Here is a 56,843-nt window from a genome sequence, read left to right as displayed (position 1 = left end):
CTGTCGCTGCGTCAGCGCTTCGGCACCCTCACCGGTGTCGAGCGTGCGGTCGAGGACGGAGACTTCATCTCCATCGACCTGTCGGCGACCGTCGACGGTGAGGCCGTTCCCGAGGCCACCGCGAGCGGTCTGTCGCACGAGGTCGGTTCGGGTCAGCTCATCGAGGGCCTCGACGAGGCCGTCGTCGGCGTCAAGGCCGGCGAGTCCAAGGAGTTCACCTCGACGCTCGTCGCCGGTGACCACGCGGGCAAGGAAGCTGTCGTCACCGTCACCGTCGGTACCGTCAAGGAGCGCGAGCTGCCTGCCGAGGACGACGAGTTCGCTCAGCTGGCAAGCGAGTTCGACACCCTCGACGAGCTGAAGGCCGACCTGCGTGAGCGCGTCGGACGCGTCCGCAAGGTCGAGCAGGCCGGTCAGATCCGCGACAAGGTCCTCGAGACCCTGCTCGAGACCGTCGAGGTCCCGCTGCCCGAGGCCGTCGTCAAGGCCGAGGTCGACGCTGCACTGCACGACGCCGTGCACGGTCTCGACCACGACGAGGAAGCGCTGAACAAGCTCCTCGAGGAGCAGGGCACGAGCCGCGAAGAGTTCGACAAGGACGCCAAGGAGAGCGCCGAGCGCTCGGTGAAGACCCAGCTGCTGCTGGACGCCATCGCCGACGCCTCCGACGTCACCGTCGGCCAGGACGAGCTCACCGAGCGCATCCTGTTCCAGGCGCAGCGCTACGGCATGGCCCCCGAGCAGTTCATCCAGCAGATCCAGCAGGCCGGCCAGCTCGGCGCCGTCTTCGCGGACGTGCGTCGCGGCAAGGCTCTCGCCGGTGTCGTCGAGCAGGCCACCGTCACCGACACCTCGGGTGCCGCTGTCGACACCGCCGAACTGTTCGGCAACGGTGAGGCCGACGCCGAGGAGGCTGCGTCCACGGACGAGGCTGCGTCGGATTCCGCCGAGGGCGAAGACCAGAAGTAATGCTGGTCGCGGGATGTTTCTCTCGCGTTCGGCTGTGAGTTGTTTTCCGCTTTGAGCGAAGTAGGGCGGCACCGGGACTCCGGTGCCGCCCTCCTTCGTTAGTGTCTGTGTCAGCAATCAACGATTTACGGAGAAGGCAGGTACCGTGACTTCCAATCACCTGGAGACTTTGCAGAGTCCCGCCATGACTTCAGCCACCGCTGGGTTGAACCTCAGCGACTCGGTGTACGAACGCCTGCTGCGCGAGCGCATCATCTTCCTCGGTACCCAGGTCGACGACGACATCGCGAACAAGCTGTGCGCTCAGATCCTGCTGCTGTCGGCAGAGGATCCCAGCCGGGACATCTCCCTCTACATCAACTCGCCCGGCGGTTCGGTCAGCGCCGGCATGGCGATCTTCGACACGATGCAGTTCGCCGAGTGCGACGTCGCGACGTTCGGAATGGGTCTGGCCGCGTCGATGGGTCAGTTCCTGCTCTCCGCCGGGGCCAAGGGCAAGCGGTACGCGCTCCCGCACGCGCGGATCATGATGCACCAGCCGTCCGCCGGAATCGGTGGTACCGCCAGTGACATCGCGATCATGGCCGAGCAGTTCGCGCACACCAAGCGCGAAATGGCCGAGCTGATCGCCGAGCACACCGGTCAGACGGTCGAGCAGATCACCGCCGATTCGGATCGTGACCGCTGGTTCACCGCACAGCAGGCTCTCGAATACGGTTTCGTCGACCACGTCGTCTCCCGCGCGGCGCAGGCGGGCGGGACGGGGCTGTAGCGGCCCGGCTTCCTCACTGACCGCTCCCACACATCCTTTGGAGAACTGATGACCAACCTGTTCGATCCCCGCAGCCTGGGAGGCCAGGCGCCCGCAGGCCCCGAGTCTCGCTACATCCTGCCGTCGTTCATCGAGCACTCGAGCTACGGCGTCAAGGAGTCCAACCCGTACAACAAGCTGTTCGAGGAACGCATCATCTTCCTCGGCGTGCAGGTGGACGACGCGTCGGCCAATGACGTGATGGCTCAGCTGCTCGTTCTCGAGTCGCTGGACCCCGATCGCGACATCACCATGTACATCAACTCGCCGGGTGGCTCGTTCACCTCGCTGATGGCGATCTACGACACCATGCAGTACGTCCGCGCCGACATCACGACGGTGTGCCTCGGCCAGGCGGCCTCGGCTGCCGCGGTGCTGCTGGCGGCCGGTAGCCCCGGCAAGCGTCTCGCCCTGCCGAACGCTCGTGTCCTCATCCATCAGCCCGCCACCGGCGGCATCCAGGGTCAGGTCTCCGACCTCGAGATCCAGGCTGCCGAGATCGAGCGGATGCGTCGCCTGATGGAGACCACCCTCGCGAAGCACACAGGCAAGGATGCCGACGTGATCCGCAAGGACACCGATCGCGACAAGATCCTCACGGCCGCCGAGGCCAAGGAATACGGAATCATCGACGACGTGCTCGAGTACCGCAAACTCAGCGCCCAGAAGTGATTTCCTGCCGCCCCGGCTCGGGCGACACGCCGTTACGGCGCGGTTGCCGCGAGCCGGGTGCGGGATCGGCAAGGCTGGCTTTCCCGGAAGATCGGTGCGCGAATCACCGACAACCAGTCGACCTCGCTCGCGATCTGCGGGTACGGTCACATAACGGGCTTTCGTTTTCGGTCGGTGCGCGCACGGCGTGGGATCGGTTCGATGGTTGCACGTAGACGAAGGAAGTAGGGACCTGACGAGATGGCACGCATCGGTGACGGCGGGGATCTGCTCAAGTGCTCTTTCTGCGGTAAGAGCCAGAAGCAGGTCAAGAAGCTCATTGCTGGGCCTGGGGTGTACATCTGCGACGAGTGCATCGACCTGTGCAACGAGATCATCGAAGAGGAGCTGGCCGAGTCCAGCGAGGTGAAGCTCGACGAGCTGCCGAAGCCGGCCGAGATCCGGGATTTCCTCGAGAATTACGTGATCGGCCAGGATGCCGCCAAGCGGACTCTCGCCGTTGCGGTCTACAACCACTACAAGCGCATCCAGGCCGGTGACAAGGGTCGTGATGCGCGCGGCGAGACGGTCGAGCTGGCGAAGTCGAACATTCTCATGCTCGGTCCCACGGGCTGCGGCAAGACGTATCTGGCTCAGACGCTGGCGAAGATGCTCAACGTCCCGTTCGCGATCGCCGATGCGACGGCGCTCACCGAAGCCGGCTATGTCGGTGAGGATGTCGAGAACATCCTCCTCAAGCTGATCCAGGCCGCCGACTACGACGTCAAGCGCGCCGAGACCGGCATCATCTACATCGACGAGGTCGACAAGATCGCCCGCAAGAGCGAGAACCCGTCGATCACGCGGGACGTGTCCGGTGAGGGTGTGCAGCAGGCTCTGCTGAAGATCCTCGAGGGCACGCAGGCCAGCGTGCCGCCGCAGGGCGGTCGCAAGCACCCGCATCAGGAGTTCATCCAGATCGACACGACGAACGTCCTGTTCATCGTGGCGGGCGCGTTCGCCGGCCTCGAGCGGATCGTGTCCGATCGCGTGGGTAAGCGCGGCATCGGTTTCGGCGCCGAGGTGCGGTCGAAGGCGGAGATCGACACGCAGGACCACTTCGCAGAGGTCATGCCGGAAGACCTGATCAAGTTCGGGCTGATCCCCGAGTTCATCGGTCGTCTGCCGGTCGTGGCGTCGGTGACGAACCTGGACAAGGAATCGCTCGTCCAGATCCTGTCCGAGCCGAAGAACGCGCTGGTCAAGCAGTACAACCGGTTGTTCGACATGGACGGCGTGGAGTTGGAGTTCACCACGGACGCGCTCGAGGCCATCGCCGACCAGGCGATCCTCCGCGGCACCGGTGCTCGTGGACTCCGCGCGATCATGGAGGAAGTCCTCCTGCCGGTCATGTACGACATCCCGAGCCGTGACGACGTCGAGAAGGTCGTGGTCAGCGCCGAGACGGTCAACGACAACGTGCTTCCGACCATCGTTCCGCGCAAGCCGGAGCGGGGAGAACGCCGAGACAAGTCCGCCTAGGCGGGAGCGCGCTGTATCCTGGGTGCGAACTAACTCACTAGTTCGTACAAATGGAGGTAATGCGCGCGATGACCGCTCCCGGACCGATCTTTGTTCTCAACGGCCCCAACCTGAACCTGCTGGGGCAGCGGCAGCCCGAGGTGTACGGGCGGGAGACGCTCGACGACGTCGTGGAGTTGTGCCGCACGGCTGCCGCGAAGGCTGGACGTGAGATCGTCGCGCGGCAGTCCAATCACGAGGGCCACCTGATCGACTGGGTGCACGAGGCCCGGACCACGGCGTCGGGCGTCGTGATCAACCCCGGCGGTTTCACGCACACGTCGGTGGCGCTGCGCGACGCCCTGGTGACGCTCGAGGTGCCGCTCGTCGAGGTGCACATCAGCAACGTGCACGCCCGCGAGGAATTCCGGCACCACTCGTACGTGTCCGGGGTCGCGACCGGTGTGATCGCCGGACTCGGAATCCTCGGCTATGCGCTGGCCGTCGACTTCATCTGCAACAAGGGCTGACGCCGCCATGGGACGACAGGTTCGTACGAGCGTTGCCACGGTATCCCTGAGCGGATCGCTGGAGGAGAAGGTCACCGCGATCGCGGCGGCCGGGTTCGACGGATTCGAGGTGTTCGAACCCGATTTCGTGAGCTCGCCGTGGTCGCCGCGTGAGCTGGCTTCCCGCGCAGCGGATCTCGGACTCACCCTCGATCTGTATCAGCCGTTCCGCGATCTGGACTCCGTGGACGACACGACGTTCGCGCGCAACCTGATCCGAGCCGAGCGCAAGTTCGACATCATGGAGCAGCTCGGCTGCGACACCCTGCTGGTGTGCTCGTCGCCGTTGCCCGAGGCGGTGCGGGACGACGCTCGCCTGACCGAGCAACTCCACACTCTCGCCGAGCGCGCACACAGCCGGGGACTCCGCATCGCCTACGAGGCGCTGGCCTGGGGCACGCACGTCAACACGTACCGGCACGCGTGGAAGATCGTGCAGGACGCAGACCATCCTGCCCTCGGTACCTGCCTCGACAGCTTCCACATCCTCTCCCGCGGCGACGACCCGTCCGGCATCCGCGACATCCCGGGGGAGAAGATCTTCTTCCTCCAACTCGCCGACGCGCCCCGCATGTCGATGGACATCCTGCAGTGGAGCCGGCACCACCGGAACTTCCCGGGGCAGGGCAACTTCGATCTCGCGACGTTCGGCGCGCACGTCCAGGCCGCTGGATACACCGGACCGTGGTCGCTCGAGATCTTCAACGACACGTTCCGGCAGTCGTCCACGGGGCGCACGGCCGCCGACGCGCACCGCTCGCTGCTGTACCTCCAGGAGGAGGTCGCACGCGTGCAGGCCGAGCGCGGTGAGGACACCGGTCGCGGCCTGACGCTGTTCGAGCCGCCGCCGCGCGCACCCCTCGAAGGCATCGTGTCGCTCCGGCTCGCGGCCGGTCCGGGCAAGGATTCCGACCTTCGGCAGGCGCTGCAGCACATCGGATTCCGTCTGGTGGGCCGGCACCGCAGCCACGACCTCCAGTTGTGGCGGCACGGCCGGATGACCATCGTGGTCGATGCGACCGCGGGCACGGTGTGGACCGCTCCGGGTCTGCCTGCGCACCTGCCGGTGCTCACCCAGATCGGTATCCGGTCGAGCGATCCCGACGCGTGGGGTGAGCGCGCCGCGGCGCTCGAGGTCCCGGTGCACGAGGTCCTGTTGCCCGGTGTCGACACCGCACCCGAATCGGATGTGGTGCGTCTCAAGATCACCGACGCGACGTCGCTGGATCTGCGCGGCCCGGGCAGCGCCGCGTCGTGGCAGTCGGCGTTCGATCTGTATCCGACGGAGTCGCGCTGGCAGGATGAGGTGCCCGTCTTCACCGGTGTCGATCACGTGGCGCTCGCCGTGCCGTCCGACAACTGGGACGGCATCATGCTGCTGCTCCGTTCGGTGTTCGCGATGGCGCCGCACGAGGGCCTCGATGTCACCGACGCGGTCGGAATGATGCGCAGTCAGGCGCTGACGATGGATCAGACGGGTGCGGACGGCGTCGACCGTCCGCTGCGCATCTCCCTGAACATGGTTCCGGGTGCGGTGTCGGGCAACTCCCACATCGCCGCGGCTCGGCGCGGCGGCATCAGTCACGTCGCGTTCTCGTGCACGGACATTTTCACCGCCGCCGCGACCATGCAGTCCAACGGGTTCGAGCCCCTTGTGATTTCGCCGAACTACTACGACGACCTCGAGGCCCGCTTCGGGCTCTCCCGCGAACTCCTGGACCGGATGAGCGGGTCGGGCATCATGTACGACCGTGATGCGCACGGCGAGTTCTTCCATCTGTTCACCCAGACGGTGGGCGCCGACCTGTTCTTCGAGGTGGTGCAACGCGTCGGCGGTTACGAGGGATACGGGGACGCGAACTCCGCGATGCGTTTGGTGGCCCAGTTGCGGGCGGCTGGCTGAGCGGTCGATTCGAAGGTCACGGAGCCCGCGGTCACGACCGCGGGCTCCGTGACTTCGGACACTTTTGGAGCGTGACCACTGTCGTCGATGTGGGCCCACGGGGTGCATGTGACTGATGAGGTCGAGTAATCCAGTTCGAGACCTTGACCCCGTCCGAGTGTGTCAACGCGACGCGCAGGATTCAGCCCGATCCGTACTAACCTGTGTCGAAACCGTGACCGTTTCGTTATCGATCACGCACTCGACAGAGGAATGTGGTTTTGGCTCTACACCCGAACACCGTCCCGCAAGCCCGGCGCACCCGGCGCCTCCGTTCGACGAAGACCTCCCGTAGACGGCTGGTCGCGACCTCGCTGGCAGCCGCTGCACTGCTCGCATCCGGGGGGATCGCCTCCGCGGCCACCGGTGAGGTAGCGCAGGCGTCGACCGAGACGGGCATGTCTCTCTCGACGCCGCCCCAGTTCCTACAGGTCACGCGCCCGGTACCCGTCGACTACGCCGAGCAACTCCAGCGCGCCGCCCAGCGTGAGGTCGAGCGGCTGGCGTTCGAGAAGGCCGAGGTCGAGCGGCTGGCTCGCGAGGCCGCCGAACAGGCCGCGCGTCAGGCTGCGGCCGAGGAAGCGGCGCGTCGACCCGCCGTGCTGGTCCCGGCCGTCGGCACCTTCACCTCAGGCTTCGGCCCGCGGTGGGGCACGAACCACAACGGGATCGACATCGCGAACTCCATCGGCACCCCGATCAAGGCTGTCACCAACGGCACCGTGATCGAGAGCGGTCCGGCGTCGGGATTCGGGTTGTGGGTCCGCATCCAGCAGGACGACGGCACCACCGGCGTGTATGGCCACATCGACACTTCACTGGTGTCGGTCGGGCAGCAGGTCCGGGCCGGCGACCAGATCGCCACCATGGGCAACCGGGGTCAGTCGACCGGACCGCACCTGCACTACGAGGTGTGGGCGGTCAACGGAACCAAGATCGATCCGGCGGGCTGGTTCCAATCGCGCGGCGTCCCCGTCCCCCAGGGGCAGGGCTAGGCGCGGGCGAGTCGCCGATCCACGCCGTCACGGCTGGTTGTACGGGGTGACCACCCGGATGGGTGACGCCGCGGTCGCGACTCCACCGAGCGCGCCCCGGGCCTGCAGCAGCATGCGGCACGCCAGATGGGCGTCGGCCCGGAGGTCGTGGTGCAGCACCGCGGAGAGCGTGCCCGCGCGCAGCAGCCGCGTGTTGTCCTCGTCGAGGTCGTGGGCGATGAACACGCGGCAGGCGCGGCCGGTGCGTTCGAATGCGCGGGTGGTGGCCACGTTGCCGCCGCCGATCGAGTAGACGGCCGCGATGTCCGGGTTCTGTTCGAGGGCCCGGAGGACGAGGCTCTCGATGGTCGCGTCCAGCCCGTCGCTCTCGGCGATGTCGATCACCGCACGGTCGGTGCCGAAACTTCGCAGTGCGGCGCGGAACCCCATCTCCCGTTCCTCCTCGCCCCGGAAGGCGTTGCTGCTCAGCGTGATCAGGACGGTGGACGACACCTCGCCGAGCCACTGGTCGACGAGATAGGCGGCGGTCGCCCCCGCGGCCCGGTTGTCGATCCCGACGTAGCCGGCCCGCGAGCTGCCCGGCACGTCGGTGGCATAGGTGACCACCGGGATCCCCGCCGCAGTGAGCCGGTCGATGGCCTCGACGACCTCGACGGAGTCGGGCGCCTTGACGATCACGCCCTGCGTGCCGCGGGCCCCGATCCGATCAAGGGTCTCGACCATCGCGGGTGTGGAGCCGGTTTCCCGGAAATGGAACCGTGAGCGCACGACGGCGGGAGCGAGAGCGGGCAGTTCCGCCTCCACGGCCGCGCGGAACGCGGTGGTGAAGCGCTCGGGTGACTGCATGACGACGTCGACGAGGAACTTGCGCCCACTCAGCTTGAGCTGAGTGCGTTGTTTGTCGAGATCGCGGATCGCCTGCTGCACTTCCGCTCTCGTCGATTCCCGTACTCCGGGGCGTTCGTGGAGCACGCGGTCGACGGTCGCCTCGCTCAATCCCGACTGCTGGGCGATCTCACGGACCTTGTAGCGGTGCTTCACGGCCGGCTCCTGAGGTGAAAATGATGGATTTCTGCTGTTGTTCGGCGCTCACATCACAGCAAGACTATCCCCATGACCATCACGACTCCTCCGCCGACCGGCCGGCGTGAGTGGATCCGCGACTCCGACTCCGACTGTGACCTCGACTCGTTTCGCGCGTCCATTGACCGCTCGACGAACCTCGCCGACTACCCGTTCGCTCACTCCGTGGAACGGAACGTCCTGCTGTACCGCAGTGACTCGCTGATGCCCCACCTCGACGACGCGCAGTCCCGCCGCGCCGTGCAGACCGAACTCGTGCGCGCGCTCACCGACGGACCCGGAATCGTGGTGTTCCAGAACGCCTTCAGCGATCTCGCGGTGGTGGATCGCGCCACGGAACAATTCGATCTCCTCATCGCGCAGCAGCACGTGTCGGGTGGCGTGGTGGGTGACCACTTCGGCAAGGCGGGCGCCAACGACCGCATCTGGAACGCCGCGCAGAAGCTGGCTCTCGGCGCCCCGGAGGTGTTCGCCGAGTACTACTCCAACGACATTCTCGCGCTGATCTGCCAGAGCTGGCTGGGGCCGCTGTATCAGGTGACGTCGCAGGTCAACGTGGTCAACCCCGGCAGTGCCGCGCAGGTGCCGCATCGGGACTACCACCTCGGCATCGTGCCCCGGGACGAGCTGACCGAGTATCCGGCGCACCTGCACCGGATGTCGGCCACCTTGACACTGCAGGGCGCGGTGGCGCACTGCGACATGCCCGTCGAGAGCGGACCCACCCTGTATCTGCCGTACTCGCACCTGTTCGAGGCGGGCTACCTGGCGTTCTCCCGGCCGGAGTTCGTCGAGTTCTTCCGCGACAGTCACGTTCAGCTGCCGCTGCGGAAAGGCGACGCGGTGTTCTTCAACCCGGCGCTCTACCACGGTGCAGGCCACAACCGTTCGGACGCGATCCGGCGGACGGCCAATCTGCTGCAGATCTCGTCGCCGTTCGGCCGGGCGATGGAGGTGCTGGACCGGGAGGCGATGGCGAACGCCGTATATCCGGCCCTGCTGGCACGGCAGAGTGCCGGAGCGAGCGAGCGCACCCTTCGCAATGCCGTCGTCGCGACGGCCGAGTGCTACCCGTTCCCCACCAACCTCGACCACGATCAGCCGGTGCACAGTCTCGCGCCGGCCACTCAGGTGGACACGGTGTGGGAAGCATTGCGGGCAAACGCCGATCCGGCGGTGCTCGCCGAGCGTCTGGCCGAGCAGACCACCCGGCGGCGGCCGTGAGCGGGATTGTCGACACGGCCACACTGTCACTACAACAGCACCGTCCGGTGCGATGGGATGAAACACGACGATGACGATTCGACTTGCAGGCGCACCGATTTCGTGGGGAGTGTGTGAGGTGGAAGGCTGGGGCCACCAGCTCGGCCCCGACCGGGTGCTCACCGAAATGCGTGACGCCGGCCTCGCTGCCACCGAACTCGGTCCGGACGGATTCCTCCCCTCGGAGCCGCACGAGCTGACGAACACTCTCGCCCGTTACGACCTGACTGCGGTCGGGGGCTTCGTCCCGGTACTGCTCCACGATCCGGATCACGACGCGGTCGCTGCTGTCGGCGGGGCGATCGACTCACTCCTCGCGTCGAGGTCGGAGGTGATGGTCCTGGCGGCGGTGACGGGAGCCATCGGTTACGATTCACGACCGGAACTCGACGACTCGGGATGGAAGACGTTGTTGCGCAACCTGGACCGCGTGTCGTCGGCCGCTGCCGACCGGGGGCTCCGGGCGGTGATCCACCCCCACGTGGGGACGATGATCGAGAACCGCGCCGAGGTGGACCGCATCCTGGACGGCTCGTCGATCCCGCTGTGCCTGGACACCGGACACCTGCTGATCGGCGGCACCGACCCCCTCGACCTCGTCACCACGGCCCCCGAGCGGATCGCGCACGCGCACCTGAAGGACGTCGATGCGGCGCTTCTCGGGCGGGTCCGGGCGGGCGAACTCACCTACACCGAGGCCGTCGCGCAGGGGATGTACACGCCACTGGGCACCGGAGACGTGGATATCGCCGGGGTGGTCGAGCGGCTGCAGAATCAGGGTTACGACGGTTGGTACGTCCTCGAACAGGACACCATCCTCGCGTCGGAACCGGAAGGCGAAGGCCCCGTGCGGGACGTCGTCCGGAGCGTCGAATACCTGAGGAGCATCACGAAGTGAGGCCATTGCCTCTGCGCTGAATCGGGGTGCCGGCGGGGACGCGGCTACGACCGGGCCGGACCGGTCGTGCCGCGCACCACCAGGTGGGGGTCGATCACGAAATCCTGCGGGACGAGGTCCTCGTCCTCGAGTCGCCCGATGGCGAACTGCACGGCGCGCCGCGCCAGACCCTCCGTGTCCTGCCGCACGGTGGTGAGGTCGATCCGCGACAACTGTGCCAGGTGGCTGTCGTCGTACCCGACGATCGAGATGTCGCCGGGCACGTCGACGTGGGCGCGGGTGAACACGTCCATGAGGCCGATGGCGCAGCGGTCGTTGCCGGCGAGCACCGCGGTCGGCAGGCGGTCCTCCGCCAGTAGGGTGTTCGCGGCGGCGACACCTGCGTCCTCGGTGTGCTGACCGGGAATGACGCGAATGTGGTCGGAGAGGTCGTGCTTGCGCATCGCCGCGAGGTACGCGCGACGACGCTCGGGTGACCCCGGGTCCGCTCCGCCGTCGACGTGCACGATGTCACGATGTCCCAGTTCGACGAGGTGGTCGACGGACTGCCTGATGCCCTTGGCGTCCGCGGTCCGCACGGTGTCGACGGCGGTGTGGGGGAGTGCGCGGCCGACGACGGTGACGACGGCACGGTCCGCGAGCGTCCGCAGATAGTCGGCCTCGGACAGCGGACCGAGCAGGATCAGGCCTTCGCACCGGTGACTGAGAAGCGCTTCGATCGCCTTGTGTTCGTCCCGGGCGGGTGCGCTCGCGGAGAGCAGGACTTCGTATCCGGCGGCCTCGGCCTCCGCGTAGATGGTTCCGATCAGGTCGGCTTGGAAGGTCTGGTGGACGTCGATGAGCACACCGAGGGTGCGACTGCGCCCACGGGCGAGCATGCGGGCGGCCCGGTCGAGCCGGTAGCCGAGTTCGTCCGCGGCCTGGAGGACGCGTTCCCGCGTCTCGTCGGAGGCGCCGGGTTTGTTGCTGAAGATCAGTGACACGAGGGTGCGCGACACCCCGGCCCGCGTCGCGACATCGGCCATCGTGGGGCGTCGGTGCAGGCCGGCGGGTAGCCGTTCCGCACCGTCGTGCGCGGTGGCTCGATCGTCGAGCATCTCGATCTCCCTCGGTCGCGTCGTCAGGGACATTCTCACGCATCGCGTCATCTGCCCTTGACACCCTCTGTGATTCACATCATAGTAGGTAACTGAAGCGCGTTAGTGAAGCGCTTCAGTCCAGGAGAGAACGCCCCGTCGGCTGCATCGAGCCGAGCGCACTCGGGCGATATCGACACACGTGAACCGATCTTCCGTGTCGCGATGCGTGAGCATTCCCCAGAAAGGCCATACACCTGATGTCGACAACCCACTCGGCTGCCAGTGCCCGCGGAAGCGGCGGCGCTGCGCGTAACGAGCGCAGTCACAAACGCTTCCTGACCAAGCTCACCGTCATCTCCACGCTCGGGGGACTGCTGTTCGGCTACGACACCGGTGTGATCTCCGGTGCGCTGCTCTACATGAAGGACGAGCTGAACCTCAGCGCGGTCGGCGAAGCCACTGTCGTGAGCTCGCTGCTCTTCCCGGGTGCCGCCGTCGGTGCGCTGCTCGGAGGCCGGTTGTCGGACGCTCTCGGTCGCAAGCGCACGCTCCTCGTCTGCGCGGGACTGTTCCTCGTCGGCGCCCTCGGGTGTGCGATGGCCCCCAACGTGGAGATCATGGTGCTGGCCAGGATCGTCCTCGGGCTCGGTGTGGGCGCCGCCGCCGTCACCTGCCCGCTCTACCTGGCCGAGATGGCGCCGGTCGAGCGCCGCGGTCGGATGGTCACCATCAACGAACTGATGATCGTCACCGGTCAGATGCTCGCCTTCTCGATCAACGCGCTACTCGATCACCTGATCGAGGATCCGACGGTGTGGCGGTACATGCTGGCCATCGCCTCGGTGCCCGCGGTACTCCTGCTGCTCGGCATGCTCGCGCTCCCGGATTCGCCGCGGTGGTACGCGTCGAAGGGCCGGTTCGCCGAAACCCGCAGGACGCTCGAATTGAGCCGCAGCGAGTCGGAGGCCGCAGTCGAGTACGCCAGCATCAGCGTCCACGCCGCCCGCGACCGGAACTCGAAGGTCAGTGGAGCCGTCCACTATCTGCGCGACTATCCCTGGATGCGCCGGATCCTCTGGATCGGCTGCGGTCTGGCCATCGTCCAGCAGGCAACGGGTATCAACACGGTCAACTACTACGCCCCGACGATCCTGGAACAGAGCGGGTTGGGTGTCAGCGCGTCCCTGGTTGCCACCATCGCGGTCGGTGTCACGTCGGTGGTCATGACGATTGTCGGAATCATCCTGCTGGGCTTCGTGAATCGTCGCACGATGCTGCTGACCGGATTCATCGGTGTGGCATCCTCGCAGGCCGCGCTGTCCCTGGTGTTCCTGCTGCCCTCGTCCACCGGCCGCAGCTACATCATCCTCGCCGCGATGATGGTGTTCGTCGCCTTCGTGCAGTGCTTCATCGGAACCTGCGTGTGGTTGCTGCTCTCGGAGATCTTCCCGATGGCCATCCGCGGGTTCGCCATGGGCCTCGCGGTCTTCGTGCTCTGGACGACGAACGCCTTGATCTCGTTCGTCTTCCCGATCCTGAACTCGGTCCTCGGATCCACCGGAACCTTCGGCCTGTTCGTCCTCGTCAACCTCATTTCGGTGTACTTCGTGTACCGCTTCGTCCCGGAAACCAAGGGTCGCAGCCTCGAAGAGTTGGAGGACCGCCTCGGCGCAGGCAAGCCCGACGCGTCGGCTGCGGGAAGCACCGCCGCCGTCGCCACCCACTGATCGCTGGATCTCAGGCACCGGCGCCGCCGCCTTCGGGTGGTGGTGCCGGTGCGTGGTGGTGTGTGGCCCGCCTCCCGAGCAGGTCGTGTAACAATTTCGCGTCCTGCTGGTCGTGGGAGCGCTCGATGAGCAGTCGGAGGGCGCGGGGAGGTCTGCACCGATTGTGGGTGAGGTGAGATCGTCGCCTGCACCGCGCTTTTCCGGATGGCAGCGAGGACCGGCAACGCTTCCTCACCGAGGCGCGCACGCAGTTCGTTGCTTTCCCGATCGCTCACGGCCCGAATCCTCGACCGCGCCCGTGAGTGCCCGACGAGCCCAGAGACTCCTCAACCACGCACGGGGAGCGGAGCTCCGTTCAGTAGTGCGTCCCTGGCCATCGTCGCGGCCCCGATCCGCTGGGCCGATTCGCCGAGTTGGGTTTCCCGGATGCGGGCGAGGGGACGGTGCCCGGAACCGGTTGCGAGAGAGGCGTAGACGTCTCGCGCGTGGTCGAGGAACAGCGGAGCCGAACCGCTGACACCACCGGAGACGACGACGAGATCGGGGTCGTAGACGTCACCGACGATGGCGAGTCCGACGCCCAGCCACCGTGCGAACTCCTCCATGGTGCGCACGGCGAGCGGGTCGCCGTCCCGCGCGGCGCTCGCGATGCGGCGGCCGGTGAGCGATCCCGGGTCGCTCGCGACCTCGCGTGCGAGCAGCGTGGAAGTCGCCGGGTCGGCGGCGAGGAGCTCGATGGCGGTGTCGACGAGCGCTGTTCCGCTGCAATACCGTTCCCAGCACCCCCGTTTACCGCACGCGCACGGTCTGCCGCCCGGCACCACCTGGAGGTGACCCAGCTCGGGGGCGACGCCGTAACTGCCCCGGTAGAGCGTGCCGTCGATGAGCAGAGCCGCACCGATGCCGGTGCCGATCGCGACCATCACGACATTGCGACCACCGGCGGCGGCACCGAACCGGTGCTCCGCCCACGCCGCCGCGTTCGCGTCGTGTTCGAGGACTACCGGCAGTCCGAGCCGGTCACTCAGATCGTTCGCGACCGGCACGTTCTTCCACGGCAGGTGCGGGGCGAATCGCACCGTGGTGAGGTCGGAGCTGATGAATCCGGCCACGGCGAGACCGACGGCGGCGATCCGATGACGGGACGCGAGCTCGCGGACGGCACGGTCGAGCGCGTCCTCGAGGGCTTTCGCCGACTGCGGTGTGGGTGCCTGGACGGAGTCGAGTACCTCGCCGACGTCGTCGACCACACAGGCACGGATACTGGTACCACCGACGTCGATGCCGACGGTGAGAGCGGAAGCAGGCACGGAGGCGACGGTACTCACCGTGCCGAGGCCGTCGCCGCCTCGGGTACCGCCCGGGAATCTTCCCAGGCGTCGAGCCGGTTGATGGCTGTCCTCGCGACCACCTGTTGCTCCGTGACCGCCAGGTGTCCCCGGGTCCTGCCCAGGAACGACCAGGTCCAGGAGATGGCGGTCGCGAGTCGGCTCTTGAAGCCGACGATGTAGACCAGGTGGATCAGGAGCCAGAGCAGCCAGGCGAGCAGCCCGGTCAGTTGGAGGCGGCCGACCTTCGCGACCGCGTGGAAGCGGGAGATCATGGCCATGCTGCCCTTGTCCGTGTATCGGAACGGGGCGCGTTCGGGCTTGTCGCGACCTTTCCGGTGGGCGCGCACCTCCGCGGCGATCAGCTGCGCGGCGTAGCGGCCGCCCTGGATCGCGACCTGGGCGACGCCGGGAAGGCCGTCGCGGTTCATCATGTCCCCGACGACGAAGACGTTGCTGTGGCCGGGGAGGGTGAGGTCGGGTTCGACGAGGACACGGCCCGCGCGGTCGGTGTCGGCGCCGGTCTGTTCGGCCAGTTGCCGGCCCAGCGGGCTGGCTGCGACGCCGGCGGACCAGATCTTGCAGGCGGCCTCGATCCGCCGCTCCCCGTCCTGGTCGCGGACAGTGAGTCCGTCGTCGTCGACGTCGGTCACCATCGCGCCGAGCTGGATCTCGACGCCGAGATCCTCCAGCGTGTCGGCGGCAGCTCGACGCAGTTTGTCGTCGAAGGGCGGGAGCACCGTGGGCGCCGCGTCGAGCAGGATGATCCGCGCGTCACGGGGATCGATGGTGCGGTAGGCGCCGGCGAGAGTGCGGTGTGCGAGCTGGGCGATCTCGCCGGCCATCTCGACTCCGGTGGGCCCGGCGCCGACCACGACGAACGTCAGGAGTCGCGCCCGCTCGGCGGGATCGGTGCTCACCTCGGCGCTTTCGAAGGCGCCGAGGATGCGGCCGCGCAGCTCGAGGGCGTCGTCGATCGTTTTCATTCCGGGTGCGTGCTCGGCGAAATGGTCGTTGCCGAAATAGGATTGGCGGGCGCCCGCCGAGACGACGAGGCTGTCGTACTCGGTGACGGTGGTGCGGCCGCGATGTGTGGAGGTGACGGTCCGATCGGCGACGTCGATCTTCTCGACTCCGCCGATCAGGACGGACGCGTTCTGCTGGTCCTCGAGGACGAGCCGGGTCGCGGGCGCGATCTCACCCTCGGACAGGATTCCCGTCGCCACCTGGTACAGCAACGGCTGGAACAAGTGGTGTGTCGTGCGATCGATCAGAGTGACATCGACGTCCGTCCGTTTCAGAGCCTTGGTGGCGAAGAGGCCGCCGAATCCCGATCCGATGACCACGACCCGATGACGGCGGGCGAGAGAGGTGTCGCTCATGAAGTTCCTTTCGATCGAACGGACTCCGCGCCGGACCGCGGACGGTCCGGCGCGGAGAACCAGTACCTATGCGTTCTGGGGGAAGCCGAGGTTGAGTCCGCCGTGGCTGGGGTCGAGCCAGCGGGTGGTGACGACCTTGCCGCGGGTGAAGAAGTGCACGCCTTCGGTGCCGTGGGCGTGGGTGTCGCCGAAGAGGGAGTTCTTCCAGCCGCCGAAGGAGTAGTACGCCATGGGGACGGGGATGGGGACGTTGATGCCGACCATGCCGACCTCGACCTCGTTCTGGAACCGTCGGGCGGCGCCGCCGTCGTTGGTGAAGATGGCGGTGCCGTTGCCGAACTGGCTCGAGTTCACCAGTTCCAGGGCCTCGTCGTAGGAGTCGACGCGGATGACGGAGAGGACGGGTCCGAAGATTTCGTCGGTGTACACGCTCATGTCGGTGGTGACGTGGTCGATCAGGGTCGGTCCGAGCCAGAACCCGTCTGCACCGCCGTTTGCCTGCACGGTGCGCCCGTCGACGACGATGGTGGCCCCGTCGTTTTCGCCGGCGTCGATGTAGGAGGCGACCTTGTCGCGGTGCACCTTGGTCACCAGCGGTCCCATGTCGGAATCCTGGGTGCCGTCGCCGATCTTCAACGTGTCGGTGCGGTCCTTGATCTTGGCGACAAGTTCGTCGGCGATGTCGCCGACCGCGACCAGGGCACTGATGGCCATGCAGCGTTCGCCGGCGGACCCGAAGCCGGCGTTGACCATGGCGTCGGCGGTGAGGTCGAGGTCGGCGTCCGGCAGGACGATGGCGTGGTTCTTCGCCCCACCCAATGCTTGGACGCGTTTGCCGTGGGCGGTGCCGGTGGCGTAGACGTACTGGGCGATGGGGGTGGAGCCGACGAAGCTGATGGCCTTGATCGCGGGGTGGGTGAGGAGTTCGTCGACGGCGGTCTTGTCGCCCTGCAGCACGTTGAACACCCCGGCCGGGAGTCCGGCTTCGGCCCAGAGTTCGGCCATCCAGATCGCGGCGGTCGGGTCCTTCTCGGACGGCTTCAACACCACGGTGTTGCCGGCGGCGATGGCGATGGGGAAGAACCACATCGGGACCATGGCGGGGAAGTTGAACGGGGAGATGACCCCGACCGGGCCGACGGGTTGGCGGAGGGAGGAGACGTCGATGTTGGTGGAGGCGTTTTCGGTCATGCCGCCTTTGAGCAGGTGGGCGATGCCGCAGGCGAATTCGACGACTTCCTGGCCGCGGCTGACTTCGCCGAGGGCGTCGGAGACGACCTTGCCGTGCTCGGCGGTGATGATCTCGGCGAGTTCGCCCTTGCGGGCGTTGAGCAGTTCCCGGAATGTGAAGATCACCTGGGTGCGCTTGGCGAGGGAGGTGTCGCGCCAGGCGGGGAACGCGGCGGCGGCGGCGTCGATGACGGCGCGGGCGTCCTCGACGCTGGCGAGGGCGACCTGACCGGTCACGGCACCGGTCGCCGGGTTCGTCACCGGGGCGGTGTTGCCGCTCGTACCGGCGAATCCCTTGCCGTCGGACCAGTGTGCGATCTCGCGAGTGATGTTGGTGCTCATGTGTTGTCCTTTCACCGCGTGCGCGCGATGTAATCCTTCATGGTCTTCAGTTGGTAGCGGGAGACGTCGTGAGCGTTCTCGTCTTCGGCGAAAACGCTCGACACCATCACCGTGTCGGGTTTGTCGTAGAAGCCGAGTTCGCCGAGCCCGCCGAAGAACTCGTCCCAGTCGAGGTCGCCGTCGCCGATCTTGAGGTGCTGGTGCACACGCACCGGGTTGCCGGGCGGGTTGGTGATGTACCGCAGTCCGTGGGAGCGGTGGTGATCCATCGTGTCCGCGACGTGGACGAGCCGCAGCATGTCGCCGGCCGCGCGCATGATCTCGAGCATCCAGGCGCCCATGTGGTACGAGTGGCACGCGACGTACACCAGTCCGAAGTTCTTCGAGTTGATGCCGCGGATCATCCGGATGGCGTCCAGACCGTTCTCCACGAAATCGTCGGGGTGCGGGTCGATGCGAACGTCGATGCCTTCACGCTCGATGATGGGGACGAGTTCCTCCATCGACCGGTAGAAGGCGCGCTCCGATTCCTCGGCCTTCTCCGGGCGGCCGCTGAACTCGGTGTTCATCACGTTCACACCGAGGTCGACGGTGATCTGAATGGCGCGCTTCCAGTACCGCACCGCCGCCTCGCGGGCGTCTTCGTCGGGGCCCGACCACCGCAGGACCGGCAACACGGAGGCGATTCCGACGCCCGCATCGCTGCAGGACTTGCGGAACTGCCGAACCAGCTCGTCGTCGGCCTTCGGGTGGTTGAAGAACGGGATCATGTCGCGATGAGGGGTGAGCTGTAGGTGTTCGAAGCCGAGTTCGGCAACCACCGCCGGCAATTCGAGGAGGGAGTAGTCGTGGTGGAAGGGGGTGGGGTCGAGTGCAATCTTCATCGTGTTCATGCCCCCGGAATGGAGGAACGGTCGACCATGTCGACGGCCACGCGCTCGCCGGTCTCGAGCGACTGCACGCCGGCAGCGCACACGGCGGCGGCGGCGTAGCCGTCCCACGCACCCGGTCCGTCGATGTAGTTGCCGGTCTCCGCGCCCGTGCGGGCGGCGTTGACCCAGCGCTGGATCTCGACGTCGTACGCCTGGCCGAAGCGTTCCTTGAACGACGGGGTGATCTCCCCGCCCGACATACCTGCGCCCGAGCGGCCATTGCCCGCGCCGGTGCCGTACTTGCGGACGAGTCCGACATCGAGACCGATGAACGCCGAACCCTTCTCGGCGACGATCTCGGTGCGCACCTCGTACGCGACACCTGTGGTCACGAAGACCTCGACGTCGACGTGGCGACCGGATTCGGTGCTGAAGAACGCGATCTGCGGATCCTGCAGTCCCTCGGGTGCACCCGGGTTCGCGGCGGGGCGGAGGATCTGTACCGAGGTTATCTCCTCGTCGAACAGGAATCGGGTGACGTCCACCTCGTGGACCAGCGAGTCCTTGACGATCATCGAGCTGTCGAAGCTCGGCGGCACGGCGGGGTTGCGGTGCACGCAGTGGGCGAGAAGCACCTGCCCGAACACACCATCGTCGATGAGCGACTTCAGCTGCTCGTACTCGTGGTCGAAACGTCGCATGAAGCCGACCTGGATCAGCTTCTTACCGAGCTCGGCTTCGCGCTTGACGATCTCGAGGGACGTGGCGACGTCGGTGGTCAGCGGCTTCTCACACATCACCGGCTTGCCGTGCTCGAGGCAGGCGAGAAGCTGCTTCTCGTGCGTCGGGCCGGGGGTGGCCAGGACGACGGCGTCGACACCCGGGTCGGCGATCGCGTCGAGCGGGTCGCCGATCACCCGGCAGCCGGGGATCCCGGCCGCGATCTGCTCGGCCTTCTCGACGAAGTAGTCGTTGACGACGGCGACGGTGGCGCCCTTGATGCGTTCGGTGATGCGTGCGACGTGGTCGGCACCCATCATTCCGACACCCAGGACGGCGATGCGCAGGTCGTTGCTTCCGGACATAGCTGACTAGCTCCTGACGTGATCGGTTAGACGAACGTGACGGACGGGATCCCGCAGGACCCCAGGTACTTACGGGTGCGCTGGGCGATCGGCAGCGGAACGTCCACAGCGCAGGGGTAGAGATCCTGCTCGACGATCGCGAACACGTCGATGTCGAGCTTCTCGATTGCGGCGAGCAGCGGCGGCAGGTCGGGGATGCCGAGCGGCGGCTCGATCATCGCGCCGAGCTTGACGGCCTCGCCGAACGGCAGGTCCTCGGCCTCGACCTTGGCGCGGACCTCGGGATCGACCTGCTTGAGGTGCAGGTAGCCGATCCGCTCGGGAGCGCGCTCGATGATCGCGAGGTTGTCGCCGCCGCAGTAGCTGATGTGGCCGGTGTCGAGGCACAAGTTCACGTACTCACTGTCGGTGCCGTCGAGGAAGCGGTACACATTCTCCTCGGTGTCGACGTGGCTGTCCGCGTGCGGGTGGTACTGCGCCTTCACGCCGTACTGCTCGAACATCTTCTTGCCCAGCTCGTTCATGCCGCCGGTCTTCTTCTTCCACTGCTCCGCAGTGAGATTGCGGTCCTCGAGCACCTCGCCGCTGCTCGGGTCGCGCCACATCTCCGGGATCACGACCACATGCTTGCCGCCGGCGGCGGCGGTCAGCTTCGCGACGTCCTCGATCTGGGTCCACACGGCATCCCAGGAGTCGTCCTGGTGCAGGTGCTCGAACACGGTGCCGGCCGACAGTTTCAGATTGTGGGCCGCGAGTTCGTCACGGAGCTGCTGCGGATCGGTCGGCAGGTAGCCGTACGGGCCCAGCTCGATCCACTCGTAACCGGACGCGGACACCTCGTCGAGGAACCGCCCGTACGGGGTCTGCTGCGGGTCTTCGGGGAACCAGACACCCCAGGAGTCGGGGGCGGATCCGACGCGAATAACGCTCATCGGGAAATCCTTTCGAAAGTTCTACTGAGGGAGAGTTAGTTGCCGGACGGGCGCAGGAACGGACGCTGGATCTTCTTCCACTGCGCGTACGTCTCGTAGGCGGCCCGGGTGGAGTCGAGCGTGCTGGTCGCGCTGACCGGCACGTCCCACCAGGATTCGCTGTCCGGGGCCGCGATTCGCGGGTCCGTCTCGACGTGGATGACGGTGGTGTTGTCGCTGGCCTTCGCCAGCTTGACCGCGTCGGCGAACTCGGCGGCCGTGTTCGCGCGGATCACGTCGGCGCCGAGGCTGGCGGCGTTGGCCGCCAGATCGACGGGCAGGATGTCGCCGTCGAGCCGGCCGGAGTCGCCGCGGTAGCGGTAGTCGGTGCCGAACCGCTGCGAGCCCAGCGACTCCGACAGCGACCCGATGGACGCGAACCCGTGATTCTGCACGAGGACCACGATGACCTTCACGTTCTCCTGCACGGCCGTGACGAGTTCGGTGGCCATCATCAGGTACGAGCCGTCACCGACCATGATGAACACGTCGCGGTCGGGGCAGGCCATCTTGGCGCCGATGCCGCCGGCAATCTCGTAGCCCATGCACGAGAAGCCGTACTCGACGTGGTAGCCCTTGGAGTCGCGGGTACGCCACAGCTTGTGCAGGTCGCCGGGCATGGAGCCGGCGGCGCACACGACGACGTCCCGCGGATCCGACAGCGTGTTGGCGAGACCGATGACCTGGTTCTGGTTCAAGCCGAGCGAGTCGTCGTCGATCTTGTAGACCGCGTCGACCGTGGACTCCCAGTGGTCCGCGAGTTCGGTTGTACGCGAGCGGTACTCGCCGGAAACCTGGTAGTCGCGCAGTGCCACGGCGAGTGCCTCGAGCGCCTCGCGGGCGTCTGCGACGACGCTGACGCCGCCTTGCTTCACCGAGTCGATCGACGCGACGTTGATGTTGACGAACCGCACGTCGGGGTTGTTGAACGCGGTCCGCGACGCCGTGGTGAAGTCGCTGTAGCGGGTGCCGATGCCGATGATCACATCGGCCTCGGTGGCGAGCGCGTTGGCCGCCGTGGTGCCGGTCGAGCCGATCGCGCCGACCGACTGCGGGTGGTCGTAGGGCAGTGAACCCTTGCCGGCCTGACTCTGACCGACCGGAATTCCGGTCGCCTCGGCGAACGAGGCCAGTGTCTCGGTGGCGCCCGAGTAGATCAGGCCACCGCCCGCGACGATCAGCGGCTTCTTCGCCGTCCGGATCACGTCCGCGGCCCGCTCGATCACCGACTTCTCGGGGAGCGGCCGGGCCAGGTGCCACGTGCGCTCCGCGAACAGCGACTCCGGCCAGTCGAAAGCCTCCGCCTGCACGTCCTGCGGAATGGCGACGGTGGCCGCACCCGTCTCGACGGGGTCGGTCAGCACGCGCATCGCGCCGAGCAGCGCCGAAGGCAACTGCTCCGGCCGCCACACCCGGTCGAAGTAGCGCGACAGCGGTTTGAACGCGTCGTTGACGGTGACGTCGCCGCTCGAGGGCAGTTCGAGTTCCTGCAGCACCGGTGCGCTCGCGCGGGTGGCGAACGTGTCGGCGGGCAGGAGCAGGACGGGCAGCCGGTTGATGGTGGCGAGCGCCGCGCCGGTCAGCATGTTGGTCGAGCCGGGGCCGACGCTGGCCGACACCGCCCACGTCTGCAGGCGATCCTTCTGGCGTGCGTACGCGACCGCGCTGTGCACCATCGCCTGCTCGTTACGCCCGAGGACGTACGGCAGTTCGGATTCGGTCCCGGCTTCGACCGCGTCGATCTCGGCCTGCAGCAGTGCCTGACCGAGTCCGGCGACGTTGCCGTGGCCGAAGATGCCGAAGCATCCGGCGAAGAACTTGGTGCGTTCGCCGTCCCGCTCGACGTACTGGTTGGCGAGGAATCGGATGGTTGCCTGAGCCACCGTGAGGTGGACGGTGCCCTCGGCGTTGGGGTTCTTGCTCGCCGACATCGGCGCGGTGGACACCACGGTCATGCTCCTTCGGACGGTGCGTGGAGGGGGAGGCGGGGATCGACGGTCTGGTGTTCCCAGCTGCCGCGCAGCCAGGTGTGGGCCGGGTCGTCGCAGATGTTCCAGGCGCGGTCTTCGCCGGGCCCGGCCATGACGTTCAGGTAGTACATGTGATGTCCGGGGGCGGCGATCGACGGTCCGTGATAGCCGTGCGGCACGAGCACCACATCACCGGAGCGCACCTCCTCGAGCACCTCGATGGGCCGCTCGGGAGTGCCGTACACGCGATGGTAGCCGAATCCGGTTCCGCCGAAATCCACTGCGGTGGAATTTGCTTCGGCGATTTCGAAGTAGTAGATCTCCTCGAGCTGCGACTCGACGTCGCGGTTCTCGTCGTGCTTGTGGCTCGGGTACGACGACCAGTTGCCGCCGGGAGTGACGACCTCGCACGCGATGATCGAATCGGCCTCGAAGCGATCGGCGGTGCCGAAGTTGTGCACCTGGCGGCTGCAGTTGCCCGCGCCGCGCAGTTCGACGGAGATGTCGGCTGCCGGGACGTACCGGAACGGGAACTTCTGCCGCGCGCGGGCCCCGCACAGGGCGAATCGTCCACCGGTCGCGCTCGTCACCGTGTAGGCCGAATCCCGGCCCACGTAGGCGAAGTCGCTCGGTCCGTCGAACACGGATCGCCGCCCGGTGAGGGCGAACTCGGTGCCCTCGCTCGACACCGCCGCGGACCCGGCCAGTGGCACGACGATGATCTCGTCGTCACCGGACGCGAGTTCGGCCGAGCCACCGGGGGCCAGGGTGAGCACCCGCAGACTCGATTCGGTCCAGCCCGCCGATTCGGGGGTGACCTCGAGGTCGAACGGCCCGGTGGCCGCGGAACCGACCGGCACGTAGTACTTGCTGTTCATCGTGGGCCTCTCCGGTGTGCGTCAGTGAACGAGGGATACGGCGGTGTCGACCGCGGCGGCGACGTCCTCGTCCCGCGGGTACAGCAGGGTGCGTCCGACGATCAGGCCGCGGACCGACGGCAGCGCGAGGGCCTTGGCCCAGCTCGCGAACGTTTCCTCGGGGGCTGTCTGCGGGTCTCCGCCGAGCAGTAGCGTCGGAAGCGTCGTCGCGTCCATGACGCGTTCCATCTCGTCGACCACCGGAAGCTTCATCCAGGTGTACGCGGACGTGGAGCCCAGGCCCTGGCTGATATGGATCGACTTGATCACGGCGTCGGCGCCGAGATCGTTCTTGACCTTGCCGTCGACCCGTCGCGACAGGAACGGTTCCACCATGGCCATCAGTCCGGCCTCGGCCAGGGCATCGACCGCCTGGGCGCACGCGGTGAGGGTGGAGAGCGTGCCGGGATCGTCGAGATCGATGCGGCACAGCATCTTTCCGCCGTTCATGCCTGCCTTCGCGGTGCCGGCCGCGGTGTAGCCGGTCATCCGGTCGTCGAGTTCGAAACTGGCGCCGGCCAGGCCGCCGCGGTTCATCGACGAGATGACCACCTTGTCGTCGAGCGCGCCGAGCAGCACCAGATCGTCGAGGATGTCGGCGGTGGCGAGCACACCGTCCACGCCGGGGTTGCGCAGGGCGGTGCGGAGGCGGTCGAGGAGGTCGGTGCGACTGTTCATCGCGGTCGGACGGTCGCCGACCGAGAGTGCACCGCGGGCGGGATGGTCGGCGGCGACGATCATGAGCCGGCCGTTACCGCGCACCGTGGGCCGGGCGATCCGGGTCGCCCAGGCACGGTCGATGGCGGCCGGGTCGTTCGCGCGTACCTCGGTGACGTCGGCGTAGGACGCGCAGACTGCGCGGTGAGCGAGAGTTTCAGACATTGACAGCCTCCGAAGTGGTGGAATCGGCGAGCGCCCGGACCTCGTCGGCCGTCGGCATCGCGGTGGAGCATTCGAGGCGGGAGGCGACGATCGCCCCCGCGGCGTTGGCGTAGCGCAGGATCTTCTCGAGCGGCCACCCCGCGAGCAGGCCGTGGCACAGCGTGCCGCCGAAGCTGTCGCCGGCACCGAGCCCGTTGACCACCTGGACGTCGTTCGGGGGCACCGTGATGCTCTGGGTGCGTGTCTTCCCGAGGACACCCTTGGGGCCCTGCTTGACGATGGCCAGTTCGACGCCGAGATCGAGCAGCGCGTCCGCGGCCTTGTGCGCATTGGTCTCGCCGACCGCGATCTCGCACTCCTCACGGTTGCCGACCGCGACGGTGACGTGCTGGAGGGCCCGCTGCACCTGAGCGGTGGCCTCGGCGGGGGAGGACCAGAACATCGGGCGGTAGTCGAGATCGAGGACGGTGTGGGTGCGGCGTCCGCGGGCCTCCCAGGCTGCGAAATGCGCACTGCGGCTGGGCTCTTCGGACAGCCCGGTGACCGTCGACCAGTACAGCTTCGCGTCGCGGACCGCGTCGAGATCGATGTCCGCCGGCGTCACCTGCAGGTCCGGGGCGACGGGTTTGCGGTAGAAGTACAGCGGAAAGTCGTCCGGCGGGAAGATCTCACAGAACGTAACGGGAGTCGGGTGCTCGGTGTCGATGCCGACGTAACGGTTGTCGACGCCGAGGTCGGTGAGTGCCGTGCGGACGAAGCGCCCGAACGGATCGTTGCCGACGCCCGAGATGAGCGCGCTGCGGCAGCCGAGGCGGGCGGCGGCGACGGTGACGTTGGCCGCGCTTCCGCCGAGGAACTTGCCGAACGTCTCGACGTGCTCGAGTCCGACTCCGGTCTGCAATGGGTAGATGTCCACACCGCAGCGCCCGATGGCGAGGACGTCCAATCCGTTCCGGTTGGTGTGCGTCTGGATGGTGGTCAAGGCTGACTCCCGAATAGGTCGTTGTGGGTGGTCTGCGCAGGGCGCCGAGGTCTGATTGAAACTGTGCTCCACCTCACCGACTCCTGTCAAGACTTTGTCCTGACATTATTACTTGAAGTCAATCTGGTGTTAGTGTTCGCATACACTGCCGGAAAGATCGGCGACGGCGACGTCGCCCCGCGCACGAGGATCGGAGTTGTCCGTGGGTGCACCACTCGCAGTCGAGCTCGACAGGTCGAGCCCGGTTCCGCTGTATTTCCAGCTCGCGCAGACGATCGAGAACGCGATCATCGGCGGGGAACTCGCCCCCGGTGACCGCTTCGAGAACGAACTGGCGCTCGCCAAGCGGCTGAACCTGTCGCGCCCCACCACGCGCCGCGCCATCCAGGAGCTCGTCGACAAGGGGCTGCTCGTCCGCAAACGCGGGGTCGGAACCCAGGTGGTGCAGAGCGCGGTGCACCGGCCGGTCGAACTCACCAGCCTCTTCGACGACCTCGCGCGGGCGGGGCAGAGCCCGACCACCAAACTCCTCGACTACCAGGTGGCCGTGCCGGCCGAAGACGTCGCCGCCGAACTCAACCTGCAGCCCGGCGCCGAGGTCGCGTCCATCCGGCGCCTCCGCAGCACCAACGGCGAACCGCTGGCGCTGATGACCAACCACATCCCGGTGGACCTCGCGCCGGATCCCGAGGAACTGGAGGCGCACGGCCTCTACCACGCACTCCGGGCCCGCGGCGTGCACATCCGGCTGGCACGGCAGCGCATCGGCGCGAAAGCGGCGAGCAAGGCGGAGGCGTCGCTGCTCGACGAGAAGACCGGGGCGCCGCTGCTGACGATGAACCGGACCGCGTTCGACGACTCGGGAAGCGCCGTCGAGTTCGGCAGTCACTGCTACCGCGCGTCGCGGTACTACTTCGACACGACCGTTGTCGATCGCTAGAACCGCGCGCGCGACGTCGTTCCCCCGCGGAATGGCCCTGCTGGTGGCAGGCGCCCTGTTCATGGAAATTCTCGACGCCACCATCATCGCGCCCGCCGTCCCGCTGATCGCCGAGTCCTTCGGTGTCGACGCAGTCGACGTCAACATCGCGATCTCCGCCTACCTGGTGACGGTCGCCGTCCTCATTCCCGCGAGCGGGTGGGTGGCCGACCGGTTCGGGACGCGCCGGGTGTTCGTGGCCGCCATCGCCGTGTTCACGCTGGCGTCCATCGGGTGCGCGGCGAGTGTGTCACTGCCGATGCTCGTCGCGATGCGGGTGCTGCAAGGAGTCGGCGGCGCGATGATGGTGCCGGTCGGGCGGCTCGCGGTGCTGCGGTCGAGCACGAAGAGCGACCTCGTCCGCGCGATAGCCCTGCTCACGTGGCCCGCGCTGGCAGCGCCCGTCATCGCGCCCCTGCTCGGCGGTGCGATCGCCACCGTCGGCTCGTGGCGATGGATCTTCGTCATCAACATTCCCATCGGCATTCTCGGAATCCTGCTGTCCCTGAAGCTGGTTCACGGGGCGGGCTCGCGGTCGACGAGCAGGCTGGACTGGCGGGGCCTCCTCGGGGTCGGAACAGGGATCGCGGCAGCCCTGATCGCGCTGGAGAGCATCCGCGTGACGGGCACGGACTGGCGGCGGGTCGCGATCGGGGGAGTGGTCGCGGTCGTTCTGCTGGCGTCCTCGGTGCGCCATCTCGCCCGCACACCCCACCCGCTCGTCGACTTCCGCGTGCTGCGCGTCCGGACGCTGCGCACCACCGTCACCGGGGGTTCGCTCTACCGCCTGATCGTCACCGCGGTGCCGTTCCTGCTGCCGCTGCAGTTCCAACTCGGCTTCGGCTGGACGCCGTTCCTCGCGGGTCTGCTCGTCGCGGCGCTGTTCGCCGGCAACATTGCCATCAAGCCCTGTACGACGCCGCTGATGCGGCGCTTCGGGATCAGGCCGATCCTGCTGGTCAACGCCCTGCTGTCCGTCGGCTGCTTCGGGCTCCTCGCCGCCCTGAGCTCGTCGACCCCGATGCCGGTCATCGCGGGGGTCCTGTTCGTGAGCGGAGCCCTGCGCTCGGTCGGATTCACCGCGTACAACAGTCTCGCGTTCTCCGACGTCGATCGTGCCGACCTCACGCACGCGAACACCCTCAACGCCGCCGTGCAGGAACTGGCGGCCGGTCTCGGGATCGCGGTCGCAGCGCTCGCCCTCACCGCGTTCACGCCGTTGGCGACGTCGTCCGAGCACGGATTCGGGTCCGAATATTCCTGGACCTTCGTCCTTTTGGGGCTGCTGATGCTGTGCACGGTGGTCGACACGCTACGTCTGCCGCGCGACGCCGGGGCAGCGGTCACGCGCTGAGCGCGCCCGCACCCGCCCACGCATCTGCTCGATTTCCGGGCCGTCTGCGGGACACCCGTGTCCGCTCATTTGATATGTGGTCCTAATGTCCAGACAAACTATTGACTTTCGGGTGTGACGCGTATTACATCTAAGGCACACGGCCGAGACGTCACCGGGCCGTTCGTCCCCCCCGAGAGGAAAAGCAGATGAACTTCCCCAACCGGCGTCGCGTGGCGGTACTGGCCTGCGCGAGTGCCCTGGTGATGAGCCTCGTGGCGTGCTCGAGCACCGGAGGCAAGCCGGACAGCAGTGGGTCCGGGATCGGCGCGGGCACCGCCGACACCCCGCGCATCACGATCGCAATGGTCACGCACGCGGCACCGGGCGACACGTTCTGGGACCTGATCCGCACGGGCGCGCAGGACGCCGCGGACAAGGACAACGTGGAACTGAAGTACTCCTCCGATCCGCAGGCCCCCAACCAGGCCAACCTCGTGCAGACGGCCATCGATTCCAAGGTCGACGGACTCGCGCTCACCCTCGCCACCCCCGAGGCGATGGCTCCCGCCGTCAAGAGCGCGCAGGAGGCAGGCATCCCGATCTCCGCGTTCAACGCCGGATACGGAGCCTGGAAGGACATGGGGGCAACCCAGTACTTCGGGCAGGACGAGACCATCGCCGGCCAGGCCGCGGGGAACCGGCTCAACGAGGACGGCGCCAAGCATGTCATCTGCGTCATCCAGCAGCAGGGCCAGATTCAGCTCGAATCCCGTTGCGCCGGCGCCAAGCAGACCTTCCGCGGCACGTTCGAGACACTCAACGTGAACGGGGAGGACATGCCGTCGGTGAACTCGACGATCGCCGCCAAGCTCCAGCAGGACCCGTCCATCGACGGTGTGCTCGCGCTCGGCGCCCCGATCGCCCTGACCGCCGTGCAATCGGTCGGTAACGCGGGCAGCCCGGCCAAGGTCTACACGTTCGACACCAACGCGGCACTCGTCGATGCCATCTCCGACGGCAGCGTGCAGTGGGCCATCGACCAGCAGCCGTACCTCCAGGGCTACCTGGCCATCGATTCGCTGTGGCTCTACCTGAACAACGGCAACGTCATCGGCGGCGGCGGGCCCACGCTGACCGGGCCGTCGTTCATCGACAAGTCCAACATCGACAAGGTCGCCGAATACGCCAAGGCCGGCACCCGCTGATCGGCGGCCGATCACATGTCAGGGCACACGATCCGGACCCCGGTGGGTCCATCTCATGCACACACCATCACCGTCACCATCGACCCGGCCGCACGGCCGGCCGGCACTGCACAACGCTGAGATCCACCGGCGCGGAGAGGAAATCATGTCCACACAGCAAGATCTGGACCTTGCCAGTCACAAGGTCGTCCACGACGAGCGGGTGAAAGAACAAAAACGCCTGCAGCGTCTGCTGGTCCGCCCCGAGATCGGTTCCCTGTTCGGTGCGATCGCCATCTTCGTCTTCTTCATGGTCGTCGCACCCCCGTTCCGCAGCCCCGAAGCGTTGGCCACGGTGCTCTACGCCTCGTCGACGATCGGGATCATGGCGTGCGCGGTCGCACTGCTGATGATCGGCGGGGAATTCGACCTCTCCGCCGGCGTCGCCGTCACCACCAGCTCCCTCGCGGCGTCGATGATCGCCTACAACCTGCACCTGAACCTGTGGGCCGGCGCCGCCCTCGCCCTGGTCGTCTCGCTGGCGGTCGGGTTCTTCAACGGGTACCTGGTGATGAAGACGAAGATCCCCAGCTTCCTGATCACGCTGAGCTCGTTCTTGATGCTCACCGGCATCAACCTGGCGGTCACCAAACTCGTCACCGGCCAGGTCGCCACCCCCAGCGTGTCCGACATGCAGGGTTTCGACTCGGCGAAGAAGGTGTTCGCGTCCTCGTTCGAGATCGGCGGGGTGTCGGTGCGGATCACCGTGGTGTGGTGGCTGCTGTTCACCGCGATCGCCACCTGGGTGCTGTTCAAGACCCGGATCGGGAATTGGATCTTCGCCGTCGGCGGCAACCAGGACTCCGCCCGCGCGATCGGCGTCCCGGTCACCAAGGTCAAGATCGGGTTGTTCATGACCGTCGGGTTCGCCGCCTGGTTCGTCGGGATGCACCTGCTGTTCTCGTTCAACACCGTCCAGTCCGGGCAGGGTATCGGCAACGAGTTCCTCTACATCATCGCCGCGGTCATCGGCGGCTGCCTGCTCACCGGCGGGTACGGCACCGCGATCGGCGCCGCGATCGGCGCGTTCATCTTCGGCATGACGAACCAGGGCATCGTCTACGCCGGCTGGAACCCGGACTGGTTCAAGTTCTTCCTCGGCGCGATGCTGCTGTTCGCGGTCATCGCCAACAATGCCTTCCGCAACTACGCCGCCAAGAGGTGACCGCATGAGTACCATCGAACAGATGCCCGTCGATACCGAACCCGGTGGTGGCGACAAGATCCCGCTGATCGAGCTCAAACACGTCGGCAAGCGGTACGGCAACATCATCGCCCTGCAGGACATCAACCTGCGGGTGCGGGCCGGGGAGGTCACCGGTGTCCTCGGCGACAACGGAGCCGGCAAATCCACCCTGATCAAGATCATCGCCGGCCTGCACCAGCAGAGTGAGGGTGAGTTGCTCGTCGACGGCGAGGCCATCACCTTCGGCTCACCGAAGGAAGCGCTCTCCAAGGGCATCGCCACGGTCTACCAGGACCTGGCGGTGGTGTCGCTGATGCCGGTGTGGCGCAACTTCTTCCTCGGCCAGGAACTGCGGAAGGGACCGCTGAGGTCCCTCGACGCGAACGGGATGCGTGCCACCACGATGTCCGAGTTGTCGAAGATGGGCATCGAGTTGCCCGACGTCGACGCCCCCATCGGCTCGCTGTCCGGCGGCCAACGCCAGTGCGTCGCGATCGCCCGGGCGATCTTCTTCGGCGCCCGCGTCCTGATCCTCGACGAGCCCACCGCCGCCCTCGGCGTCAAGCAGTCCGGGATGGTGCTGCGCTACATCTCCGCCGCCAAGGAACAGGGCTTCGGAGTCGTGTTCATCACCCACAACCCGCACCACGCCTACATGGTCGGCGACCACTTCGTCCTCCTCAACCGCGGCCGCCAGAAACTGGACTGCACGTTCGACGAGATCAGCCTCGAAGAACTCACCCAGCAGATGGCCGGCGGCGACGAACTCGAAGCACTCACCCACGAACTGCGGCGTTAGGCACCGACACGACGATGCGCCCGGCACACGTGCCGGGCGCATCGTTCGTTTCGAGTGGATCAGACCTTCGCGTTCGCTTTCGCCTTCGTGAGCGCGACATCCTCCTTGTCGAGGTCGATCAGGGGAGTGCGGGAGTTCTCCTTGGCGGTGGAGGCAGAAGCCGCGGCGATGAGCGCGCAGACGGCGGTGAAGATCGCCACCGGCACCCAGTTCTTCGGGTCGGCGCCGCGCAGTGCCTGGGCGATGGTCGGAGCGAATCCGGCGAGAGCGAAACCGAGCTGCGTGCCGATCGCCATACCGGAGTAGCGAACCCGCGACGAGAACATCTCGGCGTAGAACGCCGGCCAGATGGCGTTGGTCCCGGCGTAGACGCCACCCATCAGCAGGATGCCGGCGAGGAAGATCATCGCCACGTTGCCGGTGCCGATCGCGGCGAAGTACAGGAAGATTCCGGCGGCCGAACCGATCGCGCCACCGATGAACACCGGCTTGCGGCCGATCCGGTCGGACAGCATGCCGAGCAGCGGCTGCGAGACCAGGGCCACCGCGTTGGCGGCGATCGCGACCCACAGCATGGTCGTGCGGCTCATCCCGATCTCGGGGGTGGTGGCGTAGGCGAGGCCGAACACGGAGAACACGGTGCTGACGACGGCGATGAACGCGCAGAAGACCACACGGAGAACGTCACGCCAGTGCGTGCGGAAGAGGTCGACGACGGGCAGCGGGGCGGGCGTCTCGTCCAGTGCTTCCTTGTTGGCGATGAAGATCTCGGGCTCTTCGAGCTTGCGACGCACGATGTAGGCGACGACGAGGACGAGGAGGCTGCACCAGAACGGGACGCGCCAGCCCCAGCTGTAGAGGGTCTCGTCGGGCAGCGCCGCGACGGGGATGAACGCGAGGCTCGCGACGATGAAGCCGGCCTGGGTACCGGTGAGCGTCCAGCTGCAGAAGAAGCCGCGACGGTGGGCGGGGGAGTGCTCGAGGGTGAGTGAGCCCGCACCCGACTGTTCGCCGGCCGCGGAGACGCCCTGGCAGATGCGCAGGAGCACCAGTAGCACCGGGCCGACCATTCCGGCCTGCTCGGACGACGGCAGACAGCCGATCAGGAACGTGACGACGCCCATGAGAACCAGGCAGAACATCATCACCTTCTTGCGTCCGGCCCGGTCGCCGAAGTGTCCGACGAACACGGCGCCGATCGGACGCGCGATGTAGGAGATGCCGAAGGTGGCCAGCGACAGCAGCAGCGGATTCTTCGATCCCTCGAAGAACACGTGCGGGAAGACCAGCGCAGCAGCCGAGGCGAAGATGTAGAAGTCGTAGTACTCGAGCAGGCTGCCGAAGAAGGCGGCCTTCGCGGCCTTCTTCGCGTTGGTGGGATCAGCGTTGGGGTCGACGGAGGAGCGGCCTTTGCCGTCACCGTTTCGACCGGAGACGCCGGTGCCGTAGTCGATGGTCATCGATACTCCTGGGGAGCGAGGAAAGTGAACACGGGCGGCTCGGAAGAGCAGGTGTTCGTAGGTCGTAGAAGCAAGGTAACCCCGGTCACAGCCTCGAGTCAATAATGGTCGAAATGGTTAGTTCATAATTTCCCGGGCTGCTGCAGGTACGCCAGGACGACGTCGCCGATCATTGCGCGCAGGTGGGGGCGGTTCTCCGCGCCGGTGAGATCCCAGTCGAACAGCGCCTTGAACGTGTACCGATTCGCCACCCGGAAGACGCAGTACGAGCTGATGAGCATGTGGATGTCGAGCGCCGTCGTGTCGGTGCGGAAGATGCCCGCCTCCTGTCCTCGCTGGAGGATCCGCTCGAGCGTGCGAATCGCCGGAGCCTGCGTCTCGGGGAGCCCCTCGGCCTGGACGAGGTTGGCGCCGCGATTCGTGTTCTCGATCGCGACGAGACGGATGAAGTCCGGGTGGGCCTCGTGATGGTCGAACGTCAGCTCGGCGAGCGCGCGGATCGCCTCGGTCGGCTCGAGGTGGTCGACGTCGAGCTGGGACTCCTCGTAGCGGATCTCCTCGTAGGCCCGCTGCAGTACTGCCCGGTACAGCCCCTCCTTGTCGCCGAAGTAGTAGTAGAGCATCCGCTTCGTGGTGGCGGTCTTCGCCGCGATCTCGTCGATGCGGGCCCCGGTCAGGCCCTTGTCGGCGAATTCCGTCATCGCCACCCGCAGGATGTTCTCCCGGGTCTTCTCGGGGTTACGGGTCCGTTTGACCGTTTCCTTCTCGGAGGTCGCGCCCGTCGTCTCGCTTCGTGTCATCGGTGAAACTCCTGCCTGTGCTGTCTTCCGCGCGGTATGGAGGTATGCTACCGTGACATAACTCACTAGATAGTTAATTAGCTCCCAGCCCTCTCCCGGAAGTGATCGCCATGACCTCTCGTGACCTCGATGCCCCCACCGCTCGCCCGTCGTACCTGTGCGGTCTGATCGGCACCGGGATCTCGAAATCGCTGACCCCGCCGCTCCACGAGGCCGAGGGTCGCGTGCAGGGCGTCGGGTACGTCTACCGGATCCTCGACCTCGACACGTTGGGCGTGGGCGTCGAGGGACTGCCGCAGCTCCTCTCGGCCGCCAAGCTCCTCGGGTTCAACGGGCTCAACATCACGCACCCGTGCAAGCAGGCCGTCATTCCGCTGCTCGACGACCTCTCCGACGACGCGCGCAAGCTCGGCGCGGTCAACACGGTCCACATCGACGGCGGGCGCCTGATCGGCCACAACACCGACTGGTCCGGATTCGCGCGCAACATGGACGAGGGTCTCGAAGGCGCGCCCATGAACCGCGTCGTGCAACTCGGGGCCGGTGGGGCCGGCGCGGCCGTCGCCTATGCCGCGCTGACCCGGGGTGTCGGACACTTCACAATCATCGACGCCGACGCCGCGCGCTCGAAGGATCTGCGCGATTCGCTCGCCGAACTGTTCCCGGACCGGGAAATCGCTGCCGGCGACCTCTCCGCCGTTCCCGCCGCCGTCGGTGCGGCCCAGGGCCTCATCCACGCGACGCCGATCGGCATGGCGGCCCACCCCGGCATGGCACTCGACGCCGCGCTGCTGCGCCCCGACCTGTGGGTCGCGGACGTCGTCTACCGTCCCGCCGAAACCGAACTCCTCCGCCGCGCCCGCGAGATCGGCGCCCGGACTCTCAGCGGAATCGGCATGACCATCGGTCAGGCCGTCGACTCCTTCCGGATCTTCACCGGCCTCGAGCCGGACGCCCAGCGGATGCGTGAGCACATGGGTCTGCTGTTGCAGGCAGAGGACGCCGCCGCGCTCGCCGGCGCGTAAAGCACCTGCACCCCATTTCTGCACCCGCACCGCTTTTCGCGAAAACGGGTGCGGATGCAGAGAAAGGGTGCGGATTCGCGCAGACTGTGACCGTGAGGTTATTGCTGCTGGCCGACACCCATGTCCCGAAGCGGGCACGAGACCTGCCCGCCCGGGTGTGGGACGAGGTCGACCGCGCCGACGTGGTGATCCACGCCGGCGACTGGGTCGATCTCCCCACTTTCGAGGCCTTGCAGGCGCGATCGGCGCGGCTCGTGGCGTGCTGGGGCAACAACGACGGCGACGAACTGCGCGCCCTGATGCCCGAGCGGGCGGACGTGAGCCTGGCCGGGGTGCGCATCACCGTCGTGCACGAGACCGGGGCCTCCGCCGGCAGGGAGAAACGGATGTCGGCCGCCTACCCGGACACCGACGTCCTGATCTTCGGGCACAGCCACATTCCCTGGGACACCACCACGGAAACCGGACTGCGACTGCTGAACCCGGGATCACCGACGGATCGGCGACGGCAGCCGCACTGCACGTACATGACCGCCACCGTCCGCGACGGTGAACTCGGCGACGTCGAATTACACCGGCTGTGACGAGCCCGACTGCTCCGTGGCAGCCGTGGACGTCCATTCTCGGCCCAGAATGGGCATCGGCGGGCAGGCACGAAGCCTGCCCGCCGATGCGTGCATTCGAGGCGCTGGATCAGACCCGCTCGAACACCGCGGCCAGTCCCTGGCCGCCGCCGATGCACATGGTCTCGAGCCCGTAGCGGGATTCGCGACGGTCCATCTCCCGCAGGAGGGTGGCGAGAATGCGGCCGCCGGTGGCGCCGACGGGGTGTCCGAGGGAGATGCCGGATCCGTTGGGGTTGAGGCGTTCGTCGGTGGGGTCGAGGTCCCAGCTGCGGAGGACGGCGAGGGTCTGTGCGGCGAAGGCCTCGTTCAGTTCGATGACCCCCATGTCGGACAGCGACAGTCCGAGCTGACCGAGGGCCTTCTCCGTGGCGGGCACCGGGCCGATGCCCATGGTGCGCGGCGGGACGCCGGCCACGGCCCAGGACGCCATGCGAGCGAGGGGCTTCAGTCCGAGTTCCTTCGCCTTCTCGGCGGTCGTCACGATGCACACGGCGGCACCGTCGTTCTGCCCGCTGGCGTTGCCTGCGGTGACGGTGGAGGCGGAGTCGATCTTGGAGCGGATGGCGCGGAGCTTCGACAGCGACTCCACCGTGGTGTCGGCGCGCGGGTGCTCGTCCTTGTCGACGACGAGCGGGTCCGACTTGCGTTGCGGCACCGTCACTCCGACGATCTCCTCGGCGAAGCGTCCCGATTCCTGTGCGGCGACGGCACGCTGGTGCGACTGCACGGCGAGCGCGTCCTGGTCCTCACGGCTGATGTCGAACTCGGCGCGCAGGTTCTCGGCGGTCTCGATCATGCCGCCGGGCACGGGGAAGTTCGCACCGCCGGCGGTGACGCGGGCGCGGGCGAGCCGGTCCGCGAGTTGCACCCCTTCGCCCTTGACGCCCCAGCGGATGTTCGGGTTGGTGTAGAACTCGGCCTGGCTCATGGATTCGGCGCCACCGGCGAGGACGAGGTCGTTGCCGCCGGACGCCACCTGGAGCACTGCGGTGATGACGGCTTGCAGACCGGATCCGCAGCGGCGATCCACCTGCATGCCGGGGACGTCGATGCCGAGTCCGGCGTCGAGGGCCGCGATCCGGCCGATGGCCGGAGCCTCCCCGCCCGGGGACGCCTGGCCCAGGATGACGTCGTCGATCTGGCCGCCCTCGATGCCGGTGCGTTCGACGAGCGCCGTGATGACGGTGGCCGCGAGGCTCTGAGGGGTGATGTCCTTGAACACTCCGCCGAAGCGCCCGACCGGCGTTCGCAGGGGCTCGCAGATGACGACGTCACGCATGGAAAGACCTTTCATGAAGTTTCCTCGGGCACTGCGTCAGCGATTGACGGTGGCGAGGTCCTGTTCGATGTCGGTTGCGGTGACCCGCAGCGACGGGATGAGATCGGAATGCAGATCCTCGAGGCTGTATCGCGCGGCCGGAGTGGAGATGTTCACCGCGGCGACGGTCAGCCCGGAGGCGTTGCGGATCGGGGCGGCCATCGACCGCAGGCCTGCCTCGAGTTCCTGGTCGAGAACGCAGATACCGTCCGCGCGGACCGCGAGAATCGCAGCCTTCAGGTCGTCGCGGGCCGTGATCGTGCGTTCGGTGAGCCGCTGGATGTCGAGCTTCTCGAGGTAGGCGTCGAGTTCGTCGTCGGGCAGTCCCGCCAGCAGGACCCGGCCCATCGAGGTGGCGTACGCGGGGAGCCGGGTACCGATGGTGATGCCCACCGTCATGATCCGGCTGACGGGCACCCGGGCGACGTAGACGATGTCGGCACCGTCGAGGATCGACACCGACGACGACTCGTGGACCTTGTGGCTCAGCCTCTCGAGGTGCGGCTGCGCGACCTCCGGCAGCGACAGGCTCGACAGGTAGCTGTATCCGAGTTCGAGCACCCGCGGGGTGAGCCAGAACGCGGAACCGTCCGTGGCCACGTAGCCGAGCTCGACGAGGGTGAGCAGAAATCGGCGTGCGGTGGCACGGGTCAGGTCGGTGGCGCGGGCGACGTCACTGAGCGTGCGCCGCTGATTCCGGTTGTCGAAGCAGCGGATCACGGCGAGGCCCCGGGCCAGCGACTGCACGTAGTCGGGGGACGGGAGGATCTTCTCCGTCGGTTCGGTAGCGGTCATGTCTGCGAATTCTCCTCCGTGGCCCCGGTGTCGGTGGAGGACAGGTCGGCGAGGGCCTGTTTGCCGAGCGCGAACCCGAGATTGCTGTTGGGTACTCCGGCGTAGACGGCGGTGTGCAGGAGCACCTCGCCGATGGTGTCGGCGTCGACACCCGCGCGGAGGGCGGCGCGGATGTGCATGTCGAGTTCGTGCTCGTTTCCGACCGCGGTGAGGACGGCGATCGTGAGCAGCCGCCGCAATTCGTGGTCCAGCCCGGGGCGCGACCAGATGTCGCCCCACGCGGTGCGGGTGATGAAGTCCTGGAACGGTGCCGTGAAGTCGGTGGTTCCCGCCACGGAGCGATCCACGTGCGCGTCGCCGAGAACCGAGCGGCGCACCGTCATTCCCTGTGCGTGCGCGGCGCGACGTCCGCGCGCGTACCCGCCGCCGGCGATGTGTTCGCGCAGCAGCGCCGTGACGGCGCCTGCCTGCTCGAGGTTCGCGACGTGGGCGGCGGGGGAGAGTACCTCGAACCGGGCACCGGTGATGCCGTCCGCGAGGATCTGCATGACCGACGGCGGGGTGGACGGATCCTCCTCACCCGCGATCACCAGCGTCGGCGCGCTGATGCGGGACAGGTCGGCGGTGAAATCCCAGTCCGCGAGGGCGTCGCAGCACGCGGCGTATCCCTCGGGGGACGTCGACGCGATCATCTCGCGGTAGTGCCGGACGAATTCCGGATCACGCTTGGCGAGCCCCTCGCTGAACCACCGGGCGACAACGGCGTCCGCGAGCGACTCCGGACCGTCGGTGCGCGATGCCGCTGCCCGCTCGGTCCAAGCCTGCGGTTCACCGAATTTCGCGGCGGTGCACAGCAGCGACAGCGACAGCACCCGGCGCGGAGTGTGCGCGCCGAGCCACTGGGCGATCGCACCGCCCATGGACAGTCCGACGAAGTGGGCGGCGTCCACGCCGAGCGAGTCGAGCAGGGCGAGAACGTCCTCGGACAGGTCGCGGACGGAGTACGGGCCGTCCGGTGCCGGCGACTCGCCGTGGCCGCGTTGATCGACGGCGACCACCCGGCATTCGTCGGACAGCGCCGCGATCTGCGGGTCCCACATGGACCGGTTGGAACCGAGCGATCCGAGCAGGACCACGACGGGGGCGTCCGCCGCGCCGTTTCGGGGTCCGGAGATTTCGTGTGCGAGTGCGACTGTCATCGCGTTCCTTCCCGGCCGCGGGCCACTGTCTCCAGTGCGCGGTCGACGATGTCGTGGGCGTGGCCGAGGTATCCGGCGGGGTCGAGCAGGGCGCGGATCTCGTCCGCCTGCAGGTATTCGAGGAGCCCCGGATCCTCGTCGAGAGGGCTTCCGGTCTCGCACGCGGCGGTCACGAGGTCGCGCGCGTTGTCGGTGCGGGCGGACAGGGCGCCGGTGACTCGTTCCGCGAGGAGCAGGCCGCCGGTGATGTCGAGGTTGCGGGCCATCGCATCGGGGTGGACGTTCAGTCCGCCGAGCGAGTCGGCGATGCGCGCGACGGCTCCGCCGGTGAGGCGCAGCAGGTCCGTGAGCGTTTCCCACTCGGCGTGCCAGGCACCCGCGGCGCGCTGCTGCTCGTGATCCATCGAGCCGAGGATCGTCGCGACGAGTCCCGGGGTGCGGCGGGCCGCCGCACGGGCCGGGATCGCGGCGACCGGATTGCGCTTGTGCGGCATGGCCGACGAACCGCCGGGTGACCCTTCGCTGACCTCACCGACCTCGGTGGACGACAGGAACACGATGTCGGTGGCGATCTTGGACACCGCACCCGCGGCCGTTCCGAGCGCCGACGCGAGCAGTGCGATGCGGGTGCGATCGGTGTGCCAGGGCACGTCCTGACGTGCCAGCCCGAGTTCGTCGGCGAGCACGTCGGCGACGTCGAGGCCGTGCGGGTAGAGCGCAGCGGACGTGCCGGCCGCACCTCCCAGTTGCACGGGGAGGCCGTCCAGTGCGTCGAACAGCGCGCGAGAAGCCCTGTGCAACGCCGTCATCCACCCGGCGGCGAGCACGCCGAACGTGGTGGGGAGGGCCTGCTGGCCGAGTGTGCGGCCGGCGATCGGGGTGTCGCGCTGGGCCCGTGCGAGCGCCTCGGCGCACAGCACCGCCTCGTCGAGGGACGCCAGGATGTGCGCCCCCGACCGGCGGCAGAGCAGCATCAGGGCCGTGTCGAGAATGTCCTGACTCGTGGCGCCCTTGTGCACATGGCTTCCGGGCGCTCCGAGATCGGCGGCAGCGACCTCGCCGCGGAGCAGTTTCACCAGCGGGATCACGGGATTACCCCCCGCTGCGGCCGCCTCGCCGAGGGCGCCCACATCCACGGATCCCTCGGCGACGACGCGCGCGAACACCGACGAAATGGCGTCGGCGGACGCGGCGGGGATGACGTCGCATTTCGCTTCCGCCCGGGCCAGTGCGGCCTCGACCTCGACCATCGCGGTGACCCACGCCCGGTCCGAGAGCAGTGCCGACAACTCGCCGGCACCGAACGTCGGATCGAACAGGGCACCCCGGGAAGGCTCCGGAGAGTTCACGCGCGACACCTTTCTGGGTTGTGAACGGTTACAGGGCGAAGAACGGGGTTTCCCGTCCTTCTGTGTTCTGCACGTGGATCGTCAGGTGGTATCCGCGATCCGTCTTCTCCGCGATCAGCTTGGGGCGATCCGCTTCCGGGACGGCGGAGAGCACGGGGTCCGATGCGTGCGCGTCCGTGTCCTCGGGGAAGTAGAGCCGCGTGTACAGCCGCTCGAGCATGCCGCGGGCGAACAGTCCGACGTTGATGTGCGGAGCCTCGACGGCGCCGTCCTCGGCGGGAAGTGCGCCCGGCTTGACCGTGTGCACCACGATCGTGCCGCTCTCGTCGGCGAACACGCGTGCCAGGCTGCGGAATCCGGCGGGGGTCGCCTCGGCGGCACCGCGGGGATCGGTCGGGCTGTTGAACCGGCCGGCCGCATCCGCCTGCCAGGTTTCGATCATCGCGTCGCCGATGGGCTGTCCGGCGCCGTCGATGACGTTGAAGGACACGTCGATTCGTCCCGGCGCATCCTCGGGGACGGCCTCGCCGCTGTTCTCCCACGTGGGGAACAGGCCGATGTGGACGTACGGGCCGACGGTCTGGGACGGGGTGACGCCGAACGGCACCTCGTCCTGGCTCTTGGCGAAGACCGGGTAGCGGGGGGCGTCGGGGTTCTGGGTGTCGATCATCAGTGGCCCTCGGTCTTGTTGAACGGCGTGTCCTCGAACGGGGTGGCGTCCTGACCGCGCAGGACGATGTCGAACTTGAATCCGACGGCCCAGTTGTCGCGGGTGTGGTCGTAGTCGAACGTGCTGATCATCCGCTCGCGGGCGGCTTCGGGTACGGAGTTGTAGATCGGGTCCTGGAAGAAGAACGGATCGTCCGGGAAGTACATCTGCGTGACCAGCCGCTGGGTGAACGCCTGACCGAACAGGGAGAAGTGGATGTGCGCGGGCCGCCACGCGTTGTGGTGGTTGCCCCACGGGTAGGCGCCGGGCTTGATGGTCGTGAACTCGTAGTGGCCGTGCTTGTCGGTCAGGCAGCGGGCGACACCGTTGAAGTGGGGGTCGAGCGGGGCCGGCCAGGAGTCCATCTTGTGGCGGTAGCGGCCTCCGGCGTTGGCCTGCCACACCTCGATGAGGGTGTCGGGGATGGGTTTGCCCGCACTGTCGAGGACGCGGCCGTGGACGATGATGCGCTGTCCCTGGGCCTCGCCGCCGTTGGCGTGGGTCATGTCGTTCTCGCCCTTGGCGATGTCGGCGTCGCCGAAGACCGGACCGGTGATCTCGCCGAGTCGCTGCGGGACCAGGATCAGGTCGTTCTTGGGGCTGCGCAGCCGAGTCGTCTTGTACTCGGGGAACAGCAGCGGGGCATTCGCTTCGTGCCCGGCGTGGTGGTGGGCTGGCAGATGCAGCATGGAAAAAGATCCTCACGTTCTCGATGTGAACAGTCGGCCGCTATTCGCACATAGTAGTCGCGTTCTGTGATGGGGCCAACAGGCAGGGCGTAATTTGTTCGCAATGTGGATGGGTGTTCACTGCTCGAACATTTTGCGGTAGCCTGGGTCACATGGTCAACAAAGTCTTCGCAACGGCGGCCGAGGCCGTTGCCGATGTCCCCGACGGAGCGTCCCTCGCGGTGGGCGGCTTCGGCCTCGTCGGTATCCCCTCGGTCCTCATCGACGCCCTCCTCGCACAAGGTGCCACCGACCTCGAGACGGTCAGCAACAACTGCGGCACCGACGGTTTCGGTCTGGGTCTGCTCCTCGAGCAGCACCGGATCCGGCGCACGATCAGCTCGTACGTCGGCGCCAACAAGGAATTCGCGCGGCAGTACCTCAGCGGGGAGCTCGAGGTCGAGCTCACTCCGCAGGGCACGCTTGCCGAGCGCATGCGCGCCGGGGGAGCGGGCATCCCCGCCTTCTACACCCCCGCCGGTGTCGGGACGCAGGTCGCCGACGGCGGTCTGCCGATCCGCTACGACGGCCAGGGCGGCATCGCGGTGGCGAGCAAGCCCAAGGAGACCCGCGAGTTCGACGGGGAGGCCTTCGTCCTCGAACGCGCCATCCGAACCGACTTCGCGCTGGTCCACGCGTGGAAGGGTGACCGCCTCGGCAACCTCGTGTACCGGGAGACGGCCCGAAACTTCAACCCGGACGCCGCCGGCGCCGGTCGCATCACCATCGCGCAGGTCGAGTACCTCGTCGAGCCCGGCGAGATCGACCCCGCCGAGGTGCACACCCCCGGCATCTTCGTCCAGCGTGTGGTCGAGGTCGGCAAGCAGGAAACGGGAATCGAGAACAGGACGGTGCGGGCATGAGCTGGACGCGTGACGAGATGGCGGCCCGGGTCGCGGCCGAGCTGGAGGATGGGCAGTATGTGAACCTCGGCATCGGAATGCCCACCCTGATCCCCGGTCACATCCCGGCCGGCAAGGACGTCATCCTGCACTCGGAGAACGGCATCCTCGGCGTCGGGCCGTACCCGACCGACGACGAGGTCGATCCCGAACTGATCAACGCGGGCAAGGAGACCATCACCGTGGTCCCCGGCGGCGCGTTCTTCTCCTCCTCCGACTCCTTCTCGATGATCCGCGGCGGCAGCGTGGACGTGGCCGTTCTCGGCGCCATGCAGGTCAGCAGCCACGGCGACCTGTCCAACTGGATGGTCCCGGGCGCCATGGTCAAGGGCATGGGCGGCGCGATGGACCTCGTCCACGGCGCGGGCAAGGTCATCGTGATGATGGATCACGTCACCAAGAAGGGTGAGCACAAGATCCTCGAGGAATGCACGCTGCCGTACACCGGCAAGCGCTGCGTGCAGAAGATCGTCACCGATCTCGCCGTCATCGACGTCACCCCCGATGGCCTGCGGCTCGTCGAGACCGCTCCCGGCCACAGCGTCGAGGACGTCCAGGCGGCCACCGGCGCGAAGCTCCTCGTCGACGCCACCGTCTAGAAGGGCCCGCTCAGGCCCCGGTCTTCACGCGCTGGGCTCCGGCATAGACGCTCATCGACTCCCCGCGGAGGAAGCCGACGAGCGTCCTGCCGGATTCCAGTGCCAGGTCGACGGCCAGCGAAACCGGTCTGCGTGTCGTTCCGTGCTCGGTGCTGCGGACGACCGGGCGTGTGCGCGGTGACGCGCCCCATCACCTGCCGCCGGATTCGGGCGGACTGCATGTGGACGAGGGGCGGGTCATGAGTCCACAGCGGCCCCGAACCGGGCACGACGGCCAGTCGTTCCGGCGCGCCGCCGCGGTGTGCCCGTACCCTCTGGGCATGGGTGTGAGCGTGCGTGCTGCGACCGGATCCGACATCCCCGAACTGTCGCGCGTCCTGGCCGACGCGTTCTTCGACGACCCCGTGATGGTGTGGATGTGGCCGGATCCCGACCGCCGGCGGCGCGGCCTGCCGAGACTGTTCGCGGTGGAGATCCGCCATCACCATCTCGCCGGGGGCGGAGCCGAATTGGCCGAGGACGACGACGGCGTGGTTCGTGGGGCCGCCATGTGGGATCCGCCCGGTGGCTGGAAGCAGTCCACGTTGTCGTCGCTCCGCAGCCTGCCGGGGCTGGTCCGCGCGTTCGGCTCCCGGCTGGGCGTCGGGGCCGCGGTGAGCGGAACCGTCGAGGACGCACACCCGGTCGATCCCGTGCACTGGTATCTAGCGACGATCGGAACGTCGAGCGCGGGACGGGGCGGCGGCTACGGGAAGGCGCTGTTGCGGTCGCGGCTGGACCGTTGTGACGCCGAGGGGCTCCCGGCGTATCTGGAGTCCAGCAAGGAAGACAACATCTCCTACTACCAGCGATTCGGCTTCGACGTCACCGGCGAGATCCGGATCCCGGACGGCGGGCCCACGGTGTGGGCGATGTGGCGGGAACCCGTCCGCGACCCCTTAGGCTAAGCTCGGCAAGCCTTACCTAAGTGGATCGTAGTACTTGGTAGACGAGAGGGTCGCCGCATGAACATGGGTCAACAGAGGATCGGCCTGAGCCGACGCGGATTCCTCGTGGGCACCGGGGGAGCGCTGCTCGCGTTCGCCGCGGCCTGCAGCAGCTCGGACGGCGACGGCTCCGGCAGCGAGCCGTCGGGCCCCGTCATCGCCCACAAGTACGGCGAAACCCAGGTGCCGACCGACCCGCAGCGCATCGTCAGTGTGGGCTACAACGACCAGGACGCGATCCTCGCGCTCGGCGGCACGCTGGCCGGCACGTTCGACTGGTACGGCGACTACCCCTACGGCGTGTGGCCGTGGGCGCAGGACCTCCTCGGTGACGCGCAGCCCGAGATCGTGGGCACGGCGTCCACCAACATCGACTTCGAGAAGGTCGCGGCCGTCGCCCCGGACCTGGTGGTCGGCACCTACTCCGGCCTCACCCAGGCCCAGTACGACAAGCTGAGCGCCATCGCGCCGACGGTGGCGCAGCCCGCAGACTTCGCCGACTACGGTGTTCCGTGGCAGGACCAGACGAGGATCCTCGGCGACGCGCTCGGCAAGAAGGACAAGGCGGCCGAGCTCGTATCCTCCGTCGAGACGCAATTCGACGACGTCCGGGCCGCCAACCCGGCGTTCGCGGGAAAGACCGTCCTCGTCGGCGCGCTCAAGGGTCCGGGGCAGTTCGGTGTGTACGGCCCGGAGGACCCGAAGGTCCGCTTCTTCACCGAACTCGGCTTCGTGAATCCCCCTGTGACGGAGCAGATCACCGGCAACTTCGCCGAGATCAGCACGGAGCAGCTGTCGCTCGCGAACGTCGACCTCCTCGTCTGGTACGCGGGCGGCGGCTACGGCGACAAGCTGCGCGCGGAACTCGACAAGACGCCGATCTATCAGGAACTCGACGTGGTGAAGGCCGGACGCACGATCACGCTCGAGGACGCCGCCGCCGAGGCGATGGCGTGGAGCACCGTATTGAGCCTGCCGTACGCATTGAACGAGATCCCGCCGCGGGTCGCGCCCCTGCTCGCCTGAGACGCGGATGTCCGACGGTGTGGGCCCGGTTCGTGATACCAACGACTCGTGACCGCGATTCCTGAACTCCACGCCGGAACTCCTTTCGACGACCTCGACGACTACCTCGCGCTCGGCCGCATCGGAAGCCTCGCGCTGTCCGCGGACGGGCGAAGGCTCGTCGTGGCGCAGTCGACGCTCGGCGAGAAGGCGACGAAGTACGTCACCGCCCTGTGGGAGATCGATCCCACCGGCGAGTTCGCGGCGCGCCGGCTCACCCGTGGCCGCAGCGGGGAGTCCAACCCGACGTTCACCAGCGACGGCGATCTCCTCTTCACGTCCTCCCGTCCGACGCAGGACGAGGACGACCTTCCCGACGACCTGTGGCGACTGCCCGCGCGGGGCGGCGAGGCGGTGGTCGTCGCGCGCCGAGGCGGCGGCATCACCGGGGTGCGCGCCGCACGGTGCGCGCCGCGTTTCGTCGTGACCACCGGGGTTCTGGGGAGATCCGGCGAGTCCGCCGACGACGAGCGGGTGCGCACCGAGCGCAAGGAGAAGAAGGTCTCGGCGATCCTGCACACGGGCTACCCGATCCGCTATTGGGACCACGATCTCGGTCCCGACGTGCCCCACCTCCTGTCCGCCCCACTGGACGCGCTCGCGGAGAACGGGCAGGAGCCGGAGCTGACCGACCTCACCCCGATGCCGGGTCCGGCACTGCGGGAGGCCAACTACGCGCTGAGCGACGACGGCGCGTTCGTCGTGACGTCGTGGACGGTTCCCGGTCCGCTCGCGTCGATCCGGAACATCCTGGTGCGCGTCGACACCGAGACGGGGGCGCGCACGGTCCTCGTCGACGACGCCGACGCCGATCTGTCGGACCCGGTGATCTCCCCGGACGGACGGCACGTCGTATTCACGCGGGAATCGCATGCGACACCCGACTCCGCGCCTCGATTCACGCTGCACCGCTACAGCTTCGACAGCGGCACCGTCACCGAGGTGGCGCCGGGGTGGGATCGGTGGGCCACGTCCGTGGTCTGGCTGTCCGACGGTTCTGGGCTCCTCGTCACCGCCGACGACCGTGGGCGCGCACCGATCTTCCTGCTCCGTGACGGCGCGGACCCCACTCGGGTGACGACCGACGACTGCGCGTACACCGACCTGCAGGTGGCCCCCGACGGGTCGACGGTGTTCGCGCTGCGGGCGTCGTACGCGGCGCCGCCGCACCCGGTGCGCATCGACATCACCACCGGTGCCGTGTCGCTGCTGAAGGCGCCCGCCGACCTCCCCGAACTGCCGGGCACGCTGACCGAGGTCGAGACGGTCGCCGCCGACGGCGCGGCGCTGCGCGCCTGGCTCGCGGTGCCGACCGGCGCCTCCGCCCACGCGCCGGTGCCTCTCGCGCTGTGGGTGCACGGCGGCCCCCTGGGTTCGTGGAACACCTGGTCGTGGCGATGGAACCCGTGGCTCCTGGTCGCGCGGGGATACGCCGTGCTGCTCCCGGATCCGGCGTTGTCCACCGGCTACGGGCAGGAGTTCGTCGAGCGGGGCTGGGGTAAGTGGGGCAAGGCCCCGTTCACCGATCTCATGGCAATCACCGACGCCGCGGTGGCCCTGCCGGAGATCGACGAGAAGCGCACCGCGGCGATGGGCGGATCGTTCGGCGGTTACATGGCCAACTGGATCGCCGGACACACCGACCGGTTCAAGGCGATCGTCACCCATGCCAGCCTCTGGGCGCTGGACCAGTTCGGCCCCACCACCGACGCCGCCTGGTACTGGCAGCGGGAGATGACGCCCGAGATGGCGGTGGAGAATTCGCCTCACCTGTACGTCGCGGACATCGTCACTCCGATGCTGGTCATTCACGGCGACAAGGACTTTCGCGTACCGATCGGCGAGGGGTTGCGGCTGTGGTTCGAGCTGCTGTCCGAGTCGGGGTTGCCCGCGGACGACGACGGTCGCACCGAACACCGCTTCCTCTACTTCCCGGACGAGAACCACTGGATCCTCACCCCGCAGAACGCGAAGGTCTGGTACCAGGTGGTGCTGTCGTTCCTCTCCGAGCACGTGCGGGGTGAGGACGTCGCGCTGCCCGAGATCCTGGGCCGGTAGCCGGCGGGCCGGGGCCGCGCCCAGGCGGATTCACGTCCGCTTCTCGCGGCCCCGATCGAATTCCTTGCCACCCCACACGCCGGTCTGACCGGTGGCCCTGGCGAACAGCTCACAGCGCATCCGCAGTGGGCAGTGATGACAGACGTCGCGGGCGTACGCGAAATCCTCTGTCGGGAACGGGAACCACCGGTCCGGCTCGGGGTCGGCGCGGCAGGCGGCGGCGACCCAGCCCGCGGGGTCGTCGGAGGCAGGCAGCAGGGTGGACAGGGTCGTGTCCAGGACGTCGGTCATCGGGAAATCTCCCCTTCCCGGGAGAAGATCGGTCGGGTGCGGGGATCTCGCGGCTAGACCGCCGCGAGATCCCTCCAGATCTGCCGCTGCGCCTTTTCGATGTGCCGGGGCGCCTTCGGCTCCCAGAGGAGCGGCATTCCCGCCTCCTCCGGTGTGCGGTCGGCCTTCCTCTGGTTGCAGGTGATGCAGCAGGCCACGAGGTTGGCCCACGTGTTCGGGCCGCCGCGGCTCCTCGGCAGCACGTGGTCGATGGTCGTCGCGACCGGCTCGGCGCAGTAGCCGCACCGATTGCGGTCGCGCCGGAACACGCCCGCGAACGTCGCGCGGCTGCTGTCGGTCACCAGCACGGAATGCGGGACGTGGACGTAGCGCAGCAGACGAATGGTCCGCGGCAGGCTGATCTCGACGTGCTGCGAGCGAATCGGGAACGGCGGCTCCCGATCCGCGACCGTCTCGGCCGCACCGACACTGATCAGCACGACGGCGCGCTCCGCGGGGATCTCGCAGAGGGCCTCGTACGTGACATTGAGGACCAGCACATCCGCGCGCGACCAACTGCGGGCGTCGAGGGTGCTGCCGGGCGGGTTACGGGAGAAGTGCCTCACGGGAGATCTCGGTTCTGTCGTCGGTTCACGGCGGTGGGGGCACGCCGGGCGACGGAAGTCGAGTCAGGCGTGCCGGGTGGAGCGGTAAGTCTTCGGGGCGGGCATGATCCCGCGTTCGCCTTGCCGGCCGGCGGGGAAGGAGGAGGCGGCGCCCGTGCGTGACGGCTGCAACCGGGGTGCGTGGGCTGCGGGCAGTGCGCGCATCGCTACGTCCTTCCTGAGCTCGACGTGTGAACCGAACGGAACACGTCGAGCATGGCACAGCGCGCCGCCCGCGTCCTGGCATTTTCCGCGTCGTCGGACCCGTGAGCCGGGGCGTGTCGAATCGGACAGGACGCGCGACACGTCCGATGGATGCGGTGAAGTAGCGGTTCTCTCGCTACGGTGTTCGATACGTACCCCGAATGAAGGAGACATCGTGGCACTTCCCCAGCTCACTGACGAACAGCGGGCAGCAGCTCTCGAGAAGGCCGCCGCCGCTCGTAAGGCACGCGCAGAGCTCAAGGACAAGCTCAAGTCCGGTGACATCACCCTCAAGCAGGTCCTTTCCAAGGCAGATGTCGACGACATCATCGGAAAGACCAAGGTCAGCGCCATTCTGGAAGCCCTGCCGAAGATCGGCAAGGTGAAGGCCCAGGAGATCATGGCCAACCTGGAGATCGCTCCGACCCGCCGCCTCCGTGGCCTCGGCGACCGTCAGCGCGACGCCCTGCTGGCGCACTTCAGCTGACACGTTCCCCGGGTGCCCGCCCCATCGCCTTCCGGCGACGGGCGGGCGCCCGGACGCGTCTTTCCTGCCCCCACCCCCGCTAGTGCAACCAGAAGGTTGCGCAAGTAGCCGCCGATATGCAACCGTGAGGTAGCACATTGTCGAGAGGTGAGGATGATCATGAGCGTTCCGGACGCATCCCAGGACAGGATCGAGCGCGAGATCCAGATCGACGCCCCCATCGAGCGGGTGTTCCGGCTGGTGAGTGAACCCGGCTGGTTCATCGGCGACGGCGAACCCGGCAAGACGACCACCACACGCGAAGGCGACGTCTTCGTCGTGGACTTTCCCCCGTACGGGCGCTTCCCGATACTTCCCGTCAAGTCCGACGCACCGCACTACGTCTCGTTCCGTGGGGGAGACGATCCCGCGCAGCCGCTCGTGGAGGGCACGTCCACCCTGGTCGAGTTCTTCCTGTCGGAGCGGGGCGGCGGCACGCTCCTCCGCGTCGTCGAGACCGGATTCGCCGCCCTGTACCCGAATGCCGAGCGCCGCGCGGCCGCCTACGACGGCAATATCGAGGGCTGGGAAATGCAACTGGCGTTCGCCAAGCGTCACGCCGAACGCGGCGAATAGAGCATCTGTCGTGTCGACCTCGCTGACCGCAGTCGGGGGTTGCGGTCAGCGAGGTCGGTGCGCCGCCGTTTCCGGAGGCACGCTCGGATAGTCGTCGGGTCAGTGCACTTCGTTACGCGCCTCGTCCGCTCGGATGCCGGCGCGACGAAATCGGGGAGTACGGACTCGGGTCGATGTCCGGTCGCCGCTCGTCCACGAGATCCGCGAGGATGCGGGCCGAGCCGACCGCCATGGTCCAGCCGACGTGACCGTGACCGGTGTTGAAGTACAGGTTGTCGTGACGCCCCAGCCCGATCATCGGCGGGCCGTCGGGCGTCATCGGGCGAAGGCCCGTCCGGTATCTGGCCGTGTCCCAGTCCACCGCGCCGGGGAACAGTTCGTTCCCGGCGTCCACGATGCCCGCGTAGTCGGCGGGCGAGTGACTGCGGTCGTACCCGACGAATTCCGCGGTGGCCGACATTCTCAGCTCGTCACCGAACCGCGACCAGGCGACGAGTGTCTTCTCGTCGATGCCGCCGACCACCGGCGCGCGTTCGGGGTCCTTGACGGTCGCGGTCAGCGTGTATCCCTTGGCTGGGTAGACGGGCAGTCGCAGACCGACACTCCTCGCGACGAGAGCACTCGCGGCCCCGGCGGCGAGGACGAAGGCATCCGCGCGGATGTGGCCCCGATCGGTGTCGGCCGACGTGATGGCCGCACCGTCGGACTCGAGGGCCACGACGGACGTGCCCAGGTGGAACCGGACCCCCAGCCGACCGCATTCCTCGGCGAGCCCCACCGAGAATCGGTGCGGGTCGCCGGTGCCGTCGGTGCGGTCGTGGATCGCACCGGCGAACGTGGCCGTCCCGTGCCGGAGGGCGGGCTCCGCGGCCGCGATCTCCTCGGGTCCCAGCACGTCCTGCAGCTGTCCGTGGTCGCGGAGCAGCTGCGAGTTCACCTGCGCTTGCTCGAGTTCCGCTTCCTCCCGGTACAGGTACAGCACGCCGTTCCGTGTCTGGCAGTACTCCAGGTTCTCGCGGGCGGTGAGTTCGTCCATCAGCTGCTGGCTGTACCGGGCCAGGCGGAGCTTCGCGAGAGTGTTCGACCGCGCCCGGGAGGCCGTGCACTCGCGGAGGAATCGCACACCCCACCGGGCGAGTTCGGCGTCCGCCCGGGGACGGACGCGGATCGAGGTCGACGCGCCGAGCAACGATCGGACCAGCATGGTGGGAGCCGACGGCGACGCCCACGCGTAGGAGTGACCGGGGGCGATCAGTCCGGCGGTGCTCGCGCTGGTGTCGGACGCGACCTCGCTGCGCCGGTCGTACACATGAACCTCGTGTCCGCGTTCGGCGAGAGCGTGGGCGGTCGCGACTCCCACGACCCCTGCTCCGAGTACTGCCACCTTCATTCCGCTTCCTTTCCTTCGGTCGATCCCCGGCCCGTGACGGCGACGGCCTGTATCTCCACGAGCAGCTGCGGGTCCAGCAGGGCCGCGACCACGGTGGCCCTGGCCGGGCGGTGGTCGGCGGCGAACCAGCGCCTCCATTCCTCGTTGAAACGCGGGGCGTCGTCGGCGTTCGCGAGATACACCGTGGCCGAGGCGATGTCGTGCAGGGTGGCGCCTGCCGCGGCGAGGACCCTGTCGAGTCGTGTGAGGGAGTGACGGGTCTGCTCCACCACGTCGGTGCCGACGACGTTGCCGGTGTCGTCGAACGAGACCTGGCCGGAGACGAACACGAGGTCGCCGACCCTGCGCGCCGACGGGTACGGGCTGGTGCCGGTGGTCACCCCGGGCACGTCCACGATGTCACCCATGGTCGGGCTCACCCGCTGTGGTGTCGCCGCGGTCGCCGCGCAGCACTTCCTTGACGTAGAAGCGCCAGCCGAGAAATCCGACCCAGAGGGTGACGGTGACGACGGCGGTGGGTACCCCGTAATAGAGGAGGGTGGGAATCATGCGAATTCTCCTTCGGTGACGCGGACAGCAGGCTGCTGTCGGCGCGGATAGCGGGACGAGGTGGCCATGGCGACCGTGACGAAGACGAGCAGGTTGGCGACGACGCCGGGCACCAGCCCGTCCAGTCCGAACGGAGCGTCGAGGCCCCACTGCCACACCGCGGTGACGATCGCGCCCGCCGTGATCGCCGACAGTGCCGCCGGAGCGGACCGCACGCCGAACAGCACGGCGCCGAACAACGGGACGATGACCGTCGGAGCCCACAGGGTGTAGCTGTAGAGAAGGGCGTCGACGATGGACGGGACGCTGAGGGCGAAGATGGTCGCTCCGGCACCGACGACGACGCTGGTGGCCCGCTCGACGGTGAGCCGCCTCGACGGTGGCAGCTCGGTGGGGCTGAGCGGCTGGTAGATGTCCTTGGTCAGGACGACGGCGGTGGAATTGAGGTAGGAACTGGCCGTCGACATCACGACCGCCATCAGCGCCGCCACCACCAATCCGAGAACGCCGACCGGCATCAGATTCATCACCACGGTCGGAAGCGCCTGATCGCTTTCGATGTCCGGGTACAGGACGAGTGCGATCAACCCGAGAGACGCCGAGGTGAAGAAGAAGAAGAACGAGAAGAACCCGGCCAGTGCGTAGCCCTTACGGGCGTGCCGCGAGTCGGGGGTGGAGAACGTCCGCTGCGCGTACGGCGGGACCAGCGTCTCGCCGAGCAGTAGTGCCGCGAAGAGCGTGAGGAACTGTGCGGGGGAGTAGTCGCCCATGAACGAAAGATGCTCGGCGGGAACGTTGTCCAGGAGAGCCGACGGTCCGCCGACGGCGTCGAGCCCGATGAGGAGCGCCACCGGCAGGAGCACTCCGAGGAAGACGAACTGCAGCAGGTCGGTCTGGATCACCGCCCACGCCCCACCGAACGAGGAGTAGAGAATGACCACTCCCATCCCGATGATCACCGCGGGCACGGTGGGCACGTCGAGGGTGGCGTTGACGACGGTGCCGATGGCCAGGGCCTGGGCGCCGAGGATGCCGGCGCACAGGACGACGGACAGTACGCCGGTGACCAGTCTCGCAGGCCGGCCGTAGTGGGTCTCCATGATGTCGCCGAGGGTGTGGGCGCCGATGTAGTTCTTGAGTCTGGGCGCGACGAAGTAGCCGACGAGCACCGTCTGAACGCCGAACGCGCAGAAGGCGAACATGTACACGTATCCGTCACGCATGGCGGCGCCGGCGACGCCGAGCGATGCTCCGCCGCCGAGGAAGGCTGCGGCCAGGCTGCCGAAGAAGACCGGCCAGATGATCCGGTTGCCTGCCACGGCGAAATCGTCCGGCGACTTGACGCGTCGCATGGTTTGGACGCCGATCAGGACGAGTAGCAGGAAGTAGGCACCGAGAAGTATCCAGTCGAGGATTGCCATGTGAACTCCTAGTTGGGATGAACCCATCGTAGGAACGTCATGTGACCGTAGTCACTAGGCGAGTTGCCCTTGATCTACACTGAGATCGATACCCAATTGTGCGATGTGCACAACTCCCACAAGCGTTCGGAAGGGCAGTCGATGCTGAGTGAGGCTCTGGCGCAACAGATCGCGAACGAGATCACCGACGTCATCGGGTTCAACGTGCTCATCACGGATGCGGCCGGAACGGTGGTCGGCAGCGGGGACGAACGTCGCATCGGCCAGTTCCACGAGGCATCGATCGAGGTGATCCGTGCACGGCGCATGATCGCGCACTCGGCAGCGGACGTCCGCGACCTCGTCGGCAGTCTGCCCGGCGTCACCATTCCGCTCGTCATCGACGGTGACGTGGTGGGCACCATCGGGCTGTCCGGTTCACCCGAGCAGGTCGAACAGTTCGGGCTGGTGGTCAAGCGGCAGACCGAAATCCTGATGCAGGAGGCCTCGCGGATCGGTACCCGGCTGACCTACGAGCGGGCAGCGGAAGAATTGCTCCGCGACATCTGTGACTGGCATCGCTCCACGTTCACCGAGGCCCAGATCTCCCGGCGGGCAACGGGTCTGGGATACGACCTGCGCCGTCCCCGGGTCATGGTGCTGATCAGCTACGACAGTCACACCGACGACGCCGCCGTGGAGGGACGGCCCGTGTCCCTCGAGGTCCTGCGCGCCGTGCAGGACACCTTCGACTCCGCGACCGATCTGGTCGCACCGCTCGCCCGACAGGTCATCGCGGTCACCACCGTGGTGACCGCACCGATCCCGGCTGCGGATTCGGCTTTGACGGACCGGTGCCGGAAGTATGTGTCCCAGATCCGGGAACGAGGATGGGACACCCGCGTGGGGATCGGCTCGATCGCGCACGGGGTCGAGCACCTCAATCTGTCGTCCCAGGACGCGTACGACGCGCTCCGGCTCGGCGCGGTTCTCGACCCACGCGGCCAGGTCTACGACATCGACCGGTTCCGCCTCCATCAGGCCGTCTCGGTGATACCTGCGGAGACCCGTGACAGGCTGTCACGGGCCGTGCTCGGCGCGTTGGCCACCGACAACGACTGGCCGCAGTTGCAGGAGACGCTGATCGCCTGGGGGGAGTGCGGGTTCAACTCCAGCCGGGCGGCGAAGCGGCTGCACGTCCACCGCAATACCCTCGCCAACCGGCTCGACAAGATCGCCCGGCTCCTCGGTCGCCCGCTGGACGAACCGGGTCTGGGCATGACGCTCTACCTCGCCTGTGTGGTGGCGCGGCGGGCCGGCTGAGCCTTCAGCCGGCGTGTGGGTGAACACCACCGGCGCGCCGATCGCCGTGTCGCCGCCGATCGGCGGCATTCTCGATGCATACTCGACACTCTCGAGTGGTTGCTGCACTGGATGCGGCAGACGAACCGGAGGAATCCCTTGAACGACCACCACGTGCAGCTCTTCTCCGAGCTGCACACCACCGCAGGATCCCAGGCAGGCGGCGAGGACGCAGGCGAGGCGCTGCGCCCCGTCGACCCGGAGCATCGCACCGCCACCGAGGTGCACCGCGCGCTGTTCAGCGACCAGTAGCGAGGCGGACGGTAGCCCCGTCGTCGGTCGTCCGTGCGTTCATTAGACTCGACGGGTGACCAGTGCAGCTCCAGAAAATCCCCAGAACCGTGCCGATGCCCTCCCGAAGAGCTGGGACCCCAGTTCCGTCGAGGACGATCTGTATCAGGGCTGGGTAGACGCCGGTTACTTCCGCGCGGACCCTCACAGCGACAAGCCGGGCTACTCCATCGTCCTGCCGCCGCCCAATGTGACCGGCAGCCTGCACATGGGTCACGCGCTCGACCACACGTTGATGGACGCGCTGAGCCGCCGCAAGCGGATGCAGGGCTACGAGGTGCTGTGGCTGCCCGGCATGGACCACGCGGGCATCGCGACGCAGACCGTGGTCGAGAAGCAGCTCGCCGTCGACGGCAAGACGAAGGAAGACTTCGGCCGCGAGCTGTTCATCGACAAGGTGTGGGACTGGAAGCGCGAGTCCGGTGGCACCATCGGCGGCCAGATGCGCCGCATCGGTGACAGCGTCGACTGGAGCCGCGACCGGTTCACCATGGACGACGGGCTGTCCCGCGCCGTCCAGACCATCTTCAAGCGCATGTACGACGACGGCCTGATCTACCGGGCCGAGCGTCTCGTCAACTGGTCGCCAGTGCTGCAGACGGCGATCTCCGACATCGAGGTGAAGTTCGAGGACGTCGAGGGCGAGCTGGTCTCGCTGCGGTACGGCTCCCTGAGCGACGACGAGCCGCACGTCGTGGTCGCGACCACCCGTGTCGAGACGATGCTCGGCGACACCGCCGTGGCCGTCCACCCCGACGACGAGCGCTACAAGCACCTGATCGGAACGACGCTCGAGCACCCCTTCACCGGGCGCGACATCCCGATCATCGCGGACGAGTACGTCGATCCCGAGTTCGGCACCGGCGCCGTCAAGATCACGCCTGCGCACGACCCCAACGACTTCGAGATGGGCCTGCGGCACAACCTGCCCATGCCGACCATCATGGACAAGACCGGCAAGATCGCCGACACGGGAACGCAATTCGACGGTCTCGACCGCTTCGAGGCACGGGTCAAGGTGCGTGAGGCGCTCGCCGAGCAGGGTCGCGTGGTCGCGGAGAAGCGGCCCTACCTGCACAGTGTCGGACATTCCGAGCGCACCGGTGAGTCCATCGAGCCGCGCCTGTCGTTGCAGTGGTGGGTGAAGGTCGAGTCCCTCGCGAAGGCCGCCGGCGACGCGGTGCGCAACGGTGACACGGTCATTCACCCGGCCAGTCAGGAACCGCGATGGTTCGCCTGGGTCGACGACATGCACGACTGGTGCATCTCGCGTCAGCTGTGGTGGGGTCACCGGATCCCGATCTGGTACGGCCCCGACGGCGAGGTCGCATGCTTCGGACCGGACGAGACCGCGCCCGAGGGCTGGGTGCAGGATCCCGACGTCCTCGACACCTGGTTCTCCTCCGGGTTGTGGCCGTTCTCGACCATGGGCTGGCCCGAGAAGACGCCCGAGCTCGAGAAGTTCTATCCCACAAGTGTTCTCGTCACCGGTTACGACATCCTGTTCTTCTGGGTGGCGCGGATGATGATGTTCGGCACGTATGTGTCGGAGGACGACGCCATCACTGGGCGGGGCGAGCGAAGCGACGGGGTGTTCAGCGAAGGCAAGTCCGGACCGCAGATGCCGTTCCAGGACGTGTTCCTGCACGGCCTCGTCCGCGACCAGTTCGGCAAGAAGATGTCGAAGTCGCGGGGCAACGGCATCGACCCGCTCGACTGGGTCGACCGCTTCGGCGCCGATGCGCTCCGCTTCACGCTGGCCCGCGGCGCCAACCCCGGCAGCGACCTGTCCGTCGGCGAGGACCACGCGCAATCGTCGCGGAACTTCGCGACCAAACTGTTCAACGCGACCAAGTTCGCCCTCATGAACGGGGCCGCGCCGGCACCACTGCCCGGACGCGGCGAACTGACCGACGCCGACCGGTGGATCCTCGACCGCCTCGAGCAGGTGCGCGGGGAGGTCGACGCCGCATTCGACCGGTACGAGTTCAGCAAGGCGTGCGAGGCACTGTTCCACTTCGCGTGGGACGAGGTCTGCGACTGGTACCTCGAGCTGGCCAAGGTGCAGTTCGCCGAGAACGACACGGTCGCGGCGAACACGCGGGCCGTGCTCGGCAACGTCCTCGACGCCCTGTTGCGCCTGCTCCACCCGGTGATCCCGTTCGTCACGGAGACCCTGTGGAAGGCGCTCACCGAGAACGAATCCGTCGTCGTGGCGGAGTGGCCGCAGTCGAGCGAGACCGCCGCGGATGCGGTTGCGGCGCAGCGTGTCGAGGACATGCAGCGACTGGTGACCGAGGTGCGCCGATTCCGCAGCGACCAGGGGCTCAAGCCCTCGCAGCGGGTGCCCGCGCGGATCAGCGGCATCGCCGAGGCCGATCTGGACACGCAGCTCGCCGCGGTCACGTCGCTGGCGCGTCTGACGGACCCGGAGGACGGTTTCGCGGTGTCCGCGTCGGTGGAGGTGCGCTTGAGCAAGGCGACCGTCACCGTCGATCTCGACACGTCGGGCAACGTCGACCTGGGCGCCGAGAAGGCGCGGCTGGAGAAAGATCTCGCGGCCGCGCAGAAGGAACTCGCCGGAACCACCGCGAAGCTGTCCAACGAGGCGTTCCTGGCCAAGGCCCCCGACGCCGTCAAGGAGAAGATCCGTACGCGTCAGCAGATCGCGACGGAAGAAATCGAACGCATCACCAAGCGATTGAAGGAGCTGGAAGGCGCGTGACCTCGCCCGACTTCATGCCGGAGGAAGTCAGTCCTGTCGACCTCGCGGAGCTGACACTGGTCGAGGCGGAACTCGACAAGCGGTGGCCCGAGACGAAGATCGAGCCGTCCCTCACCCGGATCGCGGCCCTGATGGACGTGCTCGGTTCGCCGCAGCACGGCTATCCCGCCATCCACGTCACCGGCACCAACGGTAAGACGTCGGTGACGCGGATGATCGACGCGCTGCTCACGGCGCTGCACCGGCGCACCGG

The 56,843-nt window shown here is 67.6% G+C and carries 55 protein-coding genes and 1 pseudogene (2 of these 56 cut by a window edge); 28 read left to right on the top strand and 28 right to left on the bottom strand.

The window, feature by feature from the left end:
• The 7 genes from tig to QM806_RS05500 all read left to right on the top strand — a co-directional run.
• Window positions 1-969, top strand: partial view of a trigger factor gene (gene tig, locus QM806_RS05530; protein WP_005264332.1) — the 3' portion only. The gene continues 426 nt to the left of window position 1, outside the view; 969 of the gene's 1,395 nt are visible here — the last part of the coding sequence; its start codon lies off the left edge, out of view; it ends in the stop codon at window positions 967-969.
• A 184-nt stretch (window positions 970-1,153) separates the two neighbouring features.
• Window positions 1,154-1,741, top strand: a complete 588-nt coding sequence (locus QM806_RS05525) for an ATP-dependent Clp protease proteolytic subunit (protein ID WP_005264333.1) — start codon at window positions 1,154-1,156, stop codon at window positions 1,739-1,741.
• Between the two features lie 48 nt (window positions 1,742-1,789).
• Window positions 1,790-2,452: an ATP-dependent Clp protease proteolytic subunit gene (locus tag QM806_RS05520; protein ID WP_005264334.1), complete on the top strand. Its 663-nt coding sequence runs from the start codon at window positions 1,790-1,792 to the stop codon at window positions 2,450-2,452.
• 240 nt (window positions 2,453-2,692) lie between these two features.
• Window positions 2,693-3,973, top strand: coding sequence for an ATP-dependent Clp protease ATP-binding subunit ClpX (gene clpX / locus QM806_RS05515; RefSeq protein WP_005248181.1), 1,281 nt, complete (start codon window positions 2,693-2,695; stop codon window positions 3,971-3,973).
• Between the two features lie 68 nt (window positions 3,974-4,041).
• Entirely contained in the window at window positions 4,042-4,482 is a 441-nt protein-coding gene (aroQ, locus tag QM806_RS05510) for a type II 3-dehydroquinate dehydratase (protein ID WP_005248177.1), read from the top strand.
• A 7-nt stretch (window positions 4,483-4,489) separates the two neighbouring features.
• Window positions 4,490-6,424: a bifunctional sugar phosphate isomerase/epimerase/4-hydroxyphenylpyruvate dioxygenase family protein gene (locus tag QM806_RS05505; protein WP_283290668.1), complete on the top strand. Its 1,935-nt coding sequence runs from the start codon at window positions 4,490-4,492 to the stop codon at window positions 6,422-6,424.
• A gap of 260 nt (window positions 6,425-6,684) precedes the next feature.
• On the top strand, window positions 6,685-7,458 hold the full coding sequence (locus tag QM806_RS05500; protein ID WP_005570674.1) for a M23 family metallopeptidase: 774 nt from the start codon (window positions 6,685-6,687) through the stop codon (window positions 7,456-7,458).
• 27 nt (window positions 7,459-7,485) lie between these two features.
• Here QM806_RS05500 and QM806_RS05495 read toward each other — a convergent pair whose 3' ends face one another.
• Entirely contained in the window at window positions 7,486-8,499 is a 1,014-nt protein-coding gene (locus QM806_RS05495; RefSeq protein ID WP_005570675.1) for a LacI family DNA-binding transcriptional regulator, read from the bottom strand.
• 72 nt (window positions 8,500-8,571) lie between these two features.
• Between QM806_RS05495 and QM806_RS05490 the strand changes: the two genes are divergently transcribed.
• Entirely contained in the window at window positions 8,572-9,765 is a 1,194-nt protein-coding gene (locus QM806_RS05490; RefSeq protein ID WP_054246323.1) for a phytanoyl-CoA dioxygenase family protein, read from the top strand.
• 70 nt (window positions 9,766-9,835) lie between these two features.
• On the top strand, window positions 9,836-10,702 hold the full coding sequence (locus QM806_RS05485; protein ID WP_043792009.1) for a sugar phosphate isomerase/epimerase family protein: 867 nt from the start codon (window positions 9,836-9,838) through the stop codon (window positions 10,700-10,702).
• 44 nt (window positions 10,703-10,746) lie between these two features.
• Here the strand turns inward: QM806_RS05485 and QM806_RS05480 are convergent, their stop codons facing one another.
• Entirely contained in the window at window positions 10,747-11,799 is a 1,053-nt protein-coding gene (locus tag QM806_RS05480) for a LacI family DNA-binding transcriptional regulator (RefSeq protein ID WP_007296622.1), read from the bottom strand.
• Between the two features lie 239 nt (window positions 11,800-12,038).
• Here QM806_RS05480 and QM806_RS05475 point away from each other — a divergent pair, with 239 nt between their 5' ends.
• On the top strand, window positions 12,039-13,508 hold the full coding sequence (locus QM806_RS05475; protein WP_005570683.1) for a sugar porter family MFS transporter: 1,470 nt from the start codon (window positions 12,039-12,041) through the stop codon (window positions 13,506-13,508).
• A 326-nt stretch (window positions 13,509-13,834) separates the two neighbouring features.
• Here QM806_RS05475 and QM806_RS05470 read toward each other — a convergent pair whose 3' ends face one another.
• The 10 genes from QM806_RS05470 to iolC all read right to left on the bottom strand — a co-directional run bounded on the left by QM806_RS05470 (window position 13,835) and on the right by iolC (window position 25,469).
• Window positions 13,835-14,836, bottom strand: a complete 1,002-nt coding sequence (locus QM806_RS05470) for an ROK family protein (protein WP_283290664.1) — start codon at window positions 14,834-14,836, stop codon at window positions 13,835-13,837.
• Window positions 14,833-16,218 carry an NAD(P)/FAD-dependent oxidoreductase gene (locus tag QM806_RS05465; protein WP_120660634.1) on the bottom strand — a complete coding sequence of 462 codons (1,386 nt, stop codon included), beginning with the start codon at window positions 16,216-16,218 and terminating at the stop codon, window positions 14,833-14,835. The genes QM806_RS05470 and QM806_RS05465 overlap by 4 nt, the downstream gene beginning before the upstream one ends.
• A 66-nt stretch (window positions 16,219-16,284) precedes the next feature.
• The gene (locus tag QM806_RS05460; protein WP_283290662.1) at window positions 16,285-17,790 is read right to left on the bottom strand and encodes a CoA-acylating methylmalonate-semialdehyde dehydrogenase; all 1,506 of its coding nucleotides are present in this window, start codon (window positions 17,788-17,790) and stop codon (window positions 16,285-16,287) included.
• 11 nt (window positions 17,791-17,801) lie between these two features.
• Window positions 17,802-18,674, bottom strand: coding sequence for a sugar phosphate isomerase/epimerase family protein (locus QM806_RS05455; protein ID WP_005562833.1), 873 nt, complete (start codon window positions 18,672-18,674; stop codon window positions 17,802-17,804).
• 5 nt (window positions 18,675-18,679) lie between these two features.
• On the bottom strand, window positions 18,680-19,747 hold the full coding sequence (locus tag QM806_RS05450) for a Gfo/Idh/MocA family protein (RefSeq protein ID WP_005562834.1): 1,068 nt from the start codon (window positions 19,745-19,747) through the stop codon (window positions 18,680-18,682).
• 26 nt (window positions 19,748-19,773) lie between these two features.
• Complete coding sequence (locus QM806_RS05445; RefSeq protein ID WP_265146199.1) at window positions 19,774-20,679, bottom strand: sugar phosphate isomerase/epimerase family protein; 906 nt, start codon at window positions 20,677-20,679, stop codon at window positions 19,774-19,776.
• 35 nt (window positions 20,680-20,714) lie between these two features.
• Entirely contained in the window at window positions 20,715-22,673 is a 1,959-nt protein-coding gene (gene iolD / locus QM806_RS05440; protein ID WP_283290659.1) for a 3D-(3,5/4)-trihydroxycyclohexane-1,2-dione acylhydrolase (decyclizing), read from the bottom strand.
• Complete coding sequence (gene iolB, locus QM806_RS05435) at window positions 22,670-23,566, bottom strand: 5-deoxy-glucuronate isomerase (protein ID WP_283290657.1); 897 nt, start codon at window positions 23,564-23,566, stop codon at window positions 22,670-22,672. The genes iolD and iolB overlap by 4 nt, the downstream gene beginning before the upstream one ends.
• Before the next feature lie 21 nt (window positions 23,567-23,587).
• A complete protein-coding gene (locus QM806_RS05430; protein WP_283290655.1) occupies window positions 23,588-24,487 on the bottom strand; it encodes a Cgl0159 family (beta/alpha)8-fold protein in 900 nt (299 codons plus the stop codon).
• Window positions 24,480-25,469 (bottom strand): 5-dehydro-2-deoxygluconokinase, encoded by a 990-nt coding sequence (iolC, locus tag QM806_RS05425; RefSeq protein WP_283290654.1) that lies wholly within the window; start codon window positions 25,467-25,469, stop codon window positions 24,480-24,482. Before iolC ends, QM806_RS05430 begins: the two co-directional genes overlap by 8 nt.
• Before the next feature lie 202 nt (window positions 25,470-25,671).
• Here iolC and QM806_RS05420 point away from each other — a divergent pair, with 202 nt between their 5' ends.
• The 5 genes from QM806_RS05420 (at window position 25,672) to QM806_RS05400 (ending at window position 31,013) form a co-directional block, all read left to right on the top strand.
• Window positions 25,672-26,409: a GntR family transcriptional regulator gene (locus QM806_RS05420; protein WP_005261331.1), complete on the top strand. Its 738-nt coding sequence runs from the start codon at window positions 25,672-25,674 to the stop codon at window positions 26,407-26,409.
• A 31-nt stretch (window positions 26,410-26,440) separates the two neighbouring features.
• Window positions 26,441-27,802 carry an MFS transporter gene (locus QM806_RS05415; protein WP_120660638.1) on the top strand — a complete coding sequence of 454 codons (1,362 nt, stop codon included), beginning with the start codon at window positions 26,441-26,443 and terminating at the stop codon, window positions 27,800-27,802.
• A 188-nt stretch (window positions 27,803-27,990) separates the two neighbouring features.
• The gene (locus tag QM806_RS05410) at window positions 27,991-28,989 is read left to right on the top strand and encodes a substrate-binding domain-containing protein (RefSeq protein WP_283290652.1); all 999 of its coding nucleotides are present in this window, start codon (window positions 27,991-27,993) and stop codon (window positions 28,987-28,989) included.
• Between the two features lie 145 nt (window positions 28,990-29,134).
• Entirely contained in the window at window positions 29,135-30,193 is a 1,059-nt protein-coding gene (locus QM806_RS05405; protein ID WP_005261328.1) for an ABC transporter permease, read from the top strand.
• Window positions 30,194-30,197: 4 nt separating this feature from the next.
• A complete protein-coding gene (locus tag QM806_RS05400; RefSeq protein WP_005261327.1) occupies window positions 30,198-31,013 on the top strand; it encodes an ATP-binding cassette domain-containing protein in 816 nt (271 codons plus the stop codon).
• A 59-nt stretch (window positions 31,014-31,072) separates the two neighbouring features.
• Here the strand turns inward: QM806_RS05400 and QM806_RS05395 are convergent, their stop codons facing one another.
• Both QM806_RS05395 and QM806_RS05390 read right to left on the bottom strand, forming a co-directional pair.
• Window positions 31,073-32,473 (bottom strand): MFS transporter, encoded by a 1,401-nt coding sequence (locus QM806_RS05395; protein WP_005562847.1) that lies wholly within the window; start codon window positions 32,471-32,473, stop codon window positions 31,073-31,075.
• Window positions 32,474-32,595: 122 nt separating this feature from the next.
• Window positions 32,596-33,273, bottom strand: coding sequence for a TetR/AcrR family transcriptional regulator (locus QM806_RS05390; RefSeq protein WP_005562849.1), 678 nt, complete (start codon window positions 33,271-33,273; stop codon window positions 32,596-32,598).
• A gap of 110 nt (window positions 33,274-33,383) precedes the next feature.
• Between QM806_RS05390 and QM806_RS05385 the strand changes: the two genes are divergently transcribed.
• On the top strand, window positions 33,384-34,298 hold the full coding sequence (locus tag QM806_RS05385; protein WP_005562852.1) for a shikimate dehydrogenase: 915 nt from the start codon (window positions 33,384-33,386) through the stop codon (window positions 34,296-34,298).
• A gap of 92 nt (window positions 34,299-34,390) precedes the next feature.
• Window positions 34,391-34,882, top strand: coding sequence for a metallophosphoesterase family protein (locus QM806_RS05380; RefSeq protein WP_054247726.1), 492 nt, complete (start codon window positions 34,391-34,393; stop codon window positions 34,880-34,882).
• A gap of 109 nt (window positions 34,883-34,991) precedes the next feature.
• Here the strand turns inward: QM806_RS05380 and QM806_RS05375 are convergent, their stop codons facing one another.
• Genes QM806_RS05375 through pcaH form a run of 6 tightly spaced genes read right to left on the bottom strand, consistent with a single transcriptional unit; the run spans window position 34,992 to window position 40,983 of the window.
• Window positions 34,992-36,203: an acetyl-CoA C-acetyltransferase gene (locus QM806_RS05375; protein ID WP_061045322.1), complete on the bottom strand. Its 1,212-nt coding sequence runs from the start codon at window positions 36,201-36,203 to the stop codon at window positions 34,992-34,994.
• 36 nt (window positions 36,204-36,239) lie between these two features.
• Window positions 36,240-37,037, bottom strand: a complete 798-nt coding sequence (locus QM806_RS05370; protein ID WP_005261320.1) for an IclR family transcriptional regulator — start codon at window positions 37,035-37,037, stop codon at window positions 36,240-36,242.
• Complete coding sequence (pcaDC, locus tag QM806_RS05365) at window positions 37,034-38,236, bottom strand: bifunctional 3-oxoadipate enol-lactonase/4-carboxymuconolactone decarboxylase PcaDC (protein ID WP_005261319.1); 1,203 nt, start codon at window positions 38,234-38,236, stop codon at window positions 37,034-37,036. Before pcaDC ends, QM806_RS05370 begins: the two co-directional genes overlap by 4 nt.
• Window positions 38,233-39,585 carry a 3-carboxy-cis,cis-muconate cycloisomerase gene (gene pcaB, locus QM806_RS05360; RefSeq protein WP_120660642.1) on the bottom strand — a complete coding sequence of 451 codons (1,353 nt, stop codon included), beginning with the start codon at window positions 39,583-39,585 and terminating at the stop codon, window positions 38,233-38,235. The genes pcaDC and pcaB overlap by 4 nt, the downstream gene beginning before the upstream one ends.
• Before the next feature lie 28 nt (window positions 39,586-39,613).
• A complete protein-coding gene (pcaG, locus tag QM806_RS05355) occupies window positions 39,614-40,255 on the bottom strand; it encodes a protocatechuate 3,4-dioxygenase subunit alpha (RefSeq protein WP_005261317.1) in 642 nt (213 codons plus the stop codon).
• A complete protein-coding gene (pcaH, locus tag QM806_RS05350) occupies window positions 40,255-40,983 on the bottom strand; it encodes a protocatechuate 3,4-dioxygenase subunit beta (RefSeq protein WP_007299447.1) in 729 nt (242 codons plus the stop codon). The genes pcaG and pcaH overlap by 1 nt, the downstream gene beginning before the upstream one ends.
• A gap of 152 nt (window positions 40,984-41,135) precedes the next feature.
• Here pcaH and QM806_RS05345 point away from each other — a divergent pair, with 152 nt between their 5' ends.
• Both QM806_RS05345 and QM806_RS05340 read left to right on the top strand, forming a co-directional pair.
• Window positions 41,136-41,885, top strand: coding sequence for a CoA transferase subunit A (locus QM806_RS05345; protein WP_005248111.1), 750 nt, complete (start codon window positions 41,136-41,138; stop codon window positions 41,883-41,885).
• Complete coding sequence (locus tag QM806_RS05340; protein WP_005570063.1) at window positions 41,882-42,523, top strand: 3-oxoacid CoA-transferase subunit B; 642 nt, start codon at window positions 41,882-41,884, stop codon at window positions 42,521-42,523. The genes QM806_RS05345 and QM806_RS05340 overlap by 4 nt, the downstream gene beginning before the upstream one ends.
• Before the next feature lie 10 nt (window positions 42,524-42,533).
• Here QM806_RS05340 and QM806_RS05335 read toward each other — a convergent pair.
• Window positions 42,534-42,650 (bottom strand): annotated as a pseudogene (locus QM806_RS05335) (formate dehydrogenase accessory sulfurtransferase FdhD); the annotation flags it as partial.
• Between the two features lie 193 nt (window positions 42,651-42,843).
• Between QM806_RS05335 and QM806_RS05330 the strand changes: the two are divergent.
• From QM806_RS05330 to QM806_RS05320, 3 genes are read left to right on the top strand one after another with little or no spacing between them, the layout of a single operon-like run.
• Complete coding sequence (locus tag QM806_RS05330) at window positions 42,844-43,470, top strand: GNAT family N-acetyltransferase (RefSeq protein WP_043791586.1); 627 nt, start codon at window positions 42,844-42,846, stop codon at window positions 43,468-43,470.
• A gap of 57 nt (window positions 43,471-43,527) precedes the next feature.
• Window positions 43,528-44,535, top strand: a complete 1,008-nt coding sequence (locus QM806_RS05325; protein ID WP_120660644.1) for an iron-siderophore ABC transporter substrate-binding protein — start codon at window positions 43,528-43,530, stop codon at window positions 44,533-44,535.
• A 48-nt stretch (window positions 44,536-44,583) separates the two neighbouring features.
• Window positions 44,584-46,632, top strand: coding sequence for a S9 family peptidase (locus tag QM806_RS05320; protein WP_283290644.1), 2,049 nt, complete (start codon window positions 44,584-44,586; stop codon window positions 46,630-46,632).
• 30 nt (window positions 46,633-46,662) lie between these two features.
• Here the strand turns inward: QM806_RS05320 and QM806_RS05315 are convergent, their stop codons facing one another.
• From QM806_RS05315 to QM806_RS05305, 3 genes are all read right to left on the bottom strand, one after another.
• Entirely contained in the window at window positions 46,663-46,923 is a 261-nt protein-coding gene (locus QM806_RS05315; RefSeq protein ID WP_065491753.1) for a WhiB family transcriptional regulator, read from the bottom strand.
• Between the two features lie 53 nt (window positions 46,924-46,976).
• Complete coding sequence (locus tag QM806_RS05310; protein ID WP_283290640.1) at window positions 46,977-47,528, bottom strand: HNH endonuclease; 552 nt, start codon at window positions 47,526-47,528, stop codon at window positions 46,977-46,979.
• A 63-nt stretch (window positions 47,529-47,591) separates the two neighbouring features.
• Window positions 47,592-47,732, bottom strand: a complete 141-nt coding sequence (locus tag QM806_RS05305; RefSeq protein WP_283290638.1) for a hypothetical protein — start codon at window positions 47,730-47,732, stop codon at window positions 47,592-47,594.
• A 214-nt stretch (window positions 47,733-47,946) separates the two neighbouring features.
• Between QM806_RS05305 and mihF the strand changes: the two genes are divergently transcribed.
• Window positions 47,947-48,258, top strand: a complete 312-nt coding sequence (mihF, locus tag QM806_RS05300) for an integration host factor, actinobacterial type (protein ID WP_005248100.1) — start codon at window positions 47,947-47,949, stop codon at window positions 48,256-48,258.
• 153 nt (window positions 48,259-48,411) lie between these two features.
• Window positions 48,412-48,873, top strand: a complete 462-nt coding sequence (locus tag QM806_RS05295) for an SRPBCC family protein (RefSeq protein ID WP_167117320.1) — start codon at window positions 48,412-48,414, stop codon at window positions 48,871-48,873.
• A gap of 112 nt (window positions 48,874-48,985) precedes the next feature.
• Here the strand turns inward: QM806_RS05295 and QM806_RS05290 are convergent, their stop codons facing one another.
• Genes QM806_RS05290 through QM806_RS05275 form a run of 4 tightly spaced genes read right to left on the bottom strand, consistent with a single transcriptional unit; the run spans window position 48,986 to window position 52,233 of the window.
• A complete protein-coding gene (locus QM806_RS05290; protein ID WP_120660649.1) occupies window positions 48,986-50,263 on the bottom strand; it encodes a D-amino acid dehydrogenase in 1,278 nt (425 codons plus the stop codon).
• Window positions 50,260-50,670 (bottom strand): RidA family protein, encoded by a 411-nt coding sequence (locus QM806_RS05285; RefSeq protein WP_005567595.1) that lies wholly within the window; start codon window positions 50,668-50,670, stop codon window positions 50,260-50,262. Before QM806_RS05285 ends, QM806_RS05290 begins: the two co-directional genes overlap by 4 nt.
• On the bottom strand, window positions 50,663-50,812 hold the full coding sequence (locus QM806_RS05280) for a hypothetical protein (RefSeq protein ID WP_005567593.1): 150 nt from the start codon (window positions 50,810-50,812) through the stop codon (window positions 50,663-50,665). Before QM806_RS05280 ends, QM806_RS05285 begins: the two co-directional genes overlap by 8 nt.
• Complete coding sequence (locus tag QM806_RS05275) at window positions 50,809-52,233, bottom strand: sodium:solute symporter family protein (RefSeq protein ID WP_005567591.1); 1,425 nt, start codon at window positions 52,231-52,233, stop codon at window positions 50,809-50,811. The genes QM806_RS05280 and QM806_RS05275 overlap by 4 nt, the downstream gene beginning before the upstream one ends.
• Before the next feature lie 141 nt (window positions 52,234-52,374).
• Here QM806_RS05275 and QM806_RS05270 point away from each other — a divergent pair, with 141 nt between their 5' ends.
• The 4 genes from QM806_RS05270 to folC form a co-directional block, all read left to right on the top strand.
• Window positions 52,375-53,535, top strand: coding sequence for a CdaR family transcriptional regulator (locus QM806_RS05270; RefSeq protein WP_206032608.1), 1,161 nt, complete (start codon window positions 52,375-52,377; stop codon window positions 53,533-53,535).
• 138 nt (window positions 53,536-53,673) lie between these two features.
• Window positions 53,674-53,826 (top strand): hypothetical protein, encoded by a 153-nt coding sequence (locus QM806_RS05265; protein WP_231137662.1) that lies wholly within the window; start codon window positions 53,674-53,676, stop codon window positions 53,824-53,826.
• 55 nt (window positions 53,827-53,881) lie between these two features.
• Window positions 53,882-56,590, top strand: a complete 2,709-nt coding sequence (locus QM806_RS05260; protein ID WP_120660651.1) for a valine--tRNA ligase — start codon at window positions 53,882-53,884, stop codon at window positions 56,588-56,590.
• A 14-nt stretch (window positions 56,591-56,604) separates the two neighbouring features.
• Window positions 56,605-56,843 carry the beginning of a bifunctional tetrahydrofolate synthase/dihydrofolate synthase gene (gene folC, locus QM806_RS05255; RefSeq protein WP_283290722.1) on the top strand. The gene runs 1,171 nt beyond the window's last position, so only the first 239 of its 1,410 coding nucleotides appear in the window; it begins with the start codon at window positions 56,605-56,607; the stop codon falls past the right edge of the window.

It is taken from the genome of Rhodococcus sp. IEGM 1351 (assembly GCF_030056875.1).
In the GTDB taxonomy this organism is placed as follows: Bacteria; Actinomycetota; Actinomycetes; order Mycobacteriales; family Mycobacteriaceae; genus Rhodococcus_F; species Rhodococcus_F opacus.
Note: the sequence above shows the minus strand (reverse complement) of the source record. Positions and strands in the feature narration are given on the sequence as shown.

Coding starts and splice junctions, on each gene's coding strand:
- QM806_RS05505 (WP_283290668.1), top strand. CDS start 4,490: ATGGGACGACAGGTTCGTACGAGCGTTGCCACGGTATCCCTGAGCGGA.
- QM806_RS05345 (WP_005248111.1), top strand. CDS start 41,136: ATGGTCAACAAAGTCTTCGCAACGGCGGCCGAGGCCGTTGCCGATGTC.
- QM806_RS05415 (WP_120660638.1), top strand. CDS start 26,441: ATGGCCCTGCTGGTGGCAGGCGCCCTGTTCATGGAAATTCTCGACGCC.
- QM806_RS05270 (WP_206032608.1), top strand. CDS start 52,375: ATGCTGAGTGAGGCTCTGGCGCAACAGATCGCGAACGAGATCACCGAC.
- QM806_RS05465 (WP_120660634.1), bottom strand. CDS start 16,218: ATGAGCGACACCTCTCTCGCCCGCCGTCATCGGGTCGTGGTCATCGGA.
- QM806_RS05340 (WP_005570063.1), top strand. CDS start 41,882: ATGAGCTGGACGCGTGACGAGATGGCGGCCCGGGTCGCGGCCGAGCTG.
- QM806_RS05430 (WP_283290655.1), bottom strand. CDS start 24,487: ATGTCTGAAACTCTCGCTCACCGCGCAGTCTGCGCGTCCTACGCCGAC.
- iolB (WP_283290657.1), bottom strand. CDS start 23,566: ATGAACAGCAAGTACTACGTGCCGGTCGGTTCCGCGGCCACCGGGCCG.
- QM806_RS05405 (WP_005261328.1), top strand. CDS start 29,135: ATGTCCACACAGCAAGATCTGGACCTTGCCAGTCACAAGGTCGTCCAC.
- QM806_RS05375 (WP_061045322.1), bottom strand. CDS start 36,203: ATGCGTGACGTCGTCATCTGCGAGCCCCTGCGAACGCCGGTCGGGCGC.
- QM806_RS05455 (WP_005562833.1), bottom strand. CDS start 18,674: ATGAAGATTGCACTCGACCCCACCCCCTTCCACCACGACTACTCCCTC.
- pcaDC (WP_005261319.1), bottom strand. CDS start 38,236: ATGACAGTCGCACTCGCACACGAAATCTCCGGACCCCGAAACGGCGCG.
- iolD (WP_283290659.1), bottom strand. CDS start 22,673: ATGACCGTGGTGTCCACCGCGCCGATGTCGGCGAGCAAGAACCCCAAC.
- QM806_RS05480 (WP_007296622.1), bottom strand. CDS start 11,799: ATGCTCGACGATCGAGCCACCGCGCACGACGGTGCGGAACGGCTACCC.
- QM806_RS05450 (WP_005562834.1), bottom strand. CDS start 19,747: ATGTCCGGAAGCAACGACCTGCGCATCGCCGTCCTGGGTGTCGGAATG.
- QM806_RS05460 (WP_283290662.1), bottom strand. CDS start 17,790: ATGAGCACCAACATCACTCGCGAGATCGCACACTGGTCCGACGGCAAG.
- pcaH (WP_007299447.1), bottom strand. CDS start 40,983: ATGCTGCATCTGCCAGCCCACCACCACGCCGGGCACGAAGCGAATGCC.
- pcaG (WP_005261317.1), bottom strand. CDS start 40,255: ATGATCGACACCCAGAACCCCGACGCCCCCCGCTACCCGGTCTTCGCC.
- QM806_RS05400 (WP_005261327.1), top strand. CDS start 30,198: ATGAGTACCATCGAACAGATGCCCGTCGATACCGAACCCGGTGGTGGC.
- QM806_RS05275 (WP_005567591.1), bottom strand. CDS start 52,233: ATGGCAATCCTCGACTGGATACTTCTCGGTGCCTACTTCCTGCTACTC.
- QM806_RS05285 (WP_005567595.1), bottom strand. CDS start 50,670: ATGGGTGACATCGTGGACGTGCCCGGGGTGACCACCGGCACCAGCCCG.
- QM806_RS05395 (WP_005562847.1), bottom strand. CDS start 32,473: ATGACCATCGACTACGGCACCGGCGTCTCCGGTCGAAACGGTGACGGC.
- QM806_RS05520 (WP_005264334.1), top strand. CDS start 1,790: ATGACCAACCTGTTCGATCCCCGCAGCCTGGGAGGCCAGGCGCCCGCA.
- QM806_RS05385 (WP_005562852.1), top strand. CDS start 33,384: ATGACCTCTCGTGACCTCGATGCCCCCACCGCTCGCCCGTCGTACCTG.
- QM806_RS05330 (WP_043791586.1), top strand. CDS start 42,844: ATGGGTGTGAGCGTGCGTGCTGCGACCGGATCCGACATCCCCGAACTG.
- QM806_RS05315 (WP_065491753.1), bottom strand. CDS start 46,923: ATGACCGACGTCCTGGACACGACCCTGTCCACCCTGCTGCCTGCCTCC.
- QM806_RS05485 (WP_043792009.1), top strand. CDS start 9,836: ATGACGATTCGACTTGCAGGCGCACCGATTTCGTGGGGAGTGTGTGAG.
- QM806_RS05280 (WP_005567593.1), bottom strand. CDS start 50,812: ATGATTCCCACCCTCCTCTATTACGGGGTACCCACCGCCGTCGTCACC.
- QM806_RS05290 (WP_120660649.1), bottom strand. CDS start 50,263: ATGAAGGTGGCAGTACTCGGAGCAGGGGTCGTGGGAGTCGCGACCGCC.
- QM806_RS05525 (WP_005264333.1), top strand. CDS start 1,154: ATGACTTCAGCCACCGCTGGGTTGAACCTCAGCGACTCGGTGTACGAA.
- QM806_RS05295 (WP_167117320.1), top strand. CDS start 48,412: ATGATCATGAGCGTTCCGGACGCATCCCAGGACAGGATCGAGCGCGAG.
- QM806_RS05410 (WP_283290652.1), top strand. CDS start 27,991: ATGAACTTCCCCAACCGGCGTCGCGTGGCGGTACTGGCCTGCGCGAGT.
- QM806_RS05390 (WP_005562849.1), bottom strand. CDS start 33,273: ATGACACGAAGCGAGACGACGGGCGCGACCTCCGAGAAGGAAACGGTC.
- QM806_RS05475 (WP_005570683.1), top strand. CDS start 12,039: ATGTCGACAACCCACTCGGCTGCCAGTGCCCGCGGAAGCGGCGGCGCT.
- QM806_RS05305 (WP_283290638.1), bottom strand. CDS start 47,732: ATGCGCGCACTGCCCGCAGCCCACGCACCCCGGTTGCAGCCGTCACGC.
- QM806_RS05370 (WP_005261320.1), bottom strand. CDS start 37,037: ATGACCGCTACCGAACCGACGGAGAAGATCCTCCCGTCCCCCGACTAC.
- aroQ (WP_005248177.1), top strand. CDS start 4,042: ATGACCGCTCCCGGACCGATCTTTGTTCTCAACGGCCCCAACCTGAAC.
- QM806_RS05325 (WP_120660644.1), top strand. CDS start 43,528: ATGAACATGGGTCAACAGAGGATCGGCCTGAGCCGACGCGGATTCCTC.
- QM806_RS05445 (WP_265146199.1), bottom strand. CDS start 20,679: ATGAGCGTTATTCGCGTCGGATCCGCCCCCGACTCCTGGGGTGTCTGG.
- clpX (WP_005248181.1), top strand. CDS start 2,693: ATGGCACGCATCGGTGACGGCGGGGATCTGCTCAAGTGCTCTTTCTGC.
- QM806_RS05490 (WP_054246323.1), top strand. CDS start 8,572: ATGACCATCACGACTCCTCCGCCGACCGGCCGGCGTGAGTGGATCCGC.